This is a genomic window from Angustibacter sp. Root456 (genome assembly GCF_001426435.1).
Lineage (GTDB): Bacteria > Actinomycetota > Actinomycetes > Actinomycetales > Angustibacteraceae > Angustibacter.
The window spans coordinates 57,860-115,530 of the sequence record NZ_LMER01000018.1 but is presented as its reverse complement, the minus strand read 5'-3'; the positions used below and the strand labels follow the sequence as shown (position 1 = coordinate 115,530).

General features: G+C 72.7%; 52 protein-coding genes (2 of these 52 running past the window's edge). 34 read left to right on the top strand and 18 right to left on the bottom strand.

The features are described from left to right. A protein-coding gene (locus ASD06_RS18570; RefSeq protein ID WP_162248077.1) for a reverse transcriptase domain-containing protein crosses the window boundary here: on the bottom strand, nt 1–1,218 show its 5' portion. It extends 90 nt beyond the left edge of the window; 1,218 of the gene's 1,308 nt are visible here — the first part of the coding sequence; the start codon lies at nt 1,216–1,218; the stop codon falls past the left edge of the window. A gap of 49 nt (nt 1,219–1,267) precedes the next feature. Beyond that, a complete protein-coding gene (locus ASD06_RS12795; protein ID WP_157371704.1) occupies nt 1,268–1,852 on the bottom strand; it encodes an SLATT domain-containing protein in 585 nt (194 codons plus the stop codon). A gap of 343 nt (nt 1,853–2,195) precedes the next feature. On the opposite strand from ASD06_RS12795, the gene ASD06_RS12790 reads away from it, so the two are divergent. The 5 genes from ASD06_RS12790 (at nt 2,196) to ASD06_RS12765 (ending at nt 9,431) form a co-directional block, all read left to right on the top strand. Further along, entirely contained in the window at nt 2,196–2,693 is a 498-nt protein-coding gene (locus tag ASD06_RS12790; protein ID WP_157371703.1) for an ABC transporter permease, read from the top strand. Nucleotides 2,694–2,821: 128 nt separating this feature from the next. Next, nucleotides 2,822–6,115, top strand: a complete 3,294-nt coding sequence (gene fdh / locus ASD06_RS12780) for a formate dehydrogenase (RefSeq protein WP_255354498.1) — start codon at nt 2,822–2,824, stop codon at nt 6,113–6,115. Beyond that, on the top strand, nt 6,115–7,071 hold the full coding sequence (locus ASD06_RS12775) for a 4Fe-4S dicluster domain-containing protein (protein WP_056678122.1): 957 nt from the start codon (nt 6,115–6,117) through the stop codon (nt 7,069–7,071). The genes fdh and ASD06_RS12775 overlap by 1 nt, the downstream gene beginning before the upstream one ends. Continuing rightward, nucleotides 7,068–8,138, top strand: coding sequence for an NrfD/PsrC family molybdoenzyme membrane anchor subunit (gene nrfD / locus ASD06_RS12770; protein ID WP_056678119.1), 1,071 nt, complete (start codon nt 7,068–7,070; stop codon nt 8,136–8,138). Before ASD06_RS12775 ends, nrfD begins: the two co-directional genes overlap by 4 nt. A gap of 21 nt (nt 8,139–8,159) precedes the next feature. After that, on the top strand, nt 8,160–9,431 hold the full coding sequence (locus ASD06_RS12765) for an OFA family MFS transporter (protein ID WP_082538004.1): 1,272 nt from the start codon (nt 8,160–8,162) through the stop codon (nt 9,429–9,431). 7 nt (nt 9,432–9,438) lie between these two features. On the opposite strand, the gene ASD06_RS12760 is transcribed toward ASD06_RS12765, so the two are convergent. Continuing rightward, nucleotides 9,439–9,660 (bottom strand): DUF2277 domain-containing protein, encoded by a 222-nt coding sequence (locus tag ASD06_RS12760; RefSeq protein WP_056678116.1) that lies wholly within the window; start codon nt 9,658–9,660, stop codon nt 9,439–9,441. A gap of 46 nt (nt 9,661–9,706) precedes the next feature. Here ASD06_RS12760 and ASD06_RS12755 point away from each other — a divergent pair, with 46 nt between their 5' ends. From ASD06_RS12755 to ASD06_RS12745, 3 genes are all read left to right on the top strand, one after another. Beyond that, entirely contained in the window at nt 9,707–10,795 is a 1,089-nt protein-coding gene (locus ASD06_RS12755; RefSeq protein ID WP_056678113.1) for a tellurite resistance/C4-dicarboxylate transporter family protein, read from the top strand. Between the two features lie 213 nt (nt 10,796–11,008). Further along, a complete protein-coding gene (gene recA / locus ASD06_RS12750) occupies nt 11,009–12,061 on the top strand; it encodes a recombinase RecA (RefSeq protein WP_056678107.1) in 1,053 nt (350 codons plus the stop codon). Between the two features lie 29 nt (nt 12,062–12,090). Next, complete coding sequence (locus tag ASD06_RS12745) at nt 12,091–12,666, top strand: regulatory protein RecX (RefSeq protein WP_235502332.1); 576 nt, start codon at nt 12,091–12,093, stop codon at nt 12,664–12,666. Between the two features lie 44 nt (nt 12,667–12,710). Here the strand turns inward: ASD06_RS12745 and ASD06_RS12740 are convergent. The 4 genes from ASD06_RS12740 to ASD06_RS12725 form a co-directional block, all read right to left on the bottom strand. Further along, nucleotides 12,711–13,524: amino acid ABC transporter permease (locus ASD06_RS12740; RefSeq protein WP_157371714.1), on the bottom strand; the 814-nt coding region annotated here is incomplete at its 3' end. After that, entirely contained in the window at nt 13,521–14,171 is a 651-nt protein-coding gene (locus ASD06_RS12735; RefSeq protein WP_056678096.1) for an amino acid ABC transporter permease, read from the bottom strand. The genes ASD06_RS12740 and ASD06_RS12735, both read right to left, overlap by 4 nt. 126 nt (nt 14,172–14,297) lie before the next feature. Continuing rightward, on the bottom strand, nt 14,298–15,185 hold the full coding sequence (locus tag ASD06_RS12730) for a glutamate ABC transporter substrate-binding protein (protein WP_056678093.1): 888 nt from the start codon (nt 15,183–15,185) through the stop codon (nt 14,298–14,300). 95 nt (nt 15,186–15,280) lie between these two features. Further along, a complete protein-coding gene (locus tag ASD06_RS12725) occupies nt 15,281–16,066 on the bottom strand; it encodes an amino acid ABC transporter ATP-binding protein (protein WP_056678090.1) in 786 nt (261 codons plus the stop codon). A 130-nt stretch (nt 16,067–16,196) separates the two neighbouring features. On the opposite strand from ASD06_RS12725, the gene miaB reads away from it, so the two are divergent. After that, the gene (gene miaB / locus ASD06_RS12720) at nt 16,197–17,717 is read left to right on the top strand and encodes a tRNA (N6-isopentenyl adenosine(37)-C2)-methylthiotransferase MiaB (protein WP_056678088.1); all 1,521 of its coding nucleotides are present in this window, start codon (nt 16,197–16,199) and stop codon (nt 17,715–17,717) included. A 20-nt stretch (nt 17,718–17,737) separates the two neighbouring features. Here the strand turns inward: miaB and ASD06_RS12715 are convergent, their stop codons facing one another. Then, nucleotides 17,738–17,935, bottom strand: coding sequence for an antitoxin (locus ASD06_RS12715; RefSeq protein ID WP_200942150.1), 198 nt, complete (start codon nt 17,933–17,935; stop codon nt 17,738–17,740). 116 nt (nt 17,936–18,051) lie between these two features. Here ASD06_RS12715 and miaA point away from each other — a divergent pair, with 116 nt between their 5' ends. Further along, the gene (miaA, locus tag ASD06_RS12710) at nt 18,052–18,972 is read left to right on the top strand and encodes a tRNA (adenosine(37)-N6)-dimethylallyltransferase MiaA (RefSeq protein ID WP_235502331.1); all 921 of its coding nucleotides are present in this window, start codon (nt 18,052–18,054) and stop codon (nt 18,970–18,972) included. Then, on the top strand, nt 18,962–19,858 hold the full coding sequence (dapF, locus tag ASD06_RS12705; protein ID WP_056678086.1) for a diaminopimelate epimerase: 897 nt from the start codon (nt 18,962–18,964) through the stop codon (nt 19,856–19,858). Before miaA ends, dapF begins: the two co-directional genes overlap by 11 nt. Here the strand turns inward: dapF and ASD06_RS12700 are convergent. Continuing rightward, nucleotides 19,855–21,030, bottom strand: coding sequence for a glycerate kinase (locus ASD06_RS12700; protein WP_056678085.1), 1,176 nt, complete (start codon nt 21,028–21,030; stop codon nt 19,855–19,857). The two genes, dapF and ASD06_RS12700, sit on opposite strands and share 4 nt — an antisense overlap. Further along, complete coding sequence (locus ASD06_RS12695; protein WP_056678084.1) at nt 21,027–21,656, bottom strand: class I SAM-dependent methyltransferase; 630 nt, start codon at nt 21,654–21,656, stop codon at nt 21,027–21,029. The genes ASD06_RS12700 and ASD06_RS12695 overlap by 4 nt, the downstream gene beginning before the upstream one ends. Nucleotides 21,657–21,757: 101 nt before the next feature. Between ASD06_RS12695 and hflX the strand changes: the two genes are divergently transcribed. Next, nucleotides 21,758–23,230, top strand: a complete 1,473-nt coding sequence (hflX, locus tag ASD06_RS12690) for a GTPase HflX (RefSeq protein WP_056678083.1) — start codon at nt 21,758–21,760, stop codon at nt 23,228–23,230. On the opposite strand, the gene ASD06_RS12685 is transcribed toward hflX, so the two are convergent. Beyond that, entirely contained in the window at nt 23,220–24,578 is a 1,359-nt protein-coding gene (locus ASD06_RS12685; RefSeq protein WP_082538002.1) for a HAMP domain-containing sensor histidine kinase, read from the bottom strand. The two genes, hflX and ASD06_RS12685, sit on opposite strands and share 11 nt — an antisense overlap. After that, on the bottom strand, nt 24,575–25,279 hold the full coding sequence (locus ASD06_RS12680; RefSeq protein ID WP_056678082.1) for a response regulator transcription factor: 705 nt from the start codon (nt 25,277–25,279) through the stop codon (nt 24,575–24,577). The genes ASD06_RS12685 and ASD06_RS12680 overlap by 4 nt, the downstream gene beginning before the upstream one ends. 245 nt (nt 25,280–25,524) lie before the next feature. On the opposite strand from ASD06_RS12680, the gene ASD06_RS12675 reads away from it, so the two are divergent. Further along, nucleotides 25,525–27,681, top strand: coding sequence for an ATP-dependent DNA helicase (locus ASD06_RS12675; protein WP_082538029.1), 2,157 nt, complete (start codon nt 25,525–25,527; stop codon nt 27,679–27,681). A 73-nt stretch (nt 27,682–27,754) separates the two neighbouring features. After that, nucleotides 27,755–28,033, top strand: a complete 279-nt coding sequence (locus tag ASD06_RS12670) for a hypothetical protein (RefSeq protein WP_157371702.1) — start codon at nt 27,755–27,757, stop codon at nt 28,031–28,033. A gap of 42 nt (nt 28,034–28,075) precedes the next feature. Here ASD06_RS12670 and ASD06_RS12665 read toward each other — a convergent pair whose 3' ends face one another. Continuing rightward, nucleotides 28,076–30,286, bottom strand: coding sequence for a S8 family serine peptidase (locus ASD06_RS12665; RefSeq protein ID WP_056678072.1), 2,211 nt, complete (start codon nt 30,284–30,286; stop codon nt 28,076–28,078). 270 nt (nt 30,287–30,556) lie between these two features. Here ASD06_RS12665 and ASD06_RS12660 point away from each other — a divergent pair, with 270 nt between their 5' ends. The 13 genes from ASD06_RS12660 (at nt 30,557) to ASD06_RS12595 (ending at nt 42,523) form a co-directional block, all read left to right on the top strand. Continuing rightward, nucleotides 30,557–31,858 (top strand): YcaO-like family protein, encoded by a 1,302-nt coding sequence (locus ASD06_RS12660; RefSeq protein ID WP_200942147.1) that lies wholly within the window; start codon nt 30,557–30,559, stop codon nt 31,856–31,858. A gap of 11 nt (nt 31,859–31,869) precedes the next feature. After that, nucleotides 31,870–32,589 carry a TOMM precursor leader peptide-binding protein gene (locus tag ASD06_RS12655; RefSeq protein WP_056678068.1) on the top strand — a complete coding sequence of 240 codons (720 nt, stop codon included), beginning with the start codon at nt 31,870–31,872 and terminating at the stop codon, nt 32,587–32,589. Then, nucleotides 32,589–34,244, top strand: a complete 1,656-nt coding sequence (locus tag ASD06_RS12650) for a hypothetical protein (protein WP_056678065.1) — start codon at nt 32,589–32,591, stop codon at nt 34,242–34,244. Before ASD06_RS12655 ends, ASD06_RS12650 begins: the two co-directional genes overlap by 1 nt. Next, nucleotides 34,241–34,993, top strand: a complete 753-nt coding sequence (locus ASD06_RS12645) for a nitroreductase family protein (RefSeq protein WP_056678063.1) — start codon at nt 34,241–34,243, stop codon at nt 34,991–34,993. Before ASD06_RS12650 ends, ASD06_RS12645 begins: the two co-directional genes overlap by 4 nt. Further along, the gene (locus ASD06_RS12640; RefSeq protein WP_056678060.1) at nt 34,977–35,159 is read left to right on the top strand and encodes a thiocillin family RiPP; all 183 of its coding nucleotides are present in this window, start codon (nt 34,977–34,979) and stop codon (nt 35,157–35,159) included. Before ASD06_RS12645 ends, ASD06_RS12640 begins: the two co-directional genes overlap by 17 nt. A gap of 43 nt (nt 35,160–35,202) precedes the next feature. Further along, entirely contained in the window at nt 35,203–35,391 is a 189-nt protein-coding gene (locus tag ASD06_RS12635; protein ID WP_056678059.1) for a thiocillin family RiPP, read from the top strand. A gap of 56 nt (nt 35,392–35,447) precedes the next feature. Next, on the top strand, nt 35,448–35,627 hold the full coding sequence (locus ASD06_RS12630; protein WP_056678057.1) for a thiocillin family RiPP: 180 nt from the start codon (nt 35,448–35,450) through the stop codon (nt 35,625–35,627). 5 nt (nt 35,628–35,632) lie between these two features. Further along, nucleotides 35,633–35,815 (top strand): thiocillin family RiPP, encoded by a 183-nt coding sequence (locus tag ASD06_RS12625; protein WP_056678056.1) that lies wholly within the window; start codon nt 35,633–35,635, stop codon nt 35,813–35,815. A 111-nt stretch (nt 35,816–35,926) separates the two neighbouring features. Continuing rightward, complete coding sequence (locus ASD06_RS12620; RefSeq protein WP_056678053.1) at nt 35,927–37,054, top strand: PqqD family peptide modification chaperone; 1,128 nt, start codon at nt 35,927–35,929, stop codon at nt 37,052–37,054. Nucleotides 37,055–39,542: 2,488 nt separating this feature from the next. Continuing rightward, nucleotides 39,543–40,397 carry a thiopeptide-type bacteriocin biosynthesis protein gene (locus ASD06_RS12610; RefSeq protein ID WP_162248076.1) on the top strand — a complete coding sequence of 285 codons (855 nt, stop codon included), beginning with the start codon at nt 39,543–39,545 and terminating at the stop codon, nt 40,395–40,397. Then, the gene (locus ASD06_RS12605; protein ID WP_056678042.1) at nt 40,397–41,341 is read left to right on the top strand and encodes an ABC transporter ATP-binding protein; all 945 of its coding nucleotides are present in this window, start codon (nt 40,397–40,399) and stop codon (nt 41,339–41,341) included. Before ASD06_RS12610 ends, ASD06_RS12605 begins: the two co-directional genes overlap by 1 nt. Then, entirely contained in the window at nt 41,338–42,081 is a 744-nt protein-coding gene (locus tag ASD06_RS12600; protein WP_056678038.1) for an ABC transporter permease, read from the top strand. Before ASD06_RS12605 ends, ASD06_RS12600 begins: the two co-directional genes overlap by 4 nt. Further along, nucleotides 42,074–42,523 carry a hypothetical protein gene (locus tag ASD06_RS12595; RefSeq protein WP_056678035.1) on the top strand — a complete coding sequence of 150 codons (450 nt, stop codon included), beginning with the start codon at nt 42,074–42,076 and terminating at the stop codon, nt 42,521–42,523. Before ASD06_RS12600 ends, ASD06_RS12595 begins: the two co-directional genes overlap by 8 nt. Here ASD06_RS12595 and ASD06_RS12590 read toward each other — a convergent pair. After that, on the bottom strand, nt 42,502–43,044 hold the full coding sequence (locus ASD06_RS12590) for a YbaK/EbsC family protein (protein WP_056678515.1): 543 nt from the start codon (nt 43,042–43,044) through the stop codon (nt 42,502–42,504). The genes ASD06_RS12595 and ASD06_RS12590 overlap by 22 nt on opposite strands. Before the next feature lie 80 nt (nt 43,045–43,124). Further along, on the bottom strand, nt 43,125–44,066 hold the full coding sequence (locus tag ASD06_RS19420; RefSeq protein ID WP_200942145.1) for a helix-turn-helix domain-containing protein: 942 nt from the start codon (nt 44,064–44,066) through the stop codon (nt 43,125–43,127). A gap of 373 nt (nt 44,067–44,439) precedes the next feature. Between ASD06_RS19420 and ASD06_RS12580 the strand changes: the two genes are divergently transcribed. The 6 genes from ASD06_RS12580 to ASD06_RS12555 all read left to right on the top strand — a co-directional run bounded on the left by ASD06_RS12580 (nt 44,440) and on the right by ASD06_RS12555 (nt 52,122). After that, nucleotides 44,440–44,910, top strand: a complete 471-nt coding sequence (locus tag ASD06_RS12580) for a DUF6504 family protein (RefSeq protein WP_056678031.1) — start codon at nt 44,440–44,442, stop codon at nt 44,908–44,910. A 10-nt stretch (nt 44,911–44,920) separates the two neighbouring features. Beyond that, nucleotides 44,921–45,355: an SAV_6107 family HEPN domain-containing protein gene (locus tag ASD06_RS12575; RefSeq protein ID WP_056678512.1), complete on the top strand. Its 435-nt coding sequence runs from the start codon at nt 44,921–44,923 to the stop codon at nt 45,353–45,355. Next, entirely contained in the window at nt 45,352–49,371 is a 4,020-nt protein-coding gene (locus tag ASD06_RS12570; protein WP_056678028.1) for a DNA polymerase III subunit alpha, read from the top strand. The genes ASD06_RS12575 and ASD06_RS12570 overlap by 4 nt, the downstream gene beginning before the upstream one ends. An 88-nt stretch (nt 49,372–49,459) precedes the next feature. Beyond that, nucleotides 49,460–50,242, top strand: coding sequence for a methyltransferase domain-containing protein (locus tag ASD06_RS12565; RefSeq protein ID WP_056678027.1), 783 nt, complete (start codon nt 49,460–49,462; stop codon nt 50,240–50,242). A gap of 12 nt (nt 50,243–50,254) precedes the next feature. Further along, a complete protein-coding gene (locus ASD06_RS12560; protein WP_056678025.1) occupies nt 50,255–51,520 on the top strand; it encodes a DNA polymerase IV in 1,266 nt (421 codons plus the stop codon). Nucleotides 51,521–51,711: 191 nt separating this feature from the next. After that, nucleotides 51,712–52,122 carry a DUF3040 domain-containing protein gene (locus ASD06_RS12555; protein ID WP_056678023.1) on the top strand — a complete coding sequence of 137 codons (411 nt, stop codon included), beginning with the start codon at nt 51,712–51,714 and terminating at the stop codon, nt 52,120–52,122. Nucleotides 52,123–52,230: 108 nt separating this feature from the next. Here ASD06_RS12555 and ASD06_RS12550 read toward each other — a convergent pair whose 3' ends face one another. Genes ASD06_RS12550 through ASD06_RS12540 form a run of 3 tightly spaced genes read right to left on the bottom strand, consistent with a single transcriptional unit; the run spans nt 52,231 to nt 56,985 of the window. Then, nucleotides 52,231–54,699, bottom strand: a complete 2,469-nt coding sequence (locus ASD06_RS12550) for a DUF3488 and transglutaminase-like domain-containing protein (RefSeq protein WP_056678022.1) — start codon at nt 54,697–54,699, stop codon at nt 52,231–52,233. Next, nucleotides 54,696–56,036, bottom strand: coding sequence for a DUF58 domain-containing protein (locus tag ASD06_RS12545; RefSeq protein WP_056678021.1), 1,341 nt, complete (start codon nt 56,034–56,036; stop codon nt 54,696–54,698). Before ASD06_RS12545 ends, ASD06_RS12550 begins: the two co-directional genes overlap by 4 nt. A gap of 10 nt (nt 56,037–56,046) precedes the next feature. After that, nucleotides 56,047–56,985, bottom strand: coding sequence for a MoxR family ATPase (locus ASD06_RS12540; protein WP_200942193.1), 939 nt, complete (start codon nt 56,983–56,985; stop codon nt 56,047–56,049). A 668-nt stretch (nt 56,986–57,653) separates the two neighbouring features. Here ASD06_RS12540 and mraZ point away from each other — a divergent pair. Further along, nucleotides 57,654–57,671, top strand: partial view of a division/cell wall cluster transcriptional repressor MraZ gene (gene mraZ / locus ASD06_RS12535; protein ID WP_056678017.1) — the 5' portion only. It continues 414 nt past the right edge of the window; 18 of the gene's 432 nt are visible here — the first part of the coding sequence; its start codon is at nt 57,654–57,656; its stop codon lies off the right edge, out of view.

Below are 57,671 nucleotides of genomic sequence, written 5' to 3'. Positions count from 1 at the left end.
CATTGCGTCCGTGATTCCCATGGCTTCGAGCTCGAGCCTCATCTTGGGCACGTCGTAAAGGTCGAAGTTCGGAATGTAGTCTTCGCTACGCGATCTGGGATGTTTAATTGCCCAGTACGCGCGCATGAATGTCTTGGGAAGTGGGGTTTTCGGCACGCTGTATCGCTTGCTTAGACGCGAAACGGTGGCATCGAGGCGCTTCAGGAGCATCAGGTCGTCGAGTTGCCGAAAATACTGAATCCAACCGCTGGCGACACCCTGGAAGATGCACCCAGTGATGGCAAGGTTTCGATGCCAGATTAGGCGTCGGAGCGCGGTGTCAGCGCTTACGGCGTCGCCTTCACGTTCTTGGCGCCACTTGGCGTAGATGCTGGCAAGGTGCGACTCGAGGCGAACAATGCTTGAGAGGCGCACGCTCACGTGAGCGCTACTGAACGTGTAACCCAAGTAAGTGAACCCGTCGGCGATCAACCCGATCTCTGACTTCCCGGCCGCCATGCTGGGATGTGCGGAGAGCTTGATCGCACCCAGCGCTAAACGGCACGCGTCGTCGATTGCTTGAGCGTCCGAAGCCTGGCATAGCACCAGGATGTCATCCACAAAACGGTGGTACGAGACGTTGGACATGGATGCCATGGTCGTGTCCACAGAGCGCATGTAAATCTCAGCCAGAGGGTTTGAAATCGAGAGACCTTGCGGCACGCCGGCCGAGAGCAGGGCTGTAGGACGCGCTGATCGGTCGGGAGCTGTGGGCGTTGCTATCGCCCGGCGCACAACACGAAGTATCGCTCTCGAACGGATACGAGTGGCAAGTTCCCGCAACAGAACTTCGTGATCGATAGAGGGGTAGAAGTTCTTGACGTCGATTCTGACGAAACTGTCGAAGTTCCCTGCGTCGAGGTCTTTCGCCACCGCGGCCACCTCGGTTTGCGGTAGCTTACCTACACAGTTCGGGAAGGTCTCAGCAAGAAGCTCCGTCAATGCTCTGAGTGCGATGCGGTCACGGACGGTCGGTATCGAGATCTCTCGAGGCGGCTTGCCTGCCCCCTTCAGGAGCAGTCTTGGCCGGTACGTGGTGAACTGGTACGAACCGGCACGACAGCGCACCGACACATACCTAGTCACGGCATCGAGGTCCGCTCGAATGGCATGTACAGAGACGCCATCGCGCCCACGTACCGTGCCTTTTGCCACTCGATCCTCGAATATCGCCTTCAAATTCCGAAGCGTGGTCACACGGCGGAAGGACTCGGACGGTGTGCGGTAACTAGCCCGAGCCATGGATGACCCATGCCCCGAACTGCCAGAACAGCCACATCGGCAGTACGAAAGTTGCGTATGGCAGAAAGGTTAGTGCAAAGGTGAAGAATCGCGACCAGGAGATGTTGCCTTCATAGGCGTCGCGGTCGCCGCTAGTGTGGTTCTCAGAGTGTCGAACAAGGTCGCTATACGATCCGTGCAAGTCGTAATAGTTTGCCAGGGTGGGTTGGCTGTTAACGCTCCTGGCGGCCTGAATGCGTGACGCAATGTCCTGTATTTCCTTGTAGTTGACCTCCACGCGTACCGCTCTACCCGGGTAGTCGAGCGAAGCCACTACGAGCGACGCAGCGAGCGCCAGCACCGAGCATGCCGCTAAGAGGGTCTCACCTGATGCTCCGTACATGGAGTCGTCAACTAAGAGCCCGATGGCCGCCACGGTTGTTGCCGTGGCCAATGAGATGAGGGCGGCGTTCCAAGCCCGGCTGCGGCCTTGGATGCGCTCGTAAGCTCGAATCCGGCATTTGTAGGTGGTGAATGAGCGGTCTTCGAGGGCCTCGAGTAGCTCGGGCACTGTCTTTGGAGGCTGGGCCACTAGTCTCCTTTAAGTCGGAGCTGCCATGCATCAAGTCAACACCTCTGGCATCTGCCCCAGAGGCCTCACCCAGGGGTGAAGGCTGAAAGCCCGCTTATCAGTCCGGTCCGCACGCCGTTTCGCGCAAACGAGTGGCCCAGCCCGCCGATGATGTTAGCGGCCGGCTCCGACCGTGGGGGTTTGAAGCGACGAACCTTTCGAAGGTCAGTGGCACTCGCAGAGGCGATCGGAGTGTTCTGCTGCCGATGCAACGGTCTTAGTCTGTCCGTTGGCCGCACCACGAAAGTCAGCAGTCTGCAACTGTTCGTGTGTACCAGGGAACAACTTGTTCAAGCTGCGCTACATGCACACGTTCGACGCCATGCTCGCGACGCCGGTGGGGCCCCGCGACATCGCCCTGGGCGAGACGCTGTGGTCGCTCCTGCGCAGCGGCTGCTACGTGCTCGGCTTCCTCGGCATCTCCGTGGCGATGGGGCTGACGGCGAGCTGGTGGGCGGTGCTCGCGCTGCCGGCCGCGACGCTCATCGGTTTCGTGTTCTCCTCGGTCGGCATGGCTGCCACCACCTGGATCCGCAACTTCCAGGACTTCGACTACATCCAGATGGCGCTCGTGCCGCTGACCTTGCTGTCGGCGACGTTCTTCCCGGTCGAGGCGTATCCCGCCGGCTTGCGCTGGGTGGTCGAGCTGTCGCCGCTCTACCACGGCGTGGCGATCGAGCGGGCGTTGTTGCTCGGCACCGTGAGCTGGTCGCTGGTCGGCCACGTGGCCGCGCTGGTGGCCATGGGCGCCGTCGGCCTGGCCGTGACGCGGCGTCGGCTGACCGCGCTGCTGCTGAAGTGACGTCGGGCGACGGCGGCGGCTGAGCGCCGTTCACCGACCCCTCTCGCCCGCTCGGCGCGCCGCACCGGTCATCTGGTGCCCTTCACCCGGCTCTGTGGCATGTTGTGCCGAGTCGAGGGAGGAGTTGCATGCGCAACAAACCGCAGTTCCTGAGCTGGCCGGTCATCCGCCAGGTCCGAAGTGGTGACTTCCTCGGCCGGGGGCCGGCCGTCACGAGCCAGCACACGCGCGAGCTCACCCCGCGCACGGTCACCGCTGACCGCGTCGTGCAGAGCGTCTGCCCCTACTGCGCCGTCGGCTGCGGTCAGCGGGTGTACGTCAAGGACGAGCGCGTCGTCCAGATCGAGGGTGACCCGGACTCGCCGGTCTCGCGCGGACGGCTGTGCCCCAAGGGCTCGGCGAGCGAGCAGCTCGTCAACAGCCCCGGCCGCCAGACGAAGGTGCTCTACCGCCGCCCGCGCGGCACGCAGTGGGAGAGCCTCGACCTCGACACCGCCATCGACATGATCGCCGACCGGTTCGTCGAGTCCCGCCGCCGCACCTGGCAGGACCACGACGAGCACGGGCGCAGGGTGCGGCGCACCATGGGCATCGCCTCGCTCGGTGGGGCCACCCTCGACAACGAAGAGAACTACCTGATCAAGAAGCTCTTCACCGCTGCCGGCGCCATCCAGATCGAGAACCAAGCCCGTATTTGACACTCCGCAACGGTCCCCAGTTTGGGGTCCTCGTTCGGCCGCGGCGGCGCCACCCAGTACGAGCAGGACCTCGCCAACGCGGACTGCATCGTCATCCAGGGCTCCAACATGGCCGAGTGCCACCCGGTGGGTTACCAGTGGGTGGCCGAAGCGCGCCGCAAGGGCGCCAAGGTCATCCACATCGACCCGCGGTTCACCCGCACGTCCGCGACGTCCGACAAGCACATCCCGATCCGGGCCGGCAGCGACGTCGTCCTGCTGGGGGCGCTGATCAACTACATCCTCAGCAACGACCTGTACTTCAAGGAGTACGTCGTCGCCTACACCAACGCCGCGACGCTGGTGTCGGAGGACTTCCGCGACACCGAGGACCTCGGCGGCCTGTTCTCCGGGTACGACGACGAGCGCGGCGCGTACGACCTGAAGAGCTGGTCGTACGCCACACGGTCGGGCAGCGCGAAGGACGGCACGGTCGACGAGCCGGGGTCCGACCACGGGGCTGACAAGCGCGAGGCGTCGGCCGGCCAGCGGCTCGGCGGCGCCGGTCATCCCCTCGAGCACGCCGAGGTCGAGCGCGACGAGACCCTGCAGCATCCGCGCACGGTGTTCCAGGTGCTCAAGCGGCACTACGCCCGCTACACGCCCGAGCTGGTCGCCGACACGTGCGGTATCTCGGTCGACGACTTCCACTACCTGGCCCGCGCGGTCACCGAGAACAGCGGGCGGGAGCGCACCACCGCGTTCGTCTACGCCGTCGGTTGGACCCAGCACACGCTGGGCGCGCAGTTCATCCGCACCGCGGCGATCGTGCAGACGCTGCTGGGCAACATGGGCCGCCCGGGCGGCGGCATCATGGCGATGCGCGGGCACGCGAGCATCCAGGGCTCCACCGACATTCCGACGCTGTACAACATCCTGCCCGGCTACCTCGCGATGCCGGTCGCCGGTCAGCACGACACCTGGCAGGAGTACGTCTCGGCCATCGGCTCGAAGGAGCAGAAGGGCTTCTGGGCCAACGCCGACGCCTACGCGGTGAGCCTGTTGAAGGCGTGGTGGGGCGACGCCGCGACGGCCGAGAACGACTGGGCGTTCGACTACCTGCCCCGCCTCACCGGTGCCCACGGCACGTACCAGACGGTCATGGCAATGCTCGACGACCAGGTCGAGGGCTACTTCCTGCTCGGGCAGAACCCCGCGGTGGGGTCGGCCCACGGTCGCATGCAGCGCCTCGGGCTGGCCCGCCTGAAGTGGCTGGTGGTGCGTGACCTGAACATGATCGAGTCGGCGACGTTCTGGAAGGACGCCCCGGAGATCGCGACGGGGGAGCTCGAGACCGAGCAGATCGGCACGGAGGTGTTCTTCCTGCCGCCCGCCTCGCACGTCGAGAAGGCCGGCACGTTCACCCAGACCCACCGCATGCTGCAGTGGCGGCACCAGGCGGTGCAGCCCCCGGGCGACTGCCAGAGCGAGCTGCAGTTCTTCTACGAGCTCGGCCAGCGCATCCGCGAACGTCTCGCCGACTCGACCGACGAGCGGGACCGTCCGCTGCTCGACCTCACGTGGGACTACCCGCTCGACGAGCACGGTGAGATCGACAGCGAGGCGGTGCTGAAGGAGATCAACGGCTTCCACCTCAGCGGTGACCGGGCCGGGCAGCTGCTCGACCTGTTCACCGAGATGCGGGCCGACGGCACGACGAGTGGTGGCTGCTGGATCTACACGGGCGTGTTCGCCGGGGGAGTGAACCGCTCGGCCAAGCGCGTCCCGGGTCGCGAGCAGAGCCCGGTCGCACCCGACTGGGGCTGGGCGTGGCCGGCGAACCGGCGCATCCTGTACAACCGCGCATCCGCCGACCCCGAAGGGCGTCCGTGGAGCGAGCGCAAGAAGTACGTGTGGTGGGATGAGGAGCAGCAGCGCTGGACCGGCCACGACGTGCCGGACTTCCCGGTGACCAAGCCGCCGTCGTACCGGCCGGAGCCGGGGACAGGTGGGCCCGAGGGCCTGGCCGGTGACGACCCGTTCATCATGCAGGCCGACGGCAAGGCCTGGCTGTTCGCGCCGCGCGGCATGATCGACGGCCCGTTGCCGACGCACTACGAGCCGCAGGAGTCGCCGGTCGCCAACCCGCTCTACCGCCAGCAGAGCAACCCGGCGCGCAAGGTGTTCGCGCGCAAGGACAACCTGTGGAGCCCCTCGGCGGGCGAGCCGGGCGCCGACGTCTACCCGTACGTGTTCACGACGTACCGGCTGACCGAGCACCACACGGCGGGTGGCATGAGCCGGTGGCTGCCGTACCTCGCCGAGCTGCAGCCCGAGTTCTTCTGCGAGGTCTCGCCGGAGCTGGCGCAGGAGAGGGGGCTGGAGAACGGCGGCTGGGCGACGATCGTGTCGGCGCGTACCGCGATCGAGGCGCGGGTGCTGGTGACCGAGCGGATGACGCCGCTGGTGATCGGTGGCCGCACGGTGCACCAGATCGGCCTGCCCTACCACTGGGGCGTCGGCCGCGAGGCCGTGGTGTCGGGCGACTCCGCCAATGACCTGCTCGGCGTCGCGCTCGACCCGAACGTGCAGATCCAGGAGTCCAAGGCCGGCTCGTGCGACATCGTGGCGGGCCGACGTCCGCGCGGCGAGGCGCTGCTGCGGTGGGTGTCGGAGTACCAGTCGCGGGCCGGGGTCACGGTGCAGACGGGCAACACGTTGCGGACGTCGGAGGGCGAGCGCTGATGGGTTTCTGGAGGCAGCAGCTCGCGGGGCCGACCGACCCGGCGCGCGACGCGGCGTGGGACGACCCGCCGCCGCGTAAGGGCTTCTTCACCGACACCTCGATCTGCATCGGCTGCAAGGCCTGCGAGGTGGCCTGCAAGGAGTGGAACGCCATCCCGCCGGACGGCGACCTCGACCTGCTCGGGTCGTCGTACGACAACACCGGTGCTCTCGGTGCGAGCACCTGGCGGCACGTCGCGTTCGTCGAGCAGAGCACCGAGCGCATCGAGCAGGCCCGGGAGTCCGGACGGCGCCTCATCGAGCTCGGCATGCCCGGCCCGCGACCGGCGGCCGCGGCACCGGTGGCTGAGCCCGTGCTGGCGGAGGTGCCGGACTTCCGCTGGCTCATGTCGTCCGACGTCTGCAAGCACTGCACGCACGCGGCGTGTCTCGACGTGTGCCCGACGGGTGCGCTGTTCCGCACTGAGCACGGCACGGTGGTCGTGCAGGACGACGTCTGCAACGGCTGCGGCTACTGCGTGGCCGCCTGCCCCTTCGGGGTCATCGAGCGGCGCGCGGGCGACGCGACGGTCAAGAACGCCGGCGTCGCCCAGAAGTGCACGCTCTGCTACGACCGCATCAGCCACGACCAGACGCCCGCGTGCGCGCAGGCCTGCCCGACGACGTCCATCCAGTTCGGCGAGCTGAGCGATCTGCGCGAGCGCGCTCAGGAGCGCGTGAAGACGTTGCACGCCAATGGATTCACCGAGGCCCGCGTCTACGGCGGCAACGACCACGACGGCGTGGGTGGCACGGGATCGGTGTTCCTGCTGCTCGACGAGCCCGAGGTGTACGGGCTGCCGCCGGACCCTGTGGTGACCACCGCGGACCTGCCCGACATGTTCCGCAAGGCGGGCTTCGCCGCCGTCGGCATGCTCGCGATGGCCGCGAGCGTGTTCCTGGGGAGGCGCCGGTGACCACCAACCCGTTCGACGCGGACCGGCCGCCGGAGCCGCCGCGCACCGGGCGTCGGCGGCGCGGAGGTCAGGGCGGTGGTCGCCGTCGTGACGAGTCGCTCATGGTGCCGGACGTCCAGTTCGACAGCTACTACGGGCGCCCGGTGGTCAAGCCGGCGCCGTGGGAGGCTGACATCCCGGCCTACATCTTCCTCGGGGGGATCGCGGCGGGCTCCGGGCTGCTCGGGGCCGGTGCGCACGCGCGCGGTCTGAAGACGTTGCGGCGCAACAGTCGTTATGCCGCGCTCGCCGCCGTCGCCGCAGGTGGCGTGGCGTTGGTGCGCGACCTCGGCAAGCCGAGCCGCGCCCTCAACATGATGCGCACGGTGAAGCTGACCTCGCCCATGTCGGTCGGGTCGTGGATCCTCACCGCGTTCGGCGCGTTCGCAGGGCTCGCGGTGGCCACGGAGGTGGTGCGCCCGCACCTCGACGAGCAGTCGACGCTCGGCGGCCTGGCGAAGCTCGCCGACGCCGCCGCGGCCGCCGGGTCGGCCGCCTTCGCGCCGCCGCTCGCGGCGTACACCGCGGTGCTCCTGGCCGACACCGCGACGCCGACGTGGCACGCGGCGTACAAGGAGCTGCCGTTCGTGTTCGTCTCGTCGGCCAATGCCGCAGCGGCCGGGCTGGCTCTGCTGACGTCGCCGACGTCGGAGACCCGTCCCGCTCGCAGCCTCGCCGTGCTCGGTGCTGTGGCCGAGATCGCCGCCACCGAGCGCATGGAGCGCACGATGCACGAGGTCGTCGCCGAGCCGCTCAGGCAGGGGCGGGCCGGCGCGCTGATGCGGGCCAGCAAGGTGCTGACGGTGTCGGGGGCGGTGGGCGCGGCGCTCTTCGGCCGCAACCGCGCAGCCGCCGCGCTCAGCGGCGCGGCGCTGCTCGCCGGGTCGGCCTGCACCCGGTTCGGGGTCTTCGAGGCCGGGCTCGTCTCGGCCAAGGATCCGAAGTACACCGTCACGCCACAGCGTGAACGGCTCGAGCGACGTCGAGCAGACGGCGTCGTGGGGGACTCCATCACCACCATCGGCTGACCCGGCCGTAGAGGAGAGAGCATGAGTGAGAGTCGGACCACAGCCGGTCAGCGGCAGGCCACGACCGGCGGAAACCGCTGGGTGATCCTCGTGGCCGCCGTGCTGGTGCAGCTGGCTATCGGCGCCGTCTACGCCTGGAGCGTGTTCTCCAAGGCGCTGCAGGACGACGGCGCCTTCGGCTGGAGCAAGGCCCAGGCCACCGTGCCGTTCGAGGTGGCGATCGGCATGATCTTCGTCGGCAGCTACATCGGCGGCCGCATCCAGGACACGCGCGGCCCCCGCATCGTCGCGCTCACCGGCGGCGTCGTCTACAGCATCGGCGTCATCATCGCGTCGTTGGCCCGCGCCGACTCCTTCTGGCTCCTGGTGCTCGGCTACGGAGTGCTCGGCGGCTTCGGCCTCGGCATGGTCTACATCGTGCCGATCGCCATGCTGCAGAAGTGGTTCCCCGACAAGCCGGGTCTCATCACGGGCATCGCCGTGGCGGGCTTCGGGTTCGGGGCCGTCATCACGGCGCCGGTCGGTCAGGCGCTCATCGACGGCTCACCCGACGTGCCCACGAAGGCCTTCCTGTGGCTGGGTATCGGTTACCTGGTGGCGATCCTGGTCGGGGCCAGCCAGTTCCGGAACCCGGCCGCGCCCGTGACCACCGCGGCGGCCACCACGAAGGCGGCCGAGCCCGTGCAGGCGCGCCAGTTCACCGCAGCCGAGGCGCTGCGCACGCCGCAGTGGTACCTGCTGACAGCGATCCTCACGCTGAGCGTCATGGCAGGCATCTCGCTGATCTCCGTCGCTGCCGGCAGCGCCACCGACATCAGCGGCATGTCGAAGGTGGGCGCCGCGAGCCTGGTCGGCGTGCTGGCCATCTTCAACGGCGCCGGACGCGTGTTCTGGGGCTGGCTGTCCGACATCATCGGCAAGATGCCGGCGTTCCTCGGGATCCTCGGCATCCAGGGCGTGTGCCTGCTGCTGATCCCGCACGCCAGCTCGCCCGCGCTGTTCGCCGTCCTGGCCGCCCTCGTCTACACCTGCTACGGCGGTGCGTTCGGCACCATGCCGTCGACGGCGGGCCAGTTCTTCGGCGTGCGGTTCGCCGGTGCGATCTACGGCCTGATGCTCGTGGCGTGGAGCCTCGGTGGCATCGTCGGCCCGCTGCTGATCTCCCAGCTCATCGGCGAGAACAAGCAGTACACGCTGGGCTTCACCGTGATCGGCATCATCGCCCTCGTCGCGCTGGTCGTGCCGCTCATCACCCGCAAGCCGGCCGAGCGGGCCGAGGTGACGACCGGCTAGCGCCGACTCACGCCGGGCGGCGGCTGCCGCGCACCTCCAGCTGGTCGAGCAGGTGCGTGGTGGCCGCCGCCACCGCGTCGACGGCGGCCTCGAACGCCTGCGCGTTGTGCGGGGCCGGCTGTCGAAAGCCGCTGATCTTGCGCACGTACTGCAAGGCAGCGGCTCGGACGTCGGCCTCGCCGACGTCCTCGACGTACGGCTCACGAAGGGTCTTGATGCTGCGACACATGCGACGAGCCTAGAAGCCCGGGCCCCCCGCCGGTACCGTCACCGAGGTGAACGGTGAGGCGGCGACGCTCGGGTCACGGGTCAGCGCCGCCGTCGAGAGCCTGACCCCGGGCTACTTCGCGCTGGTGATGGCCACCGGGATCCTCTCGACGGGCCTGTGGCTCCAGGGGCACCGGACGTGGTCGGGCGCCTTCCTGGTCGCCACCGCCCTCGCGTGGGTGACGCTCGCGGCGCTCAGCCTGGCGCGGCTGCTGTGGTTCAGGGCCGCCGTGGCCGACGACTTCGCCGACCCGCGGCGCGCCTTCGGGTTCTTCACCCTCGTGGCGGGCACCGACGTCCTGGCTGCGCGGCTCGGGCTCGACGGCCGGTTCGGCCTCACGGCGGTGCTGCTGAGCGTCGCCGGGGCGCTGTGGCTGGTGCTCGGCTACGTCGTGCCGTGGACGGCGGTGCTCGGGCACAGCACCCGGCCGGTGGTCGCGACCGCCAACGGCACGTGGTTCATCTGGGTCGTCGCCAGCCAGTCGGTGGCGGTCGCCGCCGCCGGCCTGGAGCCGCACGCGGGTGCGGCACAGCGCGAGCTGGCCGTGCTCGCCGTGGTGTCGTGGTCGGTCGGCATCTTCCTGTACGCCGCGGCCGGCGTGCTCGTGGCCCTGCGGATGATGCTCTACGAGCTGCGTCCAGAGGACCTCACGCCGCCCTACTGGGTGGCCATGGGGGCGTGCTCCATCACCGTGGTCGCGGGCGCCCGGATCGTGGGGATGGCCGACACGCCGATGGCGACGGCGATGCGCGGGCTCGCCGGCGGCACCGCGATCGTGTTCTGGAGCTTCGCCTCCTGGCTGATCCCGGTGCTCGTCGCCGCCGGGTGGTGGCGTCACGTACGGCACCGCGTGCCGCTGCGTTACGAGGCGACCTGGTGGAGCATCGTGTTCCCGCTCGGCATGTACGCGGTCGCTGGCCTCTACCTCGGCCAGGCCGACCACCTGCCGCTCGTGCGCGCGGTCGGGGCGGGAGAGCTGTGGGTGGCGCTGGCGGTGTGGGTCGCCGTCCTGCTGGCCATGGCCCGCCACCTGGTACGAACCGTGCTGCTCGGGGAGCCCCGCGCACCCGCGGAGCCGGTCGGTCGGCCCGCCTGAGGACCGGTGCGGAGCCGTCCGCGACACGCGTGGGGAGATCCGTGGAACCGAACACCTGTTCGGATATGCTCATCCACAGGTGCTCGGGACCCGCTGGTTGTCCACAGCCTCGGGTCGACGAGCGCCGGCTGTCGGTGCAGGCGCCTAGCGTCTTCCTCGACGACATCAGACCACCGGCCGGCAGGCGCCGTCCGTGAACCAGAGGTGACTCACATGCCCGCTCCCGCAGACCGCGACAAGGCCCTCGACACCGCTCTCGCCCAGATCGACCGGCAGTTCGGCAAGGGGTCGGTCATGCGCCTCGGTGACGACGTGCGCGCTCCGATCGAGGTGATCCCCACCGGCTCGGTGGCGCTCGACATCGCGCTCGGCATCGGCGGGCTGCCGCGCGGCCGCGTCGTGGAGGTCTACGGCCCGGAGTCCTCGGGCAAGACGACCGTCGCGCTGCACGCCGTCGCCAACGCGCAGAAGGCGGGCGGCATCGCGGCCTTCATCGACGCCGAGCACGCGCTCGACCCCGAGTACGCCAAGAAGCTCGGCGTCGACACCGACGCCCTGCTGGTGTCACAGCCCGACACCGGTGAGCAGGCGCTCGAGATCGCCGACATGCTGATCCGCTCCGGGGCGCTCGACATCATCGTCATCGACTCGGTCGCCGCGCTCGTGCCGCGGGCCGAGATCGAGGGCGAGATGGGCGACAGCCACGTCGGCCTGCAGGCGCGGCTGATGTCGCAGGCCCTGCGCAAGATCACGGGTGCGCTCAGCAACTCCAAGACCACGGCGATCTTCATCAACCAGCTGCGCGAGAAGATCGGCGTCATGTTCGGCTCGCCCGAGACCACCACGGGCGGCAAGGCATTGAAGTTCTACGCCTCGGTGCGCCTCGACGTGCGCCGTATCGAGACGCTCAAGGACGGCAGCGAGCCGGTCGGCAACCGGACGCGCTGCAAGATCGTCAAGAACAAGATGGCTCCGCCGTTCAAGCAGGCCGAGTTCGACATCCTCTACGGCCAGGGCATCTCGCGCGAGGGTGGCCTCATCGACATGGGCGTCGAGCACGGCTTCGTGCGCAAGTCCGGTGCCTGGTACACCTACGACGGCGACCAGCTGGGTCAGGGCAAGGAGAACGCGCGCTCGTTCCTGCGCGACAACCCCGACCTGGCCAACGAGCTGGAGAAGAAGATCAAGGAGAAGCTGGGCATCGGCCCGCGGGTCGACGCGCCGGCGGACGAGGCGGCTCCGGCCGAGGCCAAGGTCAGCTTCTGACCCGTGCGCACGTCGTCGCGAGGTGACTCGTGAGCCTCAACGCTCGCCGCCCAGCCGGCCGGGGGACCTCCCGGCCGGTTGGGCCTCGCGAGCCGGTGCCTGGCGGCGCGGCCGACGAGACGCCGGACGCCGACCCGGAGTCGGTCGCTCGCTCCATCGTGTTGCGGCAGCTCACCATGGCGCCGCGCAGCCGGGCCCAGCTGGCCGAGAAGCTCGCCGAGCGCGGGGCTGACGAGGCGGTGGCTGAGCGCGTGCTCGACCGGTTCGAGGAGGTCGGGCTGGTCGACGACACCGCCTTCGCCGAGGGCTGGGTGCGGTCTCGTCAGGCGACGCGCGGTCTGTCCCGGCGGGCGCTGGCGCACGAGCTGCGCTCCAAGGGCATCGACGACGAGCTGGCTCGGGCGACACTCGACCAGGTGGACGACGAGAGCGAGGTCGAGCTGGCGCGCGGTCTGGTGGCGCGCAGGCTCGCGTCCGTGCGCGGGCTGCCACCCGAGAAACAGGTCAACCGGCTGGTCGGCATGCTGGCGCGCAAGGGCTACAGCAGCGGGCTGGCGTTCCGCGTCGTCCGTGAAGCGCTCGCCGACGCCGATCAGGTCGACTGACGCACCACGCACCCGTCACGCTGCGGCGCCGCCGGTCATGNNNNCCCACCGGGCGAGCCGACTCAGCAAATAGTTGATGACGATGAAGATCACGGCAACCAGGAACAGCATCTGGATCGGGTTGTTGAAGTACTGGCCCAGCAGGTTGCCCCGGCGCAGGAGCTCTTCGTACAGGCCCAGCACCGCGGCCAGCGACGTGTCCTTGAGGATGACGACGACCTGGCTGATCAGCGCCGGCAACATCGTGCGTACTGCCTGCGGCAGCAGGACCAGCCGCATCGCGCCGACCGGACTCAGTCCGATGGCGAGGGCGGCCTCTCGTTGGCCCGCAGGCAGGGACAGCACGCCGGCCCGCAGGATCTCCGCGATGATCACCATGTTGTAGGCGGTCAGCCCGATGACGAGGTACCAGAGGCCGCCACCGCCCGGCATGCCGGAGAGGTCGACACCGACCTCGGGCAGCACGCGCCAAGCGAAGTAGATGGTGATGACGACCGGCAGTCCACGAAGCAGCTCCATGACGCCCACGAGAGGGAGGCGTGACACCTTCCCGAGCATCATGCGCACGACGCCGAGGAGCGTCCCCAGCACCACCGAGAACGCGATGGCGAGGGCTGCGGCCTTCAGCGTGTTGAGCAGCCCACCGCCGAGGGTGCGCCAGTCGTCCTGGAAGTACTCGTGGTGAGGGTCGACGAGCGGCCGGTACAGCTCGGCGTCGAACTGGCCCTGGTCCGCGAGGCGCTTCACCACGATGGCGAGGGCCGCCAAGATCAGGACGGTGGCGATGATGCCGCCGATGAGGTTACGGCGACGCGCCCGCGGACCGGGGGCGTCGTACAGGACGGTGTACTCGCTCATCGGACGATCGCCAGCCTGTGCTCGAGCAACCCCAGGACCGCGCCGGCGGGCAAGGTGATGAGCAGGTAGCCGATGGCCACGCCCGTGAGCACGGGCAACGAGGCGTAGCCCTGGGCGCTGGTCAGCGACTCACCGACGCTGAACAGGTCCCGACCAACCCCGAAGGCGCCGACGACGGCGGAGTTCTTGAACATCGCGATGATGACGCTGCCGACCGGCGGGATCGAGGTGCGGAACGCTTGGGGCAAGACGACCTGGCTCAGCGTCCTGGTGAACGGAAGGCCGATGGCGCGGGCGGCCTCGGCCTGACCGGCGGGCACCGAGTTGATGCCGGAACGAAGCGCCTCGCAGACGAACGCAGACGTGTAGACGATCAGAGCGCTCACGCCGAAGACGTAGTAGCTGCCGTTGATCCCGATCTCCGGGAAGCCGAACGCGAAGAAGAACAGCACGACCGTCAGGGGACAGTTGCGCACCAGCGTCACCCAGGCGGTGCCGAGCGCCCGCAACGGCCCCACCGGGGAGACCCGGAACGCGGCGAGCACGGTGCCTAGCACGAGTGCTCCCACCATGCCCCACAGGCAGATGCCCAGGGACCGCAGGAACCCGCCCCAGAAGAGGTCGAGGTTCTCGGTGACGGCGTCCACTCTCACCTCCGTTGACGGTCGCTGGCGTGTTGGTCGGCAGTGCCCTCAGCGAGGGCGAGCCATCGTGCGGTCGGGTCGGTGCCGACGTCCGCTGCGGACGTCGGCACCGACCACGTGCGCCTCAGATCAGCTGCAGGGAGCGGGGTCGGGCAGCGTCGGTGCCGAGGCACCCTCGACCTTGCCGGCGGTGCTGGCCCACGCCTTGTTGTAGGCGTCCTCGTTCTCCTTGAGCGTCTTGTTGATGAACTCGCAGAACTTGACGTCACCCTTCTTGATGCCCAGACCGTAGGGCTCCTCGGTGAACTGGTCGCCGACCAGCTTGAAGGCGCCGTCGGACTTCGAGACGAAGCCCAGCAGGATGACGTTGTCGGTCGTGACGACGTCGACCTGACCGGTGCGCAGCGCGTCGGCGCACTTGTCGTAGACGTCGAACAGCACGAGCTGGTTCGGGTTGGCGAGGTACTCCTTGATCTGCTCCGACGGCGTCGAGCCGGTGACCGAGCAGACCTTCGCGTTCGGGTTGCTCTTGAGGTCCTCCGGGCCCTTGATGGTGTTGTTGTCGGACTTGACCATCAGCTGCTGACCCGCCACGTAGTACGGGCCGGCGAACGAGATGCGCTCCTTGCGCTTGTCGTTGATGGTGTACGTCGCGGCCACCATGTCGACCTTGCCCTGCTCGATGACTTCCTCGCGCACCTTGGAGGGGGTCTCGACCCACTCGATCTTGTCGGGCGCGACGCCCAGCGCGCCGGCGATGATCTTGGCGACCTCGACGTCGAAGCCCTCGGGCTTGCCCGACGGGCCCTTGAGGCCGAAGCCGGGCTGGTCGAACTTGGTGCCGATCGTCATCGTGCCGGCGTCGTGGATCTTGGCCATCGTCGTGCCGGCGTCGAACTTGGCGTCGGCGTTGACCTTGACGTCGCCGCTGCCCCCGCTGTCGTTGCTGCCGCACGCGGCCAGCGAGACAGCAGCCATGGCGATCGCTGCGGTGGCGGCGATGCGTCGGATCCTCATGTTGTTCCTCCGTTGTGTCGTGCCGAGCTCCGCGAACAGCGGGGCCGGTCGTGCAGTTCTGAGGTGATGGGGGCTCAGGTGGACCTGAGCGGTGGTCAGTGCGTCAGGATCTTCGACAGGAAGTCCTTGGCGCGGTCGGACTCGGGCTGGGTGAAGAACCGCTCGGGCGTGCCCTGCTCGACGATCTGGCCGTCGGCCATGAAGACGACGCGATCGGCTGCCCGCCGGGCGAAGCCCATCTCGTGGGTGACGACGACCATGGTCATGCCTGAGCGCGCGAGTGTGGTCATGACGTCGAGCACCTCGTTGATCATCTCCGGGTCGAGCGCCGAGGTGGGCTCGTCGAAGAGCATGACCTTGGGGTCCATGGCCAGGGCCCGCGCGATGGCGACGCGCTGCTGCTGGCCGCCGGACAGCTGAGCGGGGTACTTGCTCGCCTGCGCCGCGACGCCGACGCGCTCGAGCAGCTCGCCGGCGCGCTGATCCGCCTCGCGCTTGGGGACGCCGCGCACCTTGATCGGCCCGAGGGTGACGTTCTCCAGGATCGTCTTGTGCGAGAAGAGGTTGAACGACTGGAAGACCATGCCGACGTCGGCGCGCAGGCGAGCGAGGGCCTTGCCCTCCTCGGGCAGCGGGTCGCCGTCGAGGGTGATCGTGCCCGACTCGATGGTCTCCAGCCGGTTGATGGCGCGGCACAGCGTGGACTTGCCGGAGCCGGACGGCCCGATCACCACGACGACCTCGCCCTCGCCGACGGTGAGGTCGATATCGCGCAACACGTGGAGGTCACCGAAGTGCTTGTTGACCTTCTCCAGCACGACGAGAGGGCGGCGGGACGACGCGGCGGGGGAGTCCGCGGGGGAGGCGGCGACGTCGCTCATGCAGACGGACCCTAGCCGTCGGGCGAGTCGCGCCGCTACGCACCCTTGTGCGCTGCGCCCGCTTCGCGGCGTTCGCCCGCATTTTCGGCGCGATTCGCGGACGCATGAGGCCAACTATCCTGGGGAGGCCATGACGACATCGCCCTCGCTCCGAACCGACCCGCCCCGCACGTACGACGTGCGCACCTTCGGTTGCCAGATGAACGTGCACGACTCCGAGCGGCTCACCGGCCTGCTCGAGGACGCCGGCTACGTGCCCGCGACCGACGGCGAGACCGCCGACGTCGTGGTGTTCAACACCTGCGCGGTGCGCGAGAACGCCGACAACAAGCTGTACGGCAACCTCGGTCACCTCGCGCCCACCAAGCGGCGCAACCCCGGCATGCAGATCGCCGTCGGCGGGTGCCTGGCGCAGAAGGACCGGGGCGAGATCGTGCGGCGCGCGCCGTGGGTCGACGTCGTCTTCGGCACGCACAACCTCGGCTCGCTGCCGGCGCTGCTCGACCGGGCGCGGCACAACCAGCAGGCCCAGGTCGAGATCCTCGAGTCGCTCGAGGTCTTTCCCTCGACGCTGCCGACCAAGCGCGAGTCCGCCTACGCCGGCTGGGTCTCGATCAGCGTGGGCTGCAACAACACGTGCACCTTCTGCATCGTGCCGAGCCTGCGCGGCAAGGAGAAGGACCGTCGCCCAGGCGAGATCCTCGCCGAGGTCGAGGCGCTCGTGGCCGACGGCGCGATCGAGGTGACCCTGCTGGGCCAGAACGTGAACAGCTACGGCGTGGAGTTCGGTGACCGGCTCGCGTTCGGCAAGCTGCTGCGCGCGTGCGGCGCCGTCGAAGGGCTCGAGCGGGTGCGCTTCACCAGCCCCCACCCGGCGGCGTTCACCGACGACGTGATCGACGCCATGGCCGAGACGCCGAACGTCATGCCGAGCCTGCACATGCCGCTGCAGAGCGGTTCGGACCGCGTGCTCAAGGCGATGCGGCGTTCGTACCGGTCACGGCGCTTCCTCGACATCATCGACAGCGTGCGCTCGCGCATCCCCGAGGCCGCGATCACCACGGACATCATCGTGGGATTCCCAGGCGAGACCGACGAGGACTTCGAGGGCACGCTGGACGTCGTCCGGCAGGCGCGGTTCGCCAGCGCCTTCACCTTCCAGTACTCCCAGCGCCCCGGCACCCCGGCCGCGACCCTTCCCGACCAGCTGCCCAAGGCGGTCGTGCAGGAGCGCTACGAGCGGCTCGTCGCGTTGCAGGACGAGCTGTCGTGGGCCGAGAACCGGCAGCAGGAGGGCCGCACCGTCGAGGTGCTCGTGGCCGAGGGAGAGGGTCGCAAGGACGACGCCACCCACCGGCTGTCGGGCCGCGCCGCTGACAACCGCCTCGTGCACTTCGCCGTGCCCGAGGACGCCGAGGTGCCTCGCCCCGGCGACATGGTGAGCGTGCAGGTCACGTACGGCGCACCGCACCACCTCGTGGCTGACGGCGCACTGGCGGGCGGCCCCTACGCCGTCCGTCGCACCCGGGCGGGCGACGCCTGGCTGGCGCGCGAGTCCGGGCAGCACGGCGGGTCGGCGCGTCGTCCGGTCGGCCTCGGCCTGCCGGGGGTGGGCGCGCCGGCACCGGTCGAGGTGCCCGCCTGCGGGTGACCGCCCGCGAGCGACCCCCGCTACTCGCCGACGCGGTCGTCGGCGGCGCGCTGCGCCTGGTCGACCTGCGCCCGGTGCTTGCCGCCGGTGAGCCGGTCGACGGCGTCGCCGGCCTTCTCGATGCCCTCGTCGCTGTACTTCTCGGTCTGCTCCGGGTGCTCGGCCATCTGCTGCTTGGCCTTCTCCCCGAGCTCCTTCGCCTTGTCGAACAGGCCCACGGCCGACTCCCGTCGCTGAGGGCCGCCCATCGCGGCGGCCTGCCCGCATCGTGGCGCTCACCCTCCCAGCGCGCCAGCCGGCCCGGTGCCGCGCACCGATCGGGTTGAATGCTCCGGTGCTCGTCATCGCCGTCGTCGGACCCACTGCGACGGGCAAGTCCGACCTGGGCGTGGCGCTCGCCCGCCAGCTCGGCGGCGAGGTGGTCAACGCCGACGCCATGCAGCTCTACCGAGGGATGGACATCGGGACGGCGAAGCTGACCCCGGCCGAGCGCGAGAGGGTGCCGCACCACCTGCTCGACGTGCTCGACGTGAGCGAGGAGGCGAGCGTGGCGGCCTACCAGCGCGCCGTGCGGGTCTGCGTCGACGACCTCGTCGCGCGGGGGAGCGTGCCGGTGCTGGTCGGAGGGTCGGGCCTGTACGTGCGCGCGGCGCTGGACGAGCTGCAGATCCCACCCACCGACCGAGCCGTGCGGGCCCGGCTCGAGCGCGCCGCCGAGGAGCTCGGCGCTGCCGCGCTCCATGCGCGGCTCGCCGAGGTCGACCCGGTGGCCGCCGAGCGCATCCTGCCCACCAACTCCCGGCGGGTCGTGCGGGCTCTCGAGGTGGTCGAGCTCACCGGCAGGCCCTTCTCCGCGACGCTGCCCGAACCGCGGTACCTGCGGCCGACCGTCCAGATCGGGCTGCGGGCCGCGCGGCCCGAGCTCGACGACCGCATCGCGCGGCGCGTCGAGCGGATGTGGCAGGCAGGTCTGCTCGACGAGGTCAGCCGCCTGGTGCCGCAGGGCTTGCGGGAGGGACGCACGGCGTCGCGCGCCGTGGGGTACGCCCAGGCGCTGGCCCAGCTCGACGGGGTGCTCGACGCCGAGCAGGCCCAGCAGCAGACGGCGCAGCTCACCCGCCGCCTCGCCCGACGCCAGGAGTCGTGGTTCGGGCGCGACGCCCGCATCACGTGGCTGGACTCGGGGGCACCCGACGTGCTCGAGCGGGCGCTGCGCGTCGTCCGGGCAGCGGCCGAGGGCGTCGATGGCCGATGATGGCAGCGTGCAGCTGACGTTCACCAAGGGCCACGGCACCGAGAACGACTTCGTCCTCGTGCCCGATCTCGACGGCACCCTCGTGCTCGACCCCGCCACCGTGCGCCGACTCGCCGATCGCCGGGCCGGCATCGGCGGCGACGGCGTGATCCGGGTCGTGCCCACCCGCGCCGTCGCGGAAGTGGCCGACCAGGCGGCTCAGGCCGAGTGGTTCATGGACTACCGCAACGCCGACGGCGAGCCGGCCGAGATGTGCGGCAACGGCGTGCGGGTGTTCGTGACCTACCTGCTGCGCGAGGGCCTCGCGCACCTGGGCGACGGCGAGCAGCTGGCCGTGGCGACGCGTGCGGGCACCAAGCAGGTGCGCCGTGACGGTGACCTGCTGGCCGTCGACCTGGGAGCATGGCGGATCGTCGGTGGCGACGGCGCGCTCGGCGGCGGTGGTGACGCGCAGGTGCTGGCCGGTGGGCTGGGCGGTGCGGTGGCCGGCCTGAGCCTCGACCTGGGCAACCCGCACACGGTGGTGGTGCTGCCGGGCGGGGCCGAGCTGCGCGCCCTCGACCTGCACCGGGCCCCGGTCGTGGAGCCCCTTCCGCCGAACGGCACCAACGTCGAGTTCGTCGTGGTGGAGCGCGCCGGGCACGTGGCGATGCGCGTGCACGAGCGCGGGGTGGGGGAGACGCGGTCCTGCGGCACGGGCGCGGCAGCCGCCGCGCTCGCCGCTCGGGCGTGGACGGCCGTCGCGGGTGGCGGTGAGGTCGACGAGTGGCGCGTCGACGTGCCGGGCGGGACGCTGCGCGTGCGGGTGCTGCCCTCGGGCACCGTCGAGCTGGCCGGCCCGGCCGAGCTGGTGGCCGACGGCACGGTCGAGCTGGCGACGCCCTAGCGCTGCTGGGTGCCGTGCGCCTCGGCCAGGCGCACGCCGGCCGCGCGCAGCCAGCGCTGCGGGTCGGCCATCGCGGCCTGCGCCGACCCGGCGAGGTCGGCCAGCGCCAGCACCTGCGGCACGGCCGCGCCGCCTGGGACGCGGACGTCGGCGTCGGCCCGGCCGCACACGACGTGCACTCTCGCGCCGGCGGCGACGGCTCGGCGCAGCACCGCGCCGACGACCTTGCCGCCGAGGCTGGTGGCGTCGAACCGCCCCTCGCCGGTGATGACGACGTCCGACCTGGCCACCGCGGCTCCCAGGCCAACCAGCTCGGCGACGTGGTCGGCCCCGGGCACCAGGTGAGCGCCCCACCAGGTCGCGACGCCGTACGCCGTCCCACCCGCTGCGCCGGCACCTGGCGTCTGCGGGTCGCCACCTGAGAGCTCGGCCCACCGGGCGAGCCCACGCTCGAGCGTGGCCACGGCATCGGCGTCCGCGCCTTTCTGCGGTGCGAACACCGCTGCCGCGCCACGCGGGCCGAGCAGGGGGTTGACGACGTCGACCAGCACCTCGACGCCACCGAGTGGCGGCGCGATGAGGCCGTCGGCATCGGCGCGGTGCAACTGCAGCAGACCGGCGCCGCCATCCGGGACGTCGCGACCAGCGGCGTCGACCAGGCGCAGCCCGAGCGCCTGCAGCAGGCCGCTACCGCCGTCGGTCGTGGCCGAGCCGCCGACGGCGAGGACGAGTCGAGTGGCGCCCCGCCGCAGCGCCTCCTTGATGATCTGCCCGGTGCCGAACGTGCTGGCGCGCAACGGGTCTGCCGGGTCTGCCGGGTCTGCCGGGCCTGATGAGGCGGCCAGGTGCAGCCCGGACGCCACGGCGAGCTCGACCACCACCGTGCCGTCCGCCAGCGCCAGGTAGCGGCCCGGCGTCGGCGCACCGAGCGGTCCGCGCACCGCGCCCACGTCGACGATCCGGCTGCCCTGGGTGCTGGCGGCCATGACGTCGAGGGTGCCCTCGCCGCCGTCCGCGAGCGGACGCAACGCCACCTCGTCGCGCGGCCGCCCCGACAGCCAGCCGTCCGCGAGCGCCTGCGCGGCCAGGTCAGCAGGGCAGCTGCCCTTGAAGGAGTCGGGCGCGATCACCACGCGAGCCGGCCGGCCGCCGCTCGCGCCGGCGTCGCTCACGGCGCCTGCACGTGCAGGACGCGAAAGCCCTTCGCGCTCGCGTACCGGTCGACCACGAAGCCCTGCGGGCCGACCTGCTCGGCGAGCCAGCGCTGCAGGGAGTCCGAGCCGAGGTTCTTCTGCACCACGAGGTAGGCGCTGGCGCCGTCGTCGAGGCGGGGCAGCCACCGCAGGAGCAGGTCGTGCAGCACCGCCTTGCCCACCCGGATCGGCGGGTTGCTCCAGATCGCGCCGAACCGGACGTCGTCCGGCACGTCATCGGGCAGGCACGCCCGCACGCCGGGCAGTCCCAGGTGCTCGGCGTTGCGCCGCAGCAGGTCGACCGAGCGCTCGTTGACGTCGACGCCCCACACCCGAGCCTCGGGCGAGGTCAGGGCGAGGTGCAACGCCACCGGGCCCCAGCCGCAGCCCAGATCGAGCAGGTCGCCGTGCGCCGGTGGGGCCGGTGCCTCGCGCAGCAGCACCTGCGTGCCGGTGTCGAGCCGGTCGGGGCTGAAGACGCCCGAGGCCGTGGCGAGCTGCAGCTCGCGACCCCCGAGGCGCACCGCGAGCGGGCGCAGGTCGCCCGGGCTCGCAGGCTGCGCGGTGAAGTAGTGATCGACGTCGTGATCGGTGCCCTCAGCCACGGGCCACAGTCTGGCAGGGTGCGGAATCCGGTGGCCGGGTGCAGCGTTGGTATGTCACGTTGGTGCTCACGTTCGAGCACCCGTCCAGCACCAGGAGATCTGTGAACCGCACCGCGAACGCCGCCCGCCTCCAGCAGGCCGAGCTCGAGCCGCTCGATGATCTCGACGCGCCGCACGACGACGGCGGCTACGACGGCGACCATGACGGCGGCTACGACGGCGACCAGCTCGACCTGCAGGACCGCCAGGCGCTGCGCCGCGTCGCCGGGCTGTCGACCGAGCTCGCCGACGTCACCGAGGTCGAGTACCGCCAGCTGCGCCTCGAGCGCGTCGTGCTGGCTGGGGTGTTCACCGGCGACGTCGAGGACGGCGAGAACTCGATGCGCGAGCTCGCGGCCCTGGCCGAGACGGCCGGCTCCCAGGTGCTCGACGCGCTGATGCAGCGCCGCGAGCAGCCCGACCCCGGCACGTTCCTGGGATCGGGCAAGGCGCGCGAGCTGCGCGACATCGTGGTCGCGAGCGGCGCCGACACCGTGATCTGCGACGGCGAGCTCTCGCCGTCCCAGCGCCGCGCGCTCGAGGACGTCGTCAAGGTGAAGGTCATCGACCGCACCGCGCTGATCCTCGACATCTTCGCCCAGCACGCCAAGAGCCGGGAGGGCAAGGCCCAGGTCGAGCTCGCCCAGCTCGAGTACCTCCTGCCGCGCCTGCGCGGCTGGGGCGAGTCGATGTCACGCCAGGCCGGTGGCCGGGTCGCGGGCGGCGAGGGCATCGGCTCGCGCGGTCCCGGTGAGACCAAGATCGAGCTCGACCGCCGCCGCATTCGCACGCGCGTCGCCAAGCTGCGCCGCCAGATCGCCGGCATGAAGACCGCGCGCGACGTCGGCCGGCACGACCGCAAGCGCCACGCCGTCCCGAGCGTCGCGATCGCCGGCTACACCAACGCGGGCAAGTCCAGCCTGCTCAACCGGCTCACCGGCGCGGGCGTGCTCGTCGAGAACGCGCTGTTCGCGACGCTCGACCCCACCGTGCGCCGCGCCGAGACCACCGACGGGCGCGAGTACACCCTCGCCGACACCGTCGGCTTCGTGCGCCACCTGCCGCACCAGCTGGTCGAGGCGTTCCGCTCGACGCTGGAGGAGGTCGCCGACAGCGACCTCGTGCTGCACGTCGTCGACGCCTCGCACCCCGATCCCGAGGGGCAGATCCAGGCGGTCCGCGAGGTGCTGGCCGACGTCGACGCCCACAACGTCCCCGAGCTGATCGTGCTCAACAAGGCCGACGCCGCCGACCCCGAGGTGATCGCTCGCCTGCGCTCGCGCGAGCGCTCGCTCGTCGTGGTGTCGGCCCGCACCGGTCAGGGGCTCGAGGAGCTGCGCACCCGCATCGACGACCTGCTGCCTCGACCCGACGTCGAGGTCGAGGTGCTCGTGCCCTACGACCGCGGCGACCTCGTGAGCCGGATCCACGCCGACGGCGAGGTGCTCGCCGAGCGGCACCTGGCCGAGGGCACCCACCTGCGCGCCAAGGTGATGCCGGCGCTCGCGGGTGAGCTGACGGCCTTCACCGCCTGAGCAGCGGCAGGACGAGGCGGAAGGTGGCACCGCCCTCGGGGGCGTGGCCGGCCTCGGCGCGGCCGCCCAGCCGGGTCGCCAGCGCGCCGACGATCGCCAGACCCAGGCCCGAACCCACCGGACGGCGTCCGGCGTAGCGCCGGTGCAGTGCTGAGCGGTCGAATGCCACGGCGAGGTCGTCGTCGGTGAGGCCCGGGCCGCCGTCGCGCACCTCGACGACGGCGACCTCGCCCTCTGCGCGCACCGCCAGCACCACGAGGTGCCCGGCCGGCGTCACCCGCACCGCGTTCTCTGCCAGTCCGTCGAGCACCTGCCGCACGCGCACCGGGTCGGTGTGCACCAGGACGGGCTCGTCGGGCCCCTCGACCACGAGCCGCTGACCGGTCGAGGCGCACCGCTCGGCCCAGACCTGGCCCGCCTCGGCCAGGACGCTCGCGAGGTCGACCCGCAGCGACTCCACACGCAGGTCGTCGGCGTCCAGCCGCGCGAGGTCCAGCAGGTCGCCCACCAGGTGCTGCAGCCGCTCGGACTCGGCGAGGAGCGTGCGTCCCACCGGCACCACGCGCTCGCCGGTGGTGACGCCGTCGGCCAGCGACTCCGCGTACCCGCGGATGGCGGTGAGCGGCGTGCGCAGCTCGTGCGACACCGACATGAGGAAGTCGCGCTGGCGAGCCTCGCTCGAGGCCAGCGACCCCGCCAGGGCGTTGACGGCGTCAGCGACCTGCACGACCTCGACCGGGCCGGTCCGCTCGAGCCGCACGTCCCGCTCGCCGGTCGCCAGCCGTCGTGCACCCTCGGCCGCGTGCCGCAGCGGCCGCGCCACCCAGCGCGCGAGCAGGGCACCCGCCGCCACGGCGAGGGCGAGGGCAAGGGCCAGGGCGAGCAGCTCACGGTGCAGCAGCCGTCCGGCGGCTCCGGTGGCCGTCGCCTCGGTGCGGGCCAGGACCACCGCGCCACCGACCGTCAGCGGCCGGCCCTCGGCGATCACCACCCGGCCGTCAACGCGAAAGCGCATCGACACGCTGCGTCCGGCACGCAGGGCCTTGAGGCGCCGGGTCGCGGCGACGACCGCGAGCTGGTCGCCGTCCACGGTGCCGTCGGGCCGGACCCGGGCCACCGGCGTGTCAGGAGAGCGCAGACCCTGCACGCCCAGGTCGGTGCTCGCCGGCCCGCCGGTCTCCAGCAGCCGCGCGACGACGTCCGCGTCACGGCCGAGGGTGGCGCGCGCGTCGCGCAGCGCCGCCCGCCGCACCAGCCCCACCGAGACGAGGGCGGCCACCACCACCGTCAGCGTCACGACGGCCGCGATGACGGCGGTGACCCGGCCGGCGAGGGTCGGGTGCCTCATGCGCGGTCGTCCGCCGCGTAGCCGACGCCGCGCACCGTGCGGATCGGGCTGGCCGCGCCCAGCTTGGCCCGCAGCTGCGCGACGTGGACGTCGACGGTGCGGCTGGAGTCGTCAGCGGGGTAGGCCCACACCTGCGACAGCAGCTCTGCCCGGCCGAACACCCGGCCCGGACGGCGCATCAGGTGCGTCAGGAGGTCGAACTCGGTCGTGGTCAGGTCGACCGGCTGGTCGTCGGCCCACGCGAGCCGCCGCGCGGGGTCCAGGCGCACGCGCCCGACGACGAGAGCGGTCTCGTCGCGGTCGCTGGCCCGGGCCCGGTCGTGCCGGCGCAGCACCGCCTTCACGCGCGCGACCAGCTCGCGCGGCGAGTACGGCTTGGTCACGTAGTCGTCGCCACCCAGCTCCAGTCCTAGCACCCGGTCGACCTCGTCGTCGCGGGCCGTGACGAACACGACGGGCGTCCAGTCGTCTCGCGCGCGCAGGCCGCGCACCAGGTCGATGCCGTCGCGCGGACCCGGCAGCCCGATATCGAGCAGGACGGCGTCCGGGCGGTGGGTGCGCAGGGCCCGTTCGGCGTCGTCGACGTCGATCGCCACGTCGACGACGTAGCCGTCGCGCTCGAGGTAGAGACGCGCGAGATCGGCCAGGGACGCCTCGTCCTCGACGACGAGCACGCGACGGGCACCGGTCACGGTGCTCACCCTGATGGGTTCGCCGCGCGGCGCGCAACCAGACCGGCGAAACGCTGACGCAGTCGTGGCCATCGCGTGACCTTTACGGATCCTGCTGCGACCGCCGTCCACAGGGCCCGGCGCGCGTGCGCTGGCGGCCGCACCGACGGCGTTAGGGTCGTCTGGTGCCATCACAGACCTCCACCCGCCTGCACGAGCTGCTGCGTGCCGCCGTCTCGGGCATCGGGGGAGTCGAGCGACCCGGCCAGGTGCAGATGGCCGAGGCGGTGCAGCACGCGGTCGAGTCCGGCGAGCACCTGCTCGTCCAGGCCGGCACGGGCACCGGTAAGTCGGTGGCCTACCTGGTGCCCGCCCTCGCGCACTCCCAGCACACCCGCAAGCCCGTCGTGGTGGCCACCGCGACCCTGGCGCTGCAGGCGCAGGTGGTCGACCGCGACCTGCCGCGCGTGGTGGAGTCGCTGGCCCCGCTGCTCGGCCGGCGCCCGACGTACGGCCTGGTGAAGGGCCGGCGCAACTACCTGTGCAAGCACAAGCTGGTCGGGGGCTTCCCCGATGACGAGGACGACGCGCTCTTCGGCTCGGGGTCGATGTCGGGCGGCACGTCGGCCAGCGCCCTGGGCGAGCAGGTGCTGCGGCTGCGCGAGTGGGCCGACGAGACCGACTCGGGCGACCGTGACGAGCTCGTGCCCGGTGTCTCCGAGCGCGCCTGGCGCCAGGTGTCGGTGTCAGCGCAGGAGTGCCTGGGCGGCAAGTGCCCGCTGGTCGACGAGTGCTTCGTCGAGCAGGCCAGGGCCGCGGCCAAGGACGCCGACGTCGTCGTCACCAACCACTCCATGCTGGCCATCGACGCCTTCGAAGGTCGCCAGATCCTGCCCGAGCACGACCTCGTGGTGATCGACGAGGCGCACGAGCTGGTCGACCGCGTGACGTCCACGATCACCGACGAGCTCACCGCCCCGATGGTGGAGCGCGCGGCGCGCAAGGCCCACCGTCTCGCCGACGTGGGCGAGCTGGCCGACGCCGCGCTGGCGCTTCGGGGCGCTCTGGAGCTGATGGCACCCGGGCGGCTGGTGACCGTGCCGCACCAGCTCGGCGCTGCCGTGAGCCTGGTGCGCGACGCTGCGCGCACCGTGCAGAGCGAGCTGAAGCCCGAGAAGGGCGCCGAGGTCGACGCCGGTCGGCAGGTGGCTCGCGCCGAGGTGGACGCGGTCTTCGAGGTGGCCGAACGGCTGTTGTCGCAGAACGAGTACGACGTCGCCTGGGTGTCGGACGACCCACGGCGCGGGCCGGTGGTGCACGTGGCTCCGATCGGCGTCGCGGGCCTGCTGCGCGAGAAGCTGTACGCCGACCGCACCATCGTCATGACGTCAGCGACGCTCGAGCTCGGCGGGACGTTCGACGCCGTGGCCCGCTCGGTGGGCCTGTCGGGCCCCGACTCCCCGGCGTGGCAGGGCCTCGACGTCGGCAGCCCCTTCGACTACGGCAAGCAGGCCATCCTCTACTGCGCCAAGCACTTGCCGCCGCCCGGCCGCGACGGCACGTCGGACGCCACGATGGACGAGCTGGCCGACCTCATCCAGGCTGCCGGGGGACGCACGCTGGGCCTGTTCTCCTCGCGACGCGCCGCCGAGGCGGCGGCCGAGGCGATGCGCGAGCGGCTCGACCTGCCGGTGCTCTGCCAGGGCGACGACCAGATGCCCACGCTCGTGCGCCAGTTCGCGCGCGATGCCCGCACGTGCCTGTTCGGCACCCTGTCGCTGTGGCAAGGGGTCGATGTGCCCGGCCACGCCTGCCACCTCGTGGTCATCGACCGCATCCCCTTCCCACGGCCCGACGACCCGCTCATGTCGGCGCGCTCGCAGGCGGTGGCGGACGCCGGTGGCAACGGCTTCATGGCGGTCGCGGCCACCTACGCCGCCCTGCGGATGGCCCAGGGCGCTGGCCGGCTGGTGCGCTCGTCCGACGACCGCGGCGTCGTCGCGGTCCTCGACCCCCGGCTGGCGACGGCGCGCTACGGCAGCTTCCTGCGGGCCTCGCTACCGCCGTTCTGGCCGACGGCCGACAAGGCGAAGGTGCTCGCGGCACTGCAGCGCCTCGACGAGTCGGCCGGTGAGCTACGCGCTGTGCACGATCCCGGGTCGCGTGCGGAAGCCATGCGCGACAAGGGGTCGGCTCCGGTGCCCGTGCAGCCCGGCCCGTCGGCTGAGCCGGCCCCGGTGCCGGACTCCGCGCGCACCGCCGTGGTGCTCGGCCGCGCCTGGACGCCCGAGGACGACACCCTGCTGCGCGAAGGCGTCGACCTCGGCTGCACCCTCGACGACCTCGCCGACCAGTTCGAGTGCGAGCCGGACGTCGTGCAGGCCCGGCTCGACGACCTCGGGCTCACTGCCGCCACCGACGAGCTGTTCTAGTCGGCCTCGCCTGACGGACGCCGGACCGCGCCGTTCCCAGCGCACGTCCAGGGTCGTCGTCCACGATGGGTCCATGCAGGAAGACGAAGCCACGCGCATCGCCGAGGCCCTGACCGCCCGAGGCGTCATCGCCCGCGTCGCCCGCCCGAGCTCCTACCGGTTCGGCGTGCGCATCCCCCTCGGCGACGGACGCGAGGCGCTGTGGGACGTCGACGGCGCCGCCGGGCTCGAGGCCCAGATCATGCGCGACGGCGTGCTCGTGGGCTTCGTGCCGAAGATCGCCGGCTCCGAGCACTTCGACGAGCAGCAGAGCGTCGAGGCGATCCTGGCCACCGACTACGGCGCCGCCTGACCCGCCGACGTCACCGGGCCCGCCCCATGCCCCGGCGCTGCCTCACGGCAGCCGCTCCAGCACGAAGGGCGGTCGCACCATCAGGTCGCCCCACGGGAACCACGCGGTCGCGGCCCAGGCGATCCCGAACCAGACGCTGTCCGAGCCCGACCACCGACGGACGACGATCTCGTACGTCTCGCCACGAGCGGCCGAGAACTCCACGACCTCGTAGCTGTTGTCCCAGGAGGCGGAGGCGCCCACCTGCGTGCCGTGGCTGTCTCGCACGATCAGGTCGAGGTCGACGGTGAGGTTCGACGACAGCGGCAGACCGAGGAACGATGTCACCTTGGCGTCCCACGCCAACGCCACCTTGACCTTCGGGACGAACCCGAACGACGGCACCTGCACGTGGTACCGGAACGTCGCGAGCCGGTCGCCGCCGACGTCGGCCGACGTCAACGTACCCACGTCCCAGCCGCGCGCCGTCGCCGGTGCGCCGCGCCAGCGACGCTGCTGCGCGATGCGCACACCGGACTCCGCGTCGAGCGCGCCCGCACCGTCCGAGGCGTCGGTGCGGCTCGCGACGTCGCTCCACCACGTGCTGCCCGAGACGTTGCGTCCGGCGCTCGCGAGCAGGATCGCGCGGCAGCCCTCGGGCCACGAGCAGAGCACGGGGTCGACGTCCTGCAGCAGTGCGGTGACCCCCGCCGTGGCCGGCGCGGCGAAGCTGGTGCCCGACATGGTCTGCCCGTTGGCTGACACGCCGGTGCCGTTGGCGGCGAGCTCGGGCAGCTCGCGGTCGCCGTGCGCCGACGAAGGGTTGCGGAAGACCGAGTCGCTCGACATCGAGGCCGCGGTGTCGTCGTGGTTGCCGACCGACAGCGTGTTGAAGCCCTTGTGGTTCACGTACTCGTCGGAGGGCGGTTCGATGCCGTCGGCGTCGCCCTCCCAGAAGTTGCCTGCGGCCTGGACGATGGTGGGGTAGGGCCAGCGCAGCGCCAGGTAGTCCTTGAGGACGTCGTCACCCTGCAGGCCGGCGCCGCCGGGCTCGCTGCCGCGGTGGAAGCTCTGGCTGATCACGGTGCATCCCTGTTGCGCCGCCCACCGCAGCGCGGCGTTGTCAGAGCTGTTGGCGGAGTAAAGGTCGCAGTCCGGCGCGTGGCCATGCGGCTTGCCGCTCTCGGTGTTCTTCACCACGGCGCAGGTCAGCCGGGCGTGGTTGCTGGCGGCGGGAGACGACGTGTACCGACCGGCGAAGACGAGGTTCGTCGTGATGCTCGGCCCGTCCTCGAACACCGCGACCCGCACCCCCGTGCCGTCGAAGCCCAAGGCGTGGGCGCGGTCAGAGCGGGCCACGGCGATCGAGTCGCCGAGGTCAGTGACGGCGGTGCGGTCGTCGAGGAACACCGCACCGACGACGTCGGCCCGGGCCAGCTCGCGCACCACCTTCACCGGCAGCGTGACGTGGACGACGGGGACGTCGTCCTCCGGACGCTCGCGTACGTCCGCGCCGAACCGCTCGAGCTCGCCGAGCAGGTCGGCCGTGGCCCGGCGCACTCGCTCTGACAGCTCGCGCTCGGCCGGGTGGGGCTCCTCCAGCCGTCGGTCGGTGGGCTTGTCGTAGGCCGTGAGGTCGTCGTCGAGCCGGGGCCAGACGACGACGTCGACGCGGTCGTCGTCGCGCAGGCGCTCGAGGCGCTGCCACAGCGTCTCGTGCACGGCACCGAAGCGCTCCGCCCGCCGCTGCTGCACCTCCTGCAGCAGCGCGTCGGCGTCGACCCGCTCGCCCCGCTCGTCGTGGGCGAGGTCGACCGCCTCACCGGACTCGCGGTGCACCGCCTTCACGACCTCGACGTACCGCTCGCCGTCGGCCGGCCTCTCACCGGCGGCCAGCCGGCGTACGGACAGCTCACCCACGCCGAGGTGCACGACGTGCTCGACGCGCAGCTCCTGCGGGACGCGACCGGCGAAGGCGCTGACGACGAACGGGAACGTGCGCGCCTCGCTGACCCGACCGCCCTTGGTGTCGAGCAGCTCGCCGACGCAGAGCTCGTAGGCGCCGGGCGCCAGGTCGCTGGTGTCGACCCGGGCGGCGCGCCCGCGGCGAGTCAGCGCGATGGTCGTCGGAACGGGCGCACAGGCGTTGCGGCGCAACGTGATGGCTCCTTGAGCGGAGCGAGGCTCGAGCGGCCGCGGACTGCGTAGCTCGAGGACGGTGCCGGCGGTGATGACCTCGTCCGGCGTGAACGACAGAGTCAGCGTGGTGTCCATGCACACGAGAGGGCGCGCCGGGATCCCTTGATACACAACGGCTCTCGGCGGGAGTGATTGCTGCCGCAATCGTCCGAAGTTTCTGAGATGAATCTTCTCGAACGTATTGCGCCTTTCGTCGCAACGCGCCTAGGCTCGCGGCGCGCCGGAGCACGAACTCAAGCTGCAACGGTTCTCGGGGAGTAAGTCATGTCGCTCGTGGGTGGAGCGAGCGCAGTTCCGTCGTCGCCTTCGTCTGTCTCGACGTCCGTGCCGCCGTCTCTGCGTTCGATGAGCAAGCTCGTGTCGCCGTTCGGCCTGGTGTCGACGCTGACCTGGCTGCCGGTCGCCGAAGGTGAGCCGGAGTTCGCCGTGTACAGCGGCTCGCTGGGCAACCCCGGCGCGGCGCTGACGAGCCACGGAGACTGGGTGAACGACCCGGTGGCCGGCAACTTCGACGGCGCCGGTGGTGCGCTCGACCACGACCTGGCGGCGCACCTCGCCGTCGCGGAGTCGCTCGAGCGCTACTCGTCCTGCGTCTGGCGCGACGACCAGCTCATCTGGGCGACGGCCGATGAGCTGGGCGAGGACGCCATCGCGCCGGCGCGGTGGCCGCAGTGCTCGCCGAGCGAGCTCGCGGACCCGCGCAGCGGGCTCGTCGCCTCCGACCCCGCCCTGCCGTTGCGGTGGGCGTCCTGCTGGTCGCTGACGCGACGGCGTCCGGTCTACGTGCCCGCCAGCCAGATCTACCTGCGCTTCCCTCCCGAGTCGGCCGCCGAGCGGTACCTGCACCCTGTGTCCACCGGCTGCGCCGCGCACACCGACCCGGTCGAGGCCGTCGTGAACGGGCTGTGCGAGGTGGTCGAGCGCGACTCGATCGCATTGACCTGGCTGCAGCGGATGCCGTTGCCACGCTTGGACTTCACGCTCCACGACCTCGTGGGGGACGACCGCGCCTTCGTGCAGCGTGGTCTGAGCGGCGACGTGACGACCCACCTGTTCGACGCCACCACCGACCTCGGCATCCCGGTGCTCTACGCGGTGCAGACGAGCGAGTACGACGCGGCGCTGGCCCAGCTGGTGGTCGCCACGTGCACGCCAGACCCCGGTCGAGGCCTGGCCAAGCTGTTCCGCGAGGCGGCGTCGCTGCGCATCGCCCTGCGAGCCGCGGCGGCCGGACAGCGACCGGACGCGCCGCCGGTCGAGGACTCCATGAGCGTCATCGGCGGCGCGCTCGAGGCGGGGTCGCGCGAGCGCCGCGACCGCTTCGACTTCCTCCTCGAGGCTGACCGGCCGCACCACCGCCTGGCCGACCTGCCGCGCCCGGAACGGCCGCAGGCCGCGCTGCCGTGGCTGCTCGACCGGCTGCACGCGGCGGGCTGCGAGGTCGTCGTCGCCGACCTCACGACCGACGAGGCACGCCAGGTGGGGGCCCACGTCGTGCGGGTGCTCGTGCCCGAGCTCATGCCGCTCTCGTTCGCCCACCGCGCGCGGTACCTGGCGCACCCGCGCCTGTACGAGGCGCCGGCGGCCCTCGGGCACCGCGTGCACCGCGAGCCCGAGCTCAACCCCCACCCTCAGCCGTTCGCCTGACAGGAGCGCCCATGACCTCGCAGCCCGCCACCACCAGCGGCCCGCACGTGCTCGTGCTCACCGTGGACGCGTTCGGGGAGGAGGTCGCCGCGCGGTTGGCGGCCACGGCCCGCACGACCGTGCACGACGTCTCGCACGGCACCCACCAGAGCCTGTGGCCGGCGGCCGACCTCATCGTCCTCAGTGGCGCGCGCGAGCAACCGCGTATCGCCGAGGCCATCGACGCGACCTCGTTCGTCCGGGTGCGACCGTGGTTCCCGATCTCCTGGCACGGCAACGAGATCCACGTCGGGCCCGTCGTCCGGCCCGGCCGCACAGCGTGCTTTCGGTGCTTCACCCGCCGGCGCGACCAGCACACCCGACCCGACGCCCTCGTGGCCACTGCCGACCAACCGGCCGCGGCCCCGAGCGGCCACGCCCGGCACCACGTGGCGATCGCGGCGAACCTCGCGGGCCTGGCCGTGCGCGAGGCCCTGACCCCGGTGCCTGGTGTGCCGGGCCCGGCCCAGCCGGCGCGCGACCTCGGGGCCAGCGTGCGCGTCTTCAACCAGGTCACCGCGGCGGTGGCCAAGGTGCCGGTGGTCGCCGTGGACGGCTGCCGGCGCTGCGGGTCGCGCTTCGAGCCGGCAGCCGCACGTCGTGCCGCGCTGTGGCGGCGCCTCGAGCAGGAGCTCGACGCGCCGCCGTCCACCGTGCCTGCTGCACCTGCCCTGCCTGCGGTGGCTGGCTGATGGCGGGCGAGGCGCTGTCGGCGGAGACGATCGCGCGGGCCGCCACCTTCGACCCGCAGCTGCGCGTGCCCCTGCGGCCGCGCCTGCGCCGGGGGCTGGCCGTCCAGACCACCACCGACCAGGTGGTCGTCACCGGGACGCCGACCCGCCAGCTGTTCCGGGGAGCGTCAGCCACGACGCTGCTGCCGGGGCTCCTGGCCGCCCTCGACGGCCGGCGTGGTCACGTCGAGCTGGCGCAGGCGGTCGGCGTCAGCGAGGGCACGGTGTTCAAGGCCCTGAGCCTGCTGTGGGCCTGCGGTGTCGTCGAGGAGGCGGCACCTGCCGACGTCGAGGTCCCCGACGTACCGGCTGCCGTCGCCGACCTGTTGTCGCGGCTCGGGGACTCTACCGGCGCGAACCTCGCGTGGGAGCACGCCGCAGCGCGGCTGGCCCGCGCCACCGTCGAGGTCGTGGGGGACCAGGTGCTGGCGCAGGCCGTCACCGACGAGCTCGAGGCGCCCCTGCGCGTCGGACGAGCAGGATCGCAGGCGCCGAGCGCAGGCACCACCCTCGTGCTGCTGGTGCACGGTGCGTCGCTAGGCGCTGCGGCACAGCGGTCGCTGCTCGAGGTCGCCGACCGGTGCTGGCGCCAGGGCGTCCCGCTGCTGCGCGTGCGCATGGCGGCCGGCGCCGTGGAGGTCGGGCCGTACGTGCACCGCGGTACCACCGCGTGCCTGACCTGCCTCACTCAGGACGACGCCCCCGACCTTCCCGACGGAGCCGACGTCGACGCTCTGGAGCGGGGGCTGGCCGCCGGGCTCGCCGCCCGCGAAGTCTTCGCGCTGGTCAGCCGCACCACGCCGGTGTCGCTGCCGACCCGCTGGCGGCGCATCGACCTCGAGCAGCTCACCGCCACCGAGATGTCGGGGGCGACGAGGTCGGGCTGCCCGGTCTGCTCGTGCGCGCCGGGCCGACCACTGTCGCCCGCCTCGTTGGCCGCGAGGTTCGAGGCGAGCGTGGCGATCCCGCCGCGCGACTTCGCCGACCTCAAGGCGCACCAGGCTCACTACAAGCCGTCGAACTTGGCGCTGCAGCGCGGGTTCAGGTCGTGGCCGCTGGCGGCACGGGTGGCCCTGCCACCACCAGACCTGGGGCGGCTCTCCGGTCGGCCGGCCGAGACCTCCAGTCGCCCGAACGCCCTTGACGCGACGTCGCTGGCTCTGCTCCTCGCGACCGGCGCAGGGCTGAAGGGCGTCACCGGGGCCAAGGTCGACCGCTGGACCGCTGCCGGAGGCAACATCGGCTCGGTCACGGCGTACGCCGCCGTCCGCGACTGCCCGGGGATCGCGTCCGGGCTGTACGCGTACGTCGCAGCCGACCACCAGCTCGCGCGCCTCGGGGACTGCCCGCCGCAGCTGACCGCCGACCGACCCGTGACCGTGGTCCTCACCGGCGACTACCGCAAGGTGGCGCGGAAGTACGCCGCGTTCGCCCTGCGCATCGTGCTGCTCGACAGCGGCTGCGCCCAGACGACCGTGCGGCGCGTGGCGCGGTGGCTCGGACTGAGCGCGCGAGCGCGTGAGCACTGGGACGACGACGCCCTCGCCGCGGCGCTGGGCGTCGCAGCCGACGTCGAGCCGATCACTGCCGTCATCGACCTGGGGGAGCAGCCGTGACGTCGTCCCACGAGCTGGCTCGCGAGCTGGTGGTGGCGTTCCGCGACAGCGCCGGCCCCGGCAGCCGTCTGGCCGCCGCGCCCGCGCCGGTGGCGACGTCCGACCCCGTGGTGCTCGAGACGCACGCCGACCCGCGTTCCGACCTCGCGACGGTGCTGCAGCGGCGTCGCTCGACGCGGTTCTTCGGTCCGCAGCCGCTGCCCGCGAGCAGCGTGCGCGACATCGCCCGGGACGCGCTGGCGGCCGATCGGCGCGAGACACCGATCGGCAACGCCGGCTGCCCGCTCGAGGTGTACTTGCTGGCGTTGCGCCTCGACGGGCTCGCCCCCGGCGCGTACCGGCTCGACGACGAGGGCCGGCTCTGGCCCCTCGGCGACCTCGGCCGCCCCGCCTGCGACCTCACGATCCAGTCCGAGTTCGCCGACGCCGCAGCGATCATCTCCCTGGCGGGTGACCTCACGGCCGCCGACGCCTCGTCGGGCGCCCACGGCTACCGGCAGCTGATGACCCGAGCCGGTGCCGCCGCGTACGACATGTGGCTCGACGCCGTGGCCCTCGGCTGGGCCGGCACGGTCTTCGCCGGGTTCATCCCGGCCTCGGTGCGGCTCCCGCTGGCGTCCGACGGCACCGACCGGCACCAGCTCTTCGCGCTCGCTCTCGGGCACCCGGCGGTCCTTCCGGCCGCCGCCGAGAGCGCGGTTCCGACACCAGCACCAGGAAGGAGGGATCCCCATGGAAGCGACCTTTGAGCTCTACGCGATCGACGCCGTCGACGCGCTCGAGGTCGAGCAGCTCAGTGACGCCGCGGCACTCGCCGCGGTCGGCAGCGTCTCGACCGCCGGCTCGGTCAGCTCGGCCTCGTGCCCGGCGACCACCGCGTCGTCGTTCACCAGCTTCTCGAGCTACTCCGGCTGACCGCTCCGGCCAGCCGCCACCAGCCTCACGAAAGGAGCACCACGTGTCCGACGACCTCGACCTGGTCGGCCTGCCCTCCCCGGAGGACCTCGACGTCGAGCAGCTGACCTCCGGGAACGCGCTCGCCGCGGCAGGCACGCTCGGCACCACCTCGACCGCGAGCACGGCCAGCTGCCCGTTCAGCACGGCGACGTCCGTCATGACGGCCAGCAGCGCGGTCTCCGCGGTCTGACCGCACGCGTCCAGCCGCCGACCGGCGGATGGCGACCCCACAGAAAGGGAAGGCACATGCACGACAGCGTTCTCGAGCTCTACGCCGTCGACGGCGGGTTCACCCTGGAGGAGCTTCCGCAGGGCGATGCCCTCGCGGCAGCCGGCTGCTGGTTCACGGCGTCCTCGGCGTCGACGGCCTCCTGCCCCGGCACCTCCGCGGCCTGCGTCGGCTCCGCCAGCACCTTCAGCGGCTGATCCCCATGGTGAGCACGCACGAGCTGGACCTGTTCGCGGTCGACCTCGGACTCGACATCGAGGCCATGCCCGACGGCGCCGCGCTGGCGGCGTCCGGGTGCTTCTCCTCGGCCACGTCGGCGTCCACGGCGTCGTGCCCGGCCAGCTCGGCGTCGTCGTTCACGACGGCGTCGTCCTACTCCGGCTGAGCACCAGCCGGGACCCGGGGCTGGAGCGGATTCGCTCGGGGAACCCGCTCCGGTCCTGGCCCCCTCGACGCACCCTCGACGCCCCTCGAAGAGATCGAAGGAAGCAACGCCATGAGCGCCACGACACTGCAGCTGCGCCAGGGGATCGAGATCCTGCGCGGCATGGACGACACCCCGCTGATCTACGACCCGGTGACGGGCACCTACCACCGCATCAGCCGGTCGGCCGAGGCGCTGCTGTCGTACTTCGACGGCAGCCGCTCCACCGACGACCTCGTGTCGATGCTGTCGCACGACGACACGGTCCGGGCCGACCAGGTGCGCCTGCAGGTCGCCGCCTTCGTCGAGACCCTCGACCGCAGCGGCCTGCTCGTGGGGTCCGCCCTTCCCGACGACGCCGGCCGGCGCTCGCGGCTGCAGATGTCGCGTGTCATGCCGCGGGTCGTCGTCACGCGTGCCCTGCCCCGGGTGCTCGAACCCCTCGCGCGGCTCGTGCGTGCGCTGCCCCAGACGGCGCTCGCAGCCGTCGTCGCGCTGATGGCGGTGGGTGGCTTCGCCGCCGGCGTGATCACGCTGGTGGGCCACGACGCGGAGGCCTCGCCGTTCGCGCTGCGCGACGGGCTGGTGGGTGCGGCGCCGGTGTTCGCCGCGGCGCTGGTGGTGCAGCTGCTCGCGGTGCTGGTGCACGAGTGCGCGCACGCGCTCGTCGCGCAGGTGCTCAACGTGCCGGTGCGCGCGCTGGGCTTCGCGATGCTCTTCTTCTTCATGCCGGTCGCCTACGTCGACCGCACCGACGCCTACCGGGTGCGCAGCCGGGGGGGTCGTCTGGCCCTCGCGTTGGCCGGCATCGGGAGCGACGGGATCGTCTGCGGCGCAACGGCTCTGGTGGCCAGCAACGCCTCGGGCACCGTGCAGCAGGTTGCGCTGGTGCTCCTGGCCTACCAACTGCTCGGCCTGCTCTTCAACGTCAACCCGCTGTTGCCCACCGACGGCTACGTGGCGCTCGAGATCTCCCTCGGCCTCGTCGACCTGCGGGGCCGGTCGTTCGCGCTCGTCGGCTCGCTGATGCGGCGGCGCGAGCTGCCGCCGTACCTCGCCCGGCTCGGGCGCGCCGCCCGCACCGGCTACGTGCTCTACGCCGCCTTCGCGAGCGCCTACGTCGTCGTGGCCGCTGCCAGCTTCCTGATGGGGATGGTGCACTCCTTCCACACCGTGGCGGCGGCCATGGGGCAGCGATGACCGCGGTCGCGCCGACGTCCTCGCTGGATTCGTCGACCGCCACGTGGGGGCCCGTGCTGAGCCGGGTGGGTGGCCTGCCGGCGGACGCGGTCGACGTCGTCGGGCCGCGGACGACCGAGCTGCTGGGCGTCCTGCAGGACCTCGAGGCCGGCGTGGAGCAGGCCGCGTCCGCCGTCGTCGACGCGCTCTTCGAGCTTGTGCCGCAGCTCGACGACGACGTCCCGCTGCGCCGCCGGGTGCTCGCGGGCAAGCGGCTCGCGCACCGCGCCGACGACCTGCCGTGGGACGACGCGACGTGGGACGCGGTGGCGCAGCGGCTACCCGCCGGCGCCGCCGGCGACGTCGCGCGCTACCGCGCCCTGTGCGCCGAGCGAGCCCAGCTGGTGCACCAGCTCGAGACCGAGGTCGCGGCTGACCGCGACCGGACGGTCGACACGCTCTACGCGCTGCTGGACGACGATCGCTACCTCGCATCGCTCGCGGTGGCGGCGCCCGACTGGCTGGCTCACGCGCGCCCGCAGCAGCGGCGCCCGACCACGGTGGCGGCACTCAAGACGGTGTACTCGTACGCGGTGCGGGCGAGCCTGAAGANGGCCGCCGGCTCGGGCGGCTCGGGGCGGCGCAGCACGCAGCCGTCGCTCGTGCTCGCCGCGCGGGCGCTCTCGGCTCTGGAGCGCGACCCGCGCACGGCGGCGCGGCTGCGGTTCCGCCTCGCCCCCGTGCGGCCCGGCGGCGCCGACGCGCCGTCAGGCGTGCTGCTGCGCGCCGAGAACCTCATGGCCGACGGCATCGTGTGGCGGCACGACCGCGTCGTCCCCGCCGACGCGGCGCTGCACTGGGCCGAGGCGCTCGCGGGCCTCGACGAGCCGTTCGGGTTCGACGACCTGACGTCACGGCTCGGCGGGCGCGACCCGTTCTCGCGCTACCTTCGCCTGCTCGACTCCGGGGTGGTGCGCGCCGTGCCACCGTGGCAGCGCCGCGAGGCCGCGTTGCCGGCGCTGGCCCACCTGGTGGGCGCCGACGCGTCGCCGATCAGCGCGGCCGACCTGCTCGAGGTGCACACCCGGGCCACGGCCGTCGCCGACAGCGACCCGCAGACGAGAGTCAGCCACGCGCTGCGCATCCAGGAGGTCACGCGCGACTGGGGCGACCGAGCCGACCTCGGCGTGCAGACCTCCAGCGGGTCGGTGTACGAGGACTGCGAGAGCGACGTCGCCGTGCCGGACCCGCTCACCTCTCCGGTCGTGCGCTCGACCCTCGACGAGCTGGCGCAGGCGGTGCGCCCGTACGTGTTCCGGTCGCACGTGTACGACCACGTCGTGCGTTCGCTGGTGGCCGAGTACGGCCGCGGCGGTGTCTGCGACGACCCGCTCGGCTTCCTCATGCGCCTCAGCCTCGAGCGCGACGTCGACCGTGCGATGCAGCAGGCGCAGACCGCGGACCTGCGCGAGCGCGGCACGCCCGGTGAGCGGGCGTCGCTTCCGGTGGGGCCGACGTCCGCGCCCCCCACCGCGGGAGTGCTCGTGCAGCTCGCCGGTGACGAGCACGGCCGGGTCGACGAGCCCGCGTGGGTGGTCGTGAACCACTTCGCCGCCGGCTCGGGCGCGCTGTCGGCGCGGTTCACCTCGCTGCTGCCCGAGGCGTTCACCACCCAGCTGCGCACGTTCGTGGGTGAGGGGTGGGGTGACCTCCCGTGCCGCGAGCTGCTGGTGTGGACCGACTGCAACAACGCCCAGGCGCAGTGCTCGGGTCTGCTGCCGCCGCTGCTCGTGCCCGGGGAGCCGGACGACGCCGAGCACCCGGACGGCCTGCTGCTGACCGACACCCGCCTCGTGCACGACCCGGTCGATGACACGGTGTTCCTCGTCGACCCGGCCGGCCAGCCGTTCGGCCTGACCTACCTCGGCCTGACCCCCCAGCACCTGCTGCAGGGCTACCTGAGGCTGCTCGCCACCATCGCCAACCCGTGGGTCAACGGCGCGCAGGCGTCGGACTACACCGCCACGATGGCGCCCGACCTGGTCGGCGCCTGCGGCGACGACGTCGTTCACCTGCCTCGACGCGTGGCCGGCCGGCTGGTCACCCGCCGCGCGTCGTGGGTGGTGCCGGTCGCTCTGCTGGTGGGCGAGTCCCGGCGTTGCGACGTCGCGCAGCTGCGGCGGCTGCACGCGCTGCGCACCGCGCACGGGATGCCCGACGAGGTCTTCGTGCACCAGCTGGGTGGTGGCCCGGGGGCCATGCTCGGTGACGCTCACAAGCCCACTTGGCTGTCGTTCGCATCGACCGTGTCGCTGGAGTCGTTCTGGCAGTGGCTACGGCCGAGCACGACGCACGTGCGGGTGGTCGAGGCGCTACCGAGCCGGCGCCAGCACCTGCAGGTCGACGCCGACGGCCGGCCGCGGGTCACCGAGCACGCCGCCTTCGTGCGATGGGACCGCCCGCAGGTGACGTGGTGAGTGACGTGGTGAGTGATGTGGTGAGTGATGTGGTGAGTGATGTGGTGAGTGACTGGTGGTACGCCCGCGCCTACCCCGGAAGCGGCGACGCGATGGACTCGGCGGCGGCCACGGTGGTGCCGTGGGTGCGCGACCGTGCCCACCGCCTCGGTGCCAGCTCCTGGCACTTCGTGCGCTACCTCGACATGACCGGCCAGCACCTGCGGTTGCGCGTGCGCTGCGCGCCCGACGACGCCGACGCCCTGCACCGCGACAGCGGCGAGCTGCTCGCGCTCCTGAAGGGTCTGGCCGCACCCTCCCCGCGGCCGGACCTCGTCGGCGGTCAGGCGTTCGCGAGCCTGCGCGGAGCGGTGAAGGTGCGCCACGACCTGTACGCCCCGGAGATCGCCAAGTACGGCGGCCCGCGTGGCCTCGAGGTGGCGCAACAGGTGTTCACGAGCTCCAGCGAGCTGTTCGCCGACCAGCGGCTCGGCGACCTGCCGGTGAGGTACGAACGCGCCGCGCTCGCCGTTCGCCATCTGGCCGACGTCGTCGCTCAGGCGCTCGCAACCGTTGAGCGGCAGCAGTTCTGGGTGTCACACCAGCAGCAGTGGGGATGGCATGCGCGCATGGTGATGCGTGACCAGGCCGCGGTGGTTGACCGCATCCGCACCGTGGCAGAGGGTGTGGCTGCCGCGCCGCCGCCATCGGCGTCCGTGATCGAGGCGCTGACCGCGCACGGCCGGCGGCTGGTGGCGGCGCTCGACGAGGCGCAGGCCGTCGGGGCCGCTGTCGACCGCATCACCTTGCTGCGCCACCTGCTCCACATGGACCTCAACCGATGGGGACTGCATCCGGCCGAGGAGCTGGTGCTCGGCGTCATCGCGTCGTTCAGGAAGGACCACTGATGGCCCAGGACGTCGTCCGCTTCGACGAGGTCAGCAAGCACTATCCAGGCCCCGGAGGCGGCACCACCGCCGTCGACGGGCTGACGCTGAGCATTTCCCCCGGGGAGGTGCTCGGCCTGCTCGGACCCAACGGCGCAGGCAAGACCACGACGCTCGAGATGCTGGTGGGGCTGCGGCGGCCGACGTCTGGGCGCATCTCGGTGCTGGGTGTCGACCCGGCGGCCGACCGCGACACGGTACGCCGCGAGGTCGCGATCCAACCGCAGCACGCCGCGCTCTTCGACCACCAGAGCGTCGAGGAGATGCTGCGTGTGTGGGCGTCGCTCTACCCCGACCCGCACGACGTCGACCGCGTCGTCGAGCAGCTCGCCCTCGGCGAGTGCCGCGCGGTGCGCGTGCGCAAGCTGTCGGGCGGCCAGCGCCAGCGGCTGCTCGTCGCCCTGGCGCTGATCTCCCGCCCCCAGCTGCTGGTGCTCGACGAGCCGTCGACCGGCCTCGATCCGGTGGCCAGGACCCAGCTGTGGGAGGTGATCAGGGACGTGCGCGCCGAGGGACGCACCGTCGTGCTGTCGACCCACTCGATGGAGGAGGCGCAGGCACTGTCTGACCGGGTCGCGATCCTCCACCGCGGCCGGCTCGCCGCCTGCGACCGGCCTAGTGACCTCGTCGCGCGGTTCGCCCCCGAGCGCGAGGTCGAGTTCGTGACCGACTCCGCTGCCGCAGCGTCGCTGGAACCGTTGCGGCAGATGGGATCGGTGGAGCTGGCGACGGACGCCGACCGGCTGCGAGTGCGGGTGCGCACCACCGACTCCGACGCCGTGCTGGCCCGTCTGCCCGAGCTCTGCCGAGCCCACGACCTGCGCGTCACCGACGCCGGGCTCGACGGGGTGTTCCGCAGCGTCACCGCCGACACCCTGGCCGGCGTCGCGGGGGAGGCGTCATGAGCGAGCTGGTGCGCTTGCACGCCCGCGAGCTGGTGCGCGACAAGCGGTACTTCTGGTTCGCCCTGCTCTTCCCCTTCGGGATGCTCGGCATCTTCCTCACCATCGGCGCGCTCGTGCCCAGCGGCCCGGGAACCCCGGACTTCACGCGCACGGTCGTGCCGATGGCGCTGTTCCTGGCGATCACCGGATCCGCCCTCACGGTCACCAGCGGGTCGCTCGCGGCGATGCGTGAACGCGGGCTGCTGCGTCTGCTCGGCACGACCCCGCTGGGGCGGGGGCGGTTGCTGCTCACGCACCTGTCGGTGCGCGTCGTGATGGTCGTGGCGCAGGCGGTCGCGTTGATCGTGGTCGCCGTCGCGATGGGAGCGCTCGAGCCGGCGGCGGCTCCGGCCGTCCTGGGTGTCACGGTGGCCGGCCTGACCATGTTCCTCGCGGTGGGCTGCGTCATCGGCGGCCGGCTCAGGTCACCGGACGCCGCGACCAACCTCGGCACCCTCGTGCAGCTCGGCACGCTGTTCCTCAGCGGCCTGACCGTGCCGCTCTGGCTGCTGCCGCACTCCGTGGCGAGCGTGCTGCGGGTGCTGCCCAGCACCTTCCTCGCCGACCTGCTCCTCAGCCAGATGCGTCACGGGCACGCCTTCTACCCGACCTGGCTGTCGCTCTCGGTGGTGGCGGCCACGACCGCGGCGTTCCTGCTGATCGCCGTCCGGACCTTCAGATGGGACCAAGGTGATGACTGAACCCCGACCGCCAGCCGAAGGCGGTGCCGCCGCGCCCACCCCCGGCGAGACCCGGCGTACCGCCAGGCTGCGCTGGGGCCTGGCGGCGGCCGGAGTCGCCCTCGCTGCGCTGCTCGTGGTGATGGGCGTGCTGAGCCGGGACGACAGCTCGCGGGTGTGGGCCGGCTCAGGAGCGCTGCTCGCTGTGCTGGTGCTGGCCACCCTGCTCGTGGCACAGCTCGTGGCGCAGCTCGGGCAGCGGGTGGCGCGGCCGTGGCTGCTGTACGCGCTCGTGCCCGTGTCCGCGGCGCTGGCGACGCTCACCTGGCTGCTGGGCTGGGTCGGCTTCCCGGGCGCCTGGGTGTGGTGGGTTCCCGGCGCCATCGTGAGCGCGCTGCCGCTGTGGACCCTCGGGTTCCTCGGACGCCGGGACGCCGGCCATCAGGCCACCTCGAGGGACTGACCACCCGTGATCCGCATGAGCTCCTCGTACGTCGTCGGGAACACCGTGTGCGGGTGGCCGGCTGCGGCCCAGACCACGTCGTAGCGGGCGAGCGCCACGTCGACGAACGTCCGGACGTCGGTGAGCAGACCCACCGGTGCCACGCCGCCGATGGCGAAACCCGTTGCGGTGCGGACGATCTCGGGCGTCGCACGGTCGAGCGCGGCCAGCCCCAGCAGGTCGGCGACCTTCTGGGTGTCGACGCGGTGCGAGCCGGAGGTGAGGATCAGCAGCGGCTCGCCCTGCGGCGTCCCCGCGTGCCGGCCGTGCTCGGGGTCGGCCGCGGCGCTGACACCCACGAAGACCAGCGAGTTGGCGATCTGCCCTACCTCGACGCCGAGCGCGTCGGCCGCTGCCTGCGCGGTGCGGACGGCGTCACCGAGCACGCGCACGTCGCCCTGCACGCCGAGACGGGACAGGGTCTGGACCACCCGCGTGACGGCCTGGTGCTGCGACAGGTCGGGTGCTGAGGGCTGCGACATGAGCGAAGGGTAGTGCCGCACCGTGATCTTGGGCGGGACGGCGCGGTCCACCGCGCGAGCTCACCAATAGCCACGCGAGCTCACCAAAAGCGCGGCTGGTGGGGGATGGTCTCGAGGTCGGCGAGCACCAGGGCGCGGTCGTCGGCGTCCGCGACGTCCTCGGCGCAGGCGAGGGCCTGCTCGGTGGCCGCGCGGGCCGCGGCGCGATCACCGGCCACCGCGTGGGCCCGGGCGAGCGCCTCGTGGGCGAAGGCGAGGTCCCAGTCGCCGATGCCGTGCTCCAGGCACAGGTCGAGCACCCGCCGGGCGTGGTGCAGGCTCGGCTCGCCGCGGCCCAGGACGGCGTAGACCCGCGAACAGAGCCACTCGCCGCGGGCGAGGTTGGCGGGGGCGCCGACCTGCTCCCAGTGGTATCGCGAGGCGTGCGCCATGTGCAGCATGCGGTCGTCGTCGGCTCGCGTGCGGTCGTCGCGCTCCAGCAGGCGCCAGGTGCCGTTGAACAGGTCGACCCCGAGACGTCGGTGCTGGGCGGTGTCCGGGCTCGCGGTGTCCGGGCTCGCGGTGTCCGGGCTCGCGGTGGTGGGACTCGCGGTGGTGGGGCTCGCGGTGGTGGGGGTGCTGGTCACGGTAGGCTCCGGGGTCGCGGGGGCGGTGAGGGGGTGGTCGGTGAGGTAGTGGTCGATCGCGTGGAGGTGGCCGCGCAACCGGATCGAGCGGGCCTCGACGCGGCGCCGGTGCGTGGCGAGGACGTCGGCCACCGTGGTGGGGTCGCCACCGGACTCCAGGCACGTGCGGACGTCGTCGAGCGGGACGTCGACCGAGCGCAGCAGGTGCACCAGCCGCGCCACGTCGAGCTGGGCCGGGTCGTAGTAGCGGTGGCCGGTGGCGGGGTCGACGTGGGCCGGCGCCAGCAGGCCGACGCGGTCGTAGTGCCGCAGCGCCTTGACGGTCAGGCCGGTGCGTCGGGCCAGCTGCCCGATGGCCAGGTGCGGTGCGCCGTCGGCGGGGTTCTGCAGGGTCACGCGGAGCAGGCTAGGAGGCTTCCCCGGGGGAGGTTCAAGGCCCCGGGCACCGGCGCCTGGGCCGTTCGGGGGACGTGTCCACAGGCCGCTCGTTGCGGTTGACGCGCTGTCGGACGCCGGGTGTAGTCTCGAGGCGTTCGAACAAGTGTTCGAATACTCCCGGCGGTGACTCCCCTCACCTTCGGGGGAGGTCCGCCGGCGGCCGCCTCGACCCCGGCCCAGGGCGGGCCACCTGCTTGGCCGGTCCGGGTGGCGGTGGGGAAGCCGTCGCCCGGGCCAGCCCGGCAGAGCTGCCCCGCCTTCCCCCTCGGCAGCGTCCTGACCAGACGGGTCCCGACGGGTCCCGGACGAGACGCCCAGGCGGAGGTGCGTGATGGTGCGACGGTACGACGAGCTCATCGAGGTCCGGACGGCGCCGGTCGCCGGAGCCGACGACGGCCCCGCCGCGCCGGTGGCCTTCGTGTGGCGTGACCGGCTGTACGTCGTCCGGTCGGTGGTGTCGCACTGGTACGAGCGGCGGGTGTGGTGGCGCGAGGCGGCGGCCTCGGCGCTGCTCGGCCTGCGGTCCGACGTCCAGCTCGCCGCGCAGGGGGCGGCGGTCACGGGGCGGTCGAGCGCGACGCTGCTCGAGCCGGCGCTCAGCCGACCCGAGCGAGCTGATCGACCCGGCGCGCCCGGCGCCGCGGTCGCTCCCGCCGAGCGCGAGGTCTGGCGGGTCGAGGCCGCCGCAGGACGCTCGAGCCCGGTGGGCGTGTACGACCTCGTGCTCGACCCCGCCATCGACCCTGTCGACCCGGCCGGTGACGGCCCTGGCACCTGGCGGCTCGCCCGCCTCGCGGACTGAGGAGGTCCTCGTGACGCCGTCCAGCACCCCGCGGGTGCCGTCCAGCAGCCTCGACCTCATCGACCGCGCCCGCGACAGCCTGGTCGTCGCGCTCGGCGCGTCGAGCGCGGGGGAGCGGTACGTCGCCGCGCACCTCGCGGCCCTGCGTGCCGCGGCCGCCGTGCTGTCGGTGCGCGGGCGTCCGCACCGGCACAGCCGTCCGCGCAGCGTGTGGGAGGTGCTCCCGACCGTGGCGCCCGAGCTCGGCGAGTGGGCGGCCTTCTTCGATGCCGGGGCGTCCCGCCGCGCGGCGATCGAAGCCGGTCGCGACGACGTCGTGAGCAGCCGGGAGGCCGACGACCTCGTCCGCGACGGCGAGACCTTCCTGTCCCTGGTCGAGGAGCTGCTCGGCCTCCCACGCCACCTGGTGCTGCCGGCCGGCGTGGCCTGCATCCGCGCGTCGTGAGTCCCCCCGACCGTCCCGGCGATTCCTTCGTCCACCTGCGCGTCGCGTCCGGGTACTCGCTGCGGTACGGCGCGTCGTCACCGCAGGCGCTCGTCGATCGCGCCGGTGAGCTGGGGATGTCAGCGCTCGCCCTCACCGACCGCGACGGGCTCTACGGCGCGGTCAAGTTCGTCCTGGCCTGCCGTCGCGCCGGCATCGCGCCGATCCTGGGTGTCGACCTGGCGACCGCACCCACGGGGCTGGTGTCCGGTCTGCCGGCGTGGGCCGACCCGTCGGTCGGGGTGCGCGCCGCGGGCGCCGGTCGCACCCCGGCGCGGGGAGGCGAGCTCGTCGACCCCTACCTGCCACGCGCGACGGTGCTCGCGCACGGTGTCGCAGCGGGTGCCGAGGCGGCCGGAGCAGCGGGTGCGGGGTGGGCCGCCCTGTGCCGGTTGGTGTCGTCCGCCCACCTGGCGAGCGGGCACCTCGGTGGTGAGCGCGGCACTCCGGTCACCGACCTGACGGCCATCGCGTCGCACGCGCGGCCGGACGACGGTCCGGTCCGGCTCACGGTGCTGCTCGGGCCTGACAGCGAGGTGGGTCGGGCGGTGCTGGCGCGTCGTCCCGACCTCGCCGGTGCGGTGCTGCGCCGGTGGAAGGACGCGCTGCCGGCCGGGGCGCTGGCCGTCGAGGTCGTCTGCCACCACGGGCCGCCTGGTGGTCCGTTGAGCGTCGACCACGCCGGGCGCCTGTTGGCGCTCGCGCGCGAGCACGACGTCCCAGCGGTCCTCACGAACGCCGTGCGCTACGCCACCCCGGACGGCGCCGCGACGGCCGACGTGCTCGACGCCGCACGTCGGCTGGTGGCCCTCGACGTCCGCCACGTCGACCGCGTCACCGCGCAGGGCTACCTCACCGGAGGCGCCCAGATGGCCCGCCTCGCGACCGAGGTCGCGGCGGCCGCGGGCGGTGACCAGCGTGAGGTCACGCACCAGGCCCGGCGCCTGCTCGACGACACCGTGGCGCTGGCCCACCGCTGCGTGCTCGACCCGCGGCGTGACCTCGGGTTGGGGTCGGTGCACCTACCCGAGCCCAGCGCGCTGGGCCTCGGCCCGCACGAGTCCCCCAGCGCGGTCCTGCGCGAGCGGGCCCGTGCCGGTGTGGCCGGCCGCTACGCCGGGGCGTCCGCGCGGCGGCTGCGCGAGGTCGAGCAGCGCCTCGACGACGAGCTCGACGTCATCGACCGGCTCGGCTACCCGACCTACTTCCTCACCGTCGCCGCGGTCTGCGACCTGGTGCGTGATCTGGGAGTGCGGGTGGCCGCTCGCGGCTCGGGTGCCGGCAGCCTGGTCAACCACCTGCTCGGCATCTCCGGCGTCGAGCCGCTCGAGCACGGGCTGCTCATGGAGCGCTTCTGCTCTCCACTGCGCGCCCAGCTGCCCGACATCGACCTCGACGTCGAGTCCGCCCGTCGCACCGAGGTCTACGAGCAGATCCTGCAGCGCTTCGGCGGCGACCGCGTCACCTGCGTGTCGATGATGGACACCTACCGCGTCCGGCACGCCGTGCGCGACGTCGGCGCGGCGCTCGGCCTGCCCCCGGCCGAGGTCGACGCGATCGCCAAGGCCTTCCCGCACATCCGGGCCAGCGGCGCGCGAGCGGCCATCGCCGAGCTGCCCGAGCTGCGCGCGAGCGGGCTGGGGCACCAGCGCCTCGACCTGCTCTTCGAGCACGTCGAGCGGCTCGACTCCCTACCCCGGCACATCGCCCTGCACCCCTGCGGCGTCGTGCTGTCGGACGCGACGCTGCTCGACCGCACACCCGTCGAGGCGAGCTGGCTGGGGTTCCCGATGAGCCAGTTCGACAAGGACGACGTCGAGGCGATGGGGTTGCTCAAGCTCGACGTCCTGGGCATCCGCATGCAGTCGGCGATGTCGCACGCCGTCGACGAGATCGCCCGGGTCGACGCCGTGCAGGTCGACCTCGACGACCGCGCCTGCGTGCCGCTCGACGACGACCGCACCTTCCGGCTCATCCGCTCGACCCACACGCTCGGGTGCTTCCAGATCGAGTCCCCGGGGCAGCGCGAGCTGGTCGGCAAGTTCGGCCCCGAGACCTTCACCGACATCATCATCGACATCTCGCTGTTCCGGCCCGGGCCGGTGAAGTCCGACATGGTGACGCCGTTCCTGCAGGCGCGGCAGGGCTGGAACGCCCCCGAGTACCTCCACCCGTCGCTGCGCGAGGCGCTCGAGAGCACCTGTGGGGTGGTGGTGTTCCACGAGCAGGTGCTGCACATCGTCGCCATCACCGCCGGAGTGAGCCTGGCCGAGGCCGATGAGGTGCGGCGAGCCCTCGGGTCACCCCAGGGCCAGGCGGAGGTCGAGGCGTGGTGGCGCCCGGCGGCCCGCGCCCGCGGCTACGGCGACGGCGACGTCGAGCGGATCTGGCAGGTGCTGAAGGCCTTCGCGTCCTTCGGTTTCTGCAAGGCGCACGCCGCGGCGTTCGCGCTGCCGACGTACCAGTCGGCCTGGCTCAAGGCGCACCACCCGGCGGCCTTCCTCGCCGGCGTCCTCACCCACGACCCCGGCATGTACCCCAAGCGGCTCATCCTCGACGACGCCCGCAGCCTCGGCATCGCGGTGCTCGGCCTCGACGTCAACGTCTCCGACGGCACCTACCGCGTCGAGCGGGTCGCTCCGTGGGACGAGCCGCCCCCGGCGATCCTCGACCAGCTCGACGCCGGCCCGGAGCAGCCGGACGACGGCCCGCGGGCGCGCCCGCACCCCGACCTGCCCGACGGTCGGGCGTACGGCATCCGGCTCTCGCTCGCCGACGTCAAGGGCATCAGCGACGCCGAGGTCGAGCGCATCGTCGCCGGACGTCCGTACGCCTCGCTCGCCGACTTCTGGCACCGGGCGCAGGTGAGCCGGCCGGTGGTGGAGCGGCTCGTCGTCGCGGGCGCGTTCGACAGCCTGTACGGTCTCGGGGGTCTCGCCGCCCGTCTACCCGTGCGACGCCGCGGTCAGGTGACCCGCCGCGACCTCATGCTGCAGGTGGCCGAGCTCGACCGCTGGAGCCGGGCGACCAGCCGGGCGGCCCGTCGGGCGGCGCCTCGCTCCGCGCGCGGCAGGCCCCGCGCCGCCGACCCCGCGCGCCCTGTCGACGTCGCCGAGCTGGCCGCCGCGCAGTCTCAGGCCGCCCGCCCGGCGGTGCCGGCCGCCGAGCAGCCGGTGCAGCTCGCGCTCGACCTCGGCGACGCGCCGGACGCCACCCGGCCGACGGGGCTGCCGGAGATGACGGCCACCGAGCGGGTCCAAGCCGAGCTGGAGGTGCTCGGTCTGGACGCCAGCGCCCACGTGCTCGACACCTACGCGCCGATGCTCGACGCCCTCGGCGTCACCCGCAGCCGTGACCTGCTCCAGCAGCGCAACCAGTCCGAGCTGCTGGTGGCCGGCGTGAAGGTCGCCACCCAGACCCCGCCGATCCGCTCGGGTCGGCGGGTCGTGTTCCTGACCCTCGACGACGCCACCGGTCCGGTCGACGCGACGTTCTTCGAGGACGTCCAGGGCCCGTACGCCGCCACGGTGTTCCACTCCTGGCTGCTTCTGGTGCGCGGCGTGCTGCGGCGCACCGGCCCGCGCGGGGTGTCGCTGCGCGCCACCGGCGCCTGGGAGCTCGCACCGCTGTGGGACGCGTGGATCATCGGCGGCCTGCCCGCCGTGCACGCCACGCTCGACGAGGCCGACGCGCAGGCCCTCGCCCAGGCGGCGGCCGGGGAGTACACGACGCAGGCGAGCGAGGGGGCGGCAGCCAGCCGGTCGACGCGGCCGGTCATGGCTGCGCCGACACCCGGGGCGTCAGGGGAGGACCAGCGCGCTGGAGGCATGGGTGGCGGCGCCCGCCACCGCCGCGTGCTGGTGCACGCCAGCGGCTTCAAGCAGTCGCCGTACGCCGACGTCAAGCCCGCGGGCGAGGACGTCAAGAGCGCGCCGCGCAAGCTGTGGCACTCCAGCCCCGGGAGCTCGGGCCGATGAGCGGGCCGACCAGCGCCGGCCCGACGCCACTAGGCTGGGCGTCGGCCGAGGACCCGCCTCGGCGCCGTCGAGGCGAGGGAGACCCGTCGTGGCACCGCAGTCCGACGCCGGCCGACGCCCCCGACGCGGCGACGTCGCCAGCGCCCCCCGCACCGCCGCGGTGTGGGAGGCCGTGGAGCGCACGAGTGAGGCGCTCGGGCCCGCGCCGCTCGTCGTCCTCGATGTCGGCGGTGGCACGGGAGGTCTCGCCGTCCCGCTCGCCGCGCTCGGCCACGACGTCACCGTGGTCGACCCGAGCCCGGACGCCCTGGCGGCCCTCGAACGCCGAGCGGAGGAGGCCGGTGCGGCCGAGCGGGTGCGCGCCGTGCAGGCCGACGCCTCTCAGCTCGCCGAGGTCGTCGCCCCAGCCAGCGTCGACCTCGTCTGCTGCCACGGCGTGCTGGAGTACGTCGACGACCCGCAGGCCGCGCTGCGTGCCCTGGCCGCAGTGCTGCGCCCCGGCGGCGCCGCGAGCCTGCTGGTGGCCCAGCGGGCCGCCGTCGTGCTCGCGCGGGCGCTGGCCGGCCGCTTCGCCGAGGCAGCGCACGCCCTCGACGACCCGGATGGCCGCTGGGGCGCCGGTGACCCCCTGCCGCGCCGCTTCGACCGGTCAGCGCTGCTGGCGATGGTCGACGCCGCCGGTCTGTCGGCCCGCCAGGTGCACGGTGTGCGCGTCTTCAGCGACCTGGTGCCCGAGGCGCTGGTCGAAGGGGAACCGGCTCGGGCGGCCCTGCTCGACCTCGAGCGTCGAGCCGGCGCCCACCCCGACCACCCTGCCCTGGCCGAGCTGGCTGCCCAGCTGCACGTGGTGGCGGTCCGCGACGCCGGCTGAGCGGGGCGCGCGGTGAGCCGCCGCCAGTTCACCTCCAGCCGTCGCACCGACGGGCGCGACGCGACGTCCGGCCCGCAGGCGGTGCCCGGCCCAGACGACACCGGCTGCACGATCCTGCACGTCGACATGGACGCCTTCTACGCGTCGGTGTCGCTGCTCGACCACCCCGACCTCGTCGGCACCCCCGTCATCGTCGGTGGCGGGGGCACGCGAGGCGTGGTGCTGTCGGCCACCTACGAGGCCCGCGCGTTCGGCGTCCACGCCGCCATGCCCATGGCCCGGGCGCGTCGGCTGTGCCCGCAGGCCACCGTCATCGAGCCGCACCACCACCGCTACGCCGAGGTCTCGCGCGGGATCATGGCCGTCTTCGCCGACGTCACCCCGATCGTCGAGCCGCTGTCGCTCGACGAGGCCTTCCTCGACGTCAGCGGGGCGCGTCGGCGCCTCGGGCGGCCCCGGCGGATCGCCCAGCTCATCCGCGACCGGGTGTTCGACGAGCAAGGGGTGAGCTGCTCGGTGGGCGTCGCGGCCACCAAGTTCATCGCCAAGCTGGCCTCCGGCCTGGCCAAGCCCGACGGTCTGCTCGTGGTGCCGCGTGAGCAGACCCTCGAGGTGCTCCACCCGTTGCCCGTCGCCGCGCTGTGGGGCGTGGGGGAACGCACCGAGGAGACGTTGCACCGCTACGGCCTGCGCACCGTCGGCGACATCGCCCACACGCCCGTCGACACGCTGCGGCGCGCGCTCGGGCCGGCCGCCGGTGCACAGCTGTTCGACCTCGCCTGGGGCCGTGACCCCAGGCCCGTGGTGCCGGCCCAGTCCGAGCGCAGCATCGGAGCCGAGGAGACGTTCGCCCACGACGTCGACGACCCGGTGCTGATCCGCCGCGAGATCCTGCGCCTGTCCGAGCGCACCGCCGCGCGGCTGCGTTCTGCGGCGATGGTGGGACGCACCGTGACGTTGAAGGTGCGCTTCGCCGACTTCACGACGATCACCCGCTCGCGCACGCTGAAGGAGTCGACCGACGTCGCCCGCGAGGTGTACGCCGTCGCCACGGCGCTGTACGACGCGCTCGGACTCCAGCGCGGTCGGATCCGGCTCGTCGGCGTGCGCGTCGAGGGCCTGATGGCCGTCGAGCACCAGCAGCGCCAGCTCGCGCTCGACGACAAGCCGTTCGGCTGGCGCGACGCCGAGCGCGCGGTCGACCGCGCCAGCGCGCGCTTCGGGGTCGGCAGCGTGCGCCCCGCCGCGTTGGTCGACCCCTCCCGCCACCCCGGCTGACCGTCCAGACCCCGCACCCCACCCCGCACCGACCGACCGTCGGTGCCACCACTTCGCGCCAGCCGGAGACCGAGTTTGCGGTCCCGCTTTCGCGCGTGCGAGGTGCGACCTATCCTGAGAGCACCAGGGATGTACGACGACAGCGAAACGCCGTCGTCCTCCATCGAGCCGAGTGCCAGCGGGAGGTCACCGTGCCGCTTTCCGAGCACGAGCAGCGGGTGCTCGAGCAGATGGAGCACGCCATCCAGGCCGAGGACCCCAAGTTCGCCACCGCGATGCGCGGTCGCACCCCGCGGGCCCGTCACCGTCGGCGCATCCTGCTCGGCAGCGTCGGTGTCGTCGTCGGGCTGGTGCTCGTCGTCCTCGGCGTGGCCCGCAGCGTGGTCCCGCTCGCAGTCGCCGGATTCGTGCTCATGCTCGCCGCCGGAGCGCTCGCAGCCACCCCGCCCCGCAAGACGGCCACCGGCCCCCTCGGTGCCGTCGGGCCCGACGGCGCGACCCGTCCGCGGCCCAAGCGCAGCCGCGCGCAGCGCTCCGGCACCTTCATGCAGCGCCTCGAGCAGCGGTGGGACCGCCGCCGCGACGGCGGCTCCTGGGGCTGAGCCCCCCGCGCCACCCGTGCACTTCGGATCCGAAGTGCACGGTCGCGTCGCGTCGTGCGTGCCCTTCGGACCTGAAGTGCACGCAGGGGCGGCCGATGAAGGTGCCGCTCAGCGGTGACGGTGCACGCGGGGCAGTCGCAGCCGGTGCGACCACCGCGCGAGCGCGCTGTCCGCCGCCGCGAAGCGCCGGCCGAACCAGCGTGCCACCCCCGCGGTGCGCTCTGCGCCCGAGCGCGGGTAGAGCGCCGCGCGCAGCCGCTGACCCCGACTGCGGCTGCCCGCGACGGCCCGCACCACGGCCCGCACGTCGTGGCCGACATCGTTCGCCGTCCCACCGGCCCCGTCGCCAGACGCCTGCGGCGGGACCGCCAGCGCGGTCTGCCCCTGGCTCTGCTGGCCGGCCGGTCGGGCGTAGCGAGCCCGCTCGACGGCGCCGGTGACGCGGGCCAGCGCCGCGCGGGACTGGTCGCCGAGGTCGACCTGCTCAGCCAGGTGCCGGTCGACCTGACGCGGCGTCAGCGAGTCGGCCAGCGTGATCCCGAGGTCTGCGACCTGCTCGTGCAGGTCGGCCCACGCCGCCTCAGCCCGCGCCGCGTCGGTGAGGGCGGCTCGGCGGCGGCGTCGACGGCCGAACAGGGCGGTCACGGGGGTGAGGGCGATCGCCGCGAGCAGCAGCAGCACCACGGCCCCGACCCGCCACCACCGCGACCACGTCCGGTCCGCCGGCGCCAGCGGCGCGCCGGGTGCGGCCACCTCACCGGTGTTCGCGCGCCGCTCGGCATCCTGGAGCGAACGGATCCGCGAGTCCGGTCCGCTCGTGGCGCTGGCGCCGGAGCCACCCGCCGTGGCGGTCGTGTTGCCGACCTGCGGTCCGCTGCCGGTGGCGTTCAGCTGCGCCCACTGCGGCGGCGCGCCGGTGCGCGCGGCCGGCGTCGGCTCGAAGCGCACCCAGCCGACGTTCTGGAAGTACAGCTCCGGCCAGGCGTGGGCGTCGGTGAGCTTCACCGACCACCAGTCGTCCTGCACCGGCGTTCCGGGCAGGAACCCGACCGCGATGCGCGCGGGGATGCCGAGACTGCGGGCCATCACCGCCATGGCCGAGGAGAACTGCACGCAGAAGCCCTTGCGGTCGGCCAGGAAGTCGGCCACCGCGTCGCCACCGGAGTCGGCCGGTGCGTCGGTGGAGTACGTGAACTTGCCGTCCGTCCGGAACCACTGCTGCAGGGCCATCGCCTGGTCGTACTGGTTGGTGGCGCCGCGCGTCACCGACCGTGCGGTGCGGGCCACGACGTCCGGCAGGTCGCGCGGCAAGGTCGTGTAGCGCTGCATGCTGCTGTCGGGAACCGCCGGGGCGTTGCGCAGCTGGTCGGCCGTCGGCCGCACGGCGAGGTAGGTGACGTCGTAGGAGCGCCCGCGCACGCTCTCGCCGTCCCCGATGACGTTGAGCGTGGCGGCGTCGTACAGCCACGCGCCCTTGATGTCGACCTGGCGCGTCGGGTACGGCAGCGGCAGGAAGTCCTGGTTGAGCGCGTCGCTGACCTCGATCCGCATCGAGTACTGGCTCTGCGACACGTCGGGCGACAGACCGGGAGGCGCAGGTAGGCCCCGGCTGGCCCGGTTGCGCCGCGAGACGTCGCGCGTGCCCGGCTTCCAGGTGTCGCCGTCGAACGCGTCGGCCGTGACGATGCGCAGCGGCTGCACGTCGGCCTGGCTGGTGTTGTAGCGCAGGATCTCGATGTCCCGGCGCGGCGTGAGGTTGTCGCGCAGCGTGAGCACGGGGTTGATCACCGTCAGGCCACCGAGCCCGCTGCCGCCCGCCCCCGCGCCACCACGGGTCAGCAGCCCCTCCGGCAGGCCCGGCACGAGCGCGGGCAGGACGACGGCCAGCACGATGGCCGCCGCACCGAGCCGGCGCCCGGTGGAGGCCATCGCTGCGGTGTCGGTGGTCAGCGTCTGACGGCTGGCGCTCGCCGAGCTCCCCCAGCGGGGCAGCAGGCGGCCCCAGCGCAGCACCCGCCCGCTGGCGTCGTGCGCGAGCAGCAGCAGCCAGCCCGTCGCGGCGGCGACGAAGTACCGCCACTGCAGACCGTCCGGCACGACCGCCGCCGGTACGGCGTAGAGCGCGAGCAGCGGCAGGCCTGCGGCGGCGGGGGAGCGCCACCCGACCACCGCGGCGTCGACGGCGACGGCGACCAGCAGCACACCGATCGCGAGGATCAGCGAGATCCCCTCCGACGTCGGCACCGGCGCCGAGTAGCGGTTGACCGTGTCGAAGCCGTCGACGACCACCTGGCCCAGCCGATTGAGCGCGGCGGGCCCCGGAAGCACCGCCCACACCGCGGCGTCGCCCGCGAAGGTCGCGGTGAGCGCCACGAGACCGACCAGCAGCTGGGCGAGGGCCACCAGGACGCGCGGCAGCCGCAGCGCGCGAGCCCCCAGGCCGGTGAGCAGCACGAGCACGACCATCAGCACGGCCGGCGTCTGCCAGTCCTGGCCGTCGACCGTGGGAGCGAGCGACCACATCGTCAGTGCAGTGGCGAGGGCCGCCAGCGGCGCGGCCAGCCGGTCGCGGGTCACCGGGCACCTCCTGCGAGCAGGCGGCCCGAACCGACGCGTCGCCAGGTGGCGGCCACCCCCTCGCCCTCGCGCACCTCGATGACGTCCCAGCCGGCCGCGCGCAGCTGCTCGGCCTGCGCCTGGACACCCTCCCGCACGCGCTCGCGCAACACGACGTCGCTGATGGCCGACGTCGTGTCGGCCAGCAGCGCGATGCAGGTGGTCCCGAGCTGGTGCAGCCCAGCGAGCATCGCGGTGTCGTCGGGGGTGAGCTCGCCGACCACCGCGATCACCAGGCCGCCGGTGGCCGAGCGGTTCGCCGCGTGCACCGCGCGCTGCAGCTCGACCGCTCCGCCCAGCGCCGCGGAGGCGAGCGCGTCGAGCACCAGCGACGACGACGCCTCGGCCAGGCCGGTGAACGAGTGGCCCTCCGCGTGCGCCCAGGCCACGTGCGCCTCCTCACCGGGCGAGCCGTCGCAGAGCCGGATGGCGTAACCCCGGCCGGCGAGGTGGACGGCGAGCGAGGCGATCGCGGACACCGCCCACTCGAAGCTCGAGGCCTGCCCGTCCCCGCGGTGGGCCGCCCGGCGCCGGTCGAGCACGAGCGTCGCCCGGCTCTGCCACGGCTGCTCCTCGCGCCGCACCATGAGCTCGCCGCGCCGCGCGGTCGAGCGCCAGTGCACCCGTCGCAGGTCGTCGCCCTGGCGGTACTCGCGGGTCGTGACGTCGTCCTCGCCCGAGGCGGCGACGGCGCGCGGTCTGGTGTCGCCGGACCCCGACCAGTCGCCGCCCAGCGCCACGGGAGGCAGCGCCACCACGGGCGGGATGACGATGAGGTCGTCCCGCGCCGAGAACGAGCGGCGGTGCTCGCCCATGCCGAACGGGTCGGTGAGGGTCAGGCTGAGCGGCCCGACGGCGAAGCGGCCGCGCACGTCCGAGCGCACGGGGTAGCTGATCGCGCGCCGCTCACCCGCCTCGAGCCCGGGCAGCACGAACCGCGGCCGAGACCCGAGCGTGTAGGGCACGTGCTCCTCGGCCAGCACCATGCCGCAGCGGGTCGACGACACGTTGGCGATCTCGAGCACCACCTGGGCCGGCTTGCCGACCTCGACGCGCACCGGCGTCACCGTGCGCGAGCAGGCCAGGCGGTACCGCGCCCGGCTCAGCACCAGCGCCGAGAGCACGGGCACCAGCGCGAGCAGCGCACCAACTCGCAGGAGGTCGCGCTGGCCCAGCACGATCGCGCACACGATGGCCGTGGCTCCGGCCGCCAGCACCGCTCGGCCTCGGGTGGTCAGGCGTGAGAACGGGCTCAGCAACCGCTGCCCGAGCCGGCGCCGAACGCCGCGCAGAGTCACCGGTGCGACCTCAGCCGTTCGCGCCCGCGGGAACCGGCAGGCGCTGGAGCAGCCCCGTGACGACGTCCTGGGCGCTGCGCCGCGACAGCAGGGCGTCGGGTGTGAGCAGCAGGCGGTGGGCGAGCACCTGCACCGCGAGCTGCTGGACGTCGTCCGGCAGGACGTGGTCGCGGCCGGCCAGCGCAGCGTGCGCGCGTGCGGCACGCAGCAGGTGCAGCGTCGCCCGGGGTGAAGCGCCGAGGCGCAGGTCCGGGCTCGTGCGGGTGGCGTTGGCGATGTCGACGACGTACTGGCGCACTGCGTCGCTCACCCACACGCTGCGGGTGGCGACCACGAGCTCGCGCACGTCCGCGGCGGTGGCCACCGGCTGCACGTCGTCGAGGGGGGACGACGACCCGTGGCTGTTCAGCATCGCCAGCTCGGCCGCGGCGCTGGGGTAGCCCATCGACAGCCGGGCCATGAACCGGTCGCGCTGGGCCTCTGGCAGCGGGTACGTGCCCTCCATCTCGATCGGGTTCTGCGTCGCGATGACGATGAACGGCGCCTCGAGGTGGTAGGTGACGCCGTCGACCGTGACGTGCCGCTCCTCCATGCACTCCAGCAGGGCCGACTGCGTCTTGGGCGACGCCCGGTTGATCTCGTCGCCGAGCACGACGTTGGCGAAGATGGCGCCGGGCTTGAACTCGAAGTCGCGCTGCTCCTGGTTGTAGATGCTGACGCCGGTGACGTCGCTCGGCAGCAGGTCGGGCGTGAACTGGATGCGCCGGACGCTGCAGTCGATGGCCCGCGCCATCGCCTTGGCCAGCATGGTCTTGCCGACGCCGGGGACGTCCTCGATGAGCAGGTGCCCCTCGGCGAGCAGCACCGTCAGCGCCGTCCGGACGACGTCCGGCTTGCCCTCGATCACTGACTCGACGGCGGCGACGATGGCCCCGGCCTTCTCGCGCAGCGCGTCGAGGTCCGGTCGGCCGCCGGGGGACTGGGTCGTCTGCGTTGCGCTGGTCGCGCTCACTGGGCCTCCTGGGTCGGGGAACCGCACGGTGTGAAGGTGATCGGCCCCGCGGCGAACGGTGACCCGGTCGCGGTGATCGTCGCCACCCCGACGTCAGCAGTCTGTCACTGCGCGCGTCGCCTGGGGAGGCTTCCTCCACCGTCCCGTGTCCGCTCCGTAGCCGTTTCGTGTCCGACCCCCGCCTGGGCGTCTGAGCAGGCCAACGTCGACGCGCTCGCCGGCGTTCCCGCGTGGCGAGCTCGCAGCTGCGCGCCCGTCTGGCGTCCGCACTCGCGGCCCCCCACTTCGCTCCACCGTGCCCCTCTGCCGCGAGCGCGAGCGGTGCTCGCGTGCTCGGGCGCCCGGGACGTCACCGGCTTCCGGGCTCGAGGAGGAGTCACGCGCCGGACGCGCCCTCCACCAGTCGATCTGCCCTATTCGCCCGCTCTGACCTGCGATTTTGGGGTGCGACGCGCCGTCACGCAGCGTCGATTCATCTTGACCGTGGAGTGAAGTGGAGTAGAGTGGAGCAGGTCGGAGGCCGAGGGAACGGTCCGGCGGTCGAGCAGGCGGACGGGTCGAGCAGGCGGTGCGCACCAGCGCATCCGGCGAAGGGGAGGTGCCAGGTGTTCCTGGGCACTCAC

Excerpts from the sequence above, each read along its gene's own strand:
- ASD06_RS12730 (WP_056678093.1), bottom strand. The coding sequence starts at position 15,185 with ATGAGGATCCGACGCATCGCCGCCACCGCAGCGATCGCCATGGCTGCT.
- ASD06_RS12675 (WP_082538029.1), top strand. The coding sequence starts at position 25,525 with ATGGCCGAGGCGGTGCAGCACGCGGTCGAGTCCGGCGAGCACCTGCTC.
- ASD06_RS12670 (WP_157371702.1), top strand. The coding sequence starts at position 27,755 with ATGCAGGAAGACGAAGCCACGCGCATCGCCGAGGCCCTGACCGCCCGA.
- ASD06_RS12625 (WP_056678056.1), top strand. The coding sequence starts at position 35,633 with ATGGTGAGCACGCACGAGCTGGACCTGTTCGCGGTCGACCTCGGACTC.
- ASD06_RS12650 (WP_056678065.1), top strand. The coding sequence starts at position 32,589 with ATGGCGGGCGAGGCGCTGTCGGCGGAGACGATCGCGCGGGCCGCCACC.
- ASD06_RS12765 (WP_082538004.1), top strand. The coding sequence starts at position 8,160 with ATGAGTGAGAGTCGGACCACAGCCGGTCAGCGGCAGGCCACGACCGGC.
- ASD06_RS12790 (WP_157371703.1), top strand. The coding sequence starts at position 2,196 with ATGCACACGTTCGACGCCATGCTCGCGACGCCGGTGGGGCCCCGCGAC.
- ASD06_RS12775 (WP_056678122.1), top strand. The coding sequence starts at position 6,115 with ATGGGTTTCTGGAGGCAGCAGCTCGCGGGGCCGACCGACCCGGCGCGC.
- recA (WP_056678107.1), top strand. The coding sequence starts at position 11,009 with ATGCCCGCTCCCGCAGACCGCGACAAGGCCCTCGACACCGCTCTCGCC.
- ASD06_RS12620 (WP_056678053.1), top strand. The coding sequence starts at position 35,927 with ATGAGCGCCACGACACTGCAGCTGCGCCAGGGGATCGAGATCCTGCGC.
- ASD06_RS12725 (WP_056678090.1), bottom strand. The coding sequence starts at position 16,066 with ATGAGCGACGTCGCCGCCTCCCCCGCGGACTCCCCCGCCGCGTCGTCC.
- ASD06_RS12590 (WP_056678515.1), bottom strand. The coding sequence starts at position 43,044 with ATGTCGCAGCCCTCAGCACCCGACCTGTCGCAGCACCAGGCCGTCACG.
- ASD06_RS12600 (WP_056678038.1), top strand. The coding sequence starts at position 41,338 with ATGAGCGAGCTGGTGCGCTTGCACGCCCGCGAGCTGGTGCGCGACAAG.
- ASD06_RS12630 (WP_056678057.1), top strand. The coding sequence starts at position 35,448 with ATGCACGACAGCGTTCTCGAGCTCTACGCCGTCGACGGCGGGTTCACC.
- ASD06_RS12660 (WP_200942147.1), top strand. The coding sequence starts at position 30,557 with ATGAGCAAGCTCGTGTCGCCGTTCGGCCTGGTGTCGACGCTGACCTGG.
- ASD06_RS12605 (WP_056678042.1), top strand. The coding sequence starts at position 40,397 with ATGGCCCAGGACGTCGTCCGCTTCGACGAGGTCAGCAAGCACTATCCA.
- ASD06_RS12640 (WP_056678060.1), top strand. The coding sequence starts at position 34,977 with ATGGAAGCGACCTTTGAGCTCTACGCGATCGACGCCGTCGACGCGCTC.
- ASD06_RS12665 (WP_056678072.1), bottom strand. The coding sequence starts at position 30,286 with ATGGACACCACGCTGACTCTGTCGTTCACGCCGGACGAGGTCATCACC.
- ASD06_RS12685 (WP_082538002.1), bottom strand. The coding sequence starts at position 24,578 with ATGAGGCACCCGACCCTCGCCGGCCGGGTCACCGCCGTCATCGCGGCC.
- dapF (WP_056678086.1), top strand. The coding sequence starts at position 18,962 with ATGGCCGATGATGGCAGCGTGCAGCTGACGTTCACCAAGGGCCACGGC.
- ASD06_RS12580 (WP_056678031.1), top strand. The coding sequence starts at position 44,440 with ATGGTGCGACGGTACGACGAGCTCATCGAGGTCCGGACGGCGCCGGTC.
- miaB (WP_056678088.1), top strand. The coding sequence starts at position 16,197 with ATGACGACATCGCCCTCGCTCCGAACCGACCCGCCCCGCACGTACGAC.
- ASD06_RS12595 (WP_056678035.1), top strand. The coding sequence starts at position 42,074 with ATGACTGAACCCCGACCGCCAGCCGAAGGCGGTGCCGCCGCGCCCACC.
- ASD06_RS12655 (WP_056678068.1), top strand. The coding sequence starts at position 31,870 with ATGACCTCGCAGCCCGCCACCACCAGCGGCCCGCACGTGCTCGTGCTC.
- ASD06_RS12760 (WP_056678116.1), bottom strand. The coding sequence starts at position 9,660 with ATGTGTCGCAGCATCAAGACCCTTCGTGAGCCGTACGTCGAGGACGTC.